Raw genomic sequence first — 57671 nt, 5'->3', positions numbered from 1 at the left:
CGGATGGATTGTGGGTCTTTTTGTTGACAAACGTATTGAATATGCGGAGACTTTGCTAGCGAACACACAATCCAATCTTGATGAAGCAAAAATTCCGCTTGTGACCTACTCAGTATCAGCATCAGAGATATATCGTTTGACAGGTAATCCAGTACATCGCTTCCAGACGGGTACTGTGGTTCGTGTCATGGATGAGGAACTCGGTATAGATATACAGGCAAGAGTGGTCAAAAAATCCAAAAGCAACGTTCTAGGCGCACCTGGTGACGTGACACTGGAGATAGCCAACAAAACACAGGATATCGCCAGCAGCTTGGCGGACGTGCGCAACCGTCAATACGTTAATGATGTGTACTCGCAGGGGGCGACAAACGTTAACGTACAGGATTTTGATGACAATATCGACTTTGATCATCCTGGCGTTATCGAAATCTATGTGCCAGATCAGACAGTACGGATTAATAGTATGATGCTTTCTTATCAATTACTTCCGTACGAGTATCATGACGAGACCGGAATACATGTAAATAACGATTTTACTGCAGAGTTCACATATATTAACGCAGATAACAACTCGATTCGTAAGCCAGACGGGGATCAACTGTGGGGGCAGTCGGCAGAGATAGACTTAGTCAAATGGCTGGAAACTGATGATTCCGGAAAGGTCACAAGAGGCAAGTTTCATAAAATACAATTCAGCCCCGTGTTGCAATTTGGCGAAGCTGCTCGACTTAAAGCCACGATCGTTACACAGTATTTTGTGCAAAGTCGCGGAGGCGGCAGTTACTAAACGCCGAAAGGCGTATTTTTTATGCCCAAATATAGAGAGGTAGTGAGGGGTTTGGGGGATGAGGTTTCACAAATCATTAGAGTAGCTGCGACCGCCGTTGGCGCAGTCGTAGGCTATGCGTTTGGAGGGTGGAACGTGTTAATTCATTTACTGCTTATACTTGTGGTTGTTGATTGGCTGACCGGCTGGGCAGCAGCATGGATGCGTGGTGAGCTGAAAAGCCGCAAAGCATTTTATGGAGCTACCCGTAAGGTGGCTATTTTCCTGATCGTTACCGTGGCGCATTTTATTGATGCGGCCTTGAATCTCAGTGTTTTTCAGGATGCAGTGGTGTTCTTTTATATTGCCAATGAACTGCTGTCTGTGATTGAGAACGCCGGAAAGATGGGATTGCCTATGCCAGACGTTTTACGGAATGCTGTGGGCATTTTCGAGTCAAAGACAAAGCCTGTTGAAAATCCGGTGCTGATACCGGAGGCACAGCCTGAAGCTGTGAAGGAAGAGAAGTCAGAGGAGGATGAGAAAGTTGGACATGAACAAATATAATATCGAACGGCGCTATATCGACAAGCGTCAAAACGTTCGGCCTGGTCTCCGGCTTGTATCCGGTACACCGGGCTTTTTTGTTGCACATGATACAGGCAATCCGGGTGCGTCGGCAGACAATCACTTTAAGTATTTTCAAGATTTAGTCGGGCGTAGCGCATCTGCTCAAGTCTTCATTGATGATAAAAAGATTTTGGAGATCATTCCGACCGGTACAGGTAGTGATGCTGCTGAAAAGGCGTGGCACGTCCTGTACAACGTTAAGACAGACAACGAGCGTTATGGAGACGATGCTAACGACATCGCGTTGGGTGTGGAATTGTGCTATGGCGGCAATATCAACTTTGCTGCTGCATATGACCGATACGTTTGGTATCTGGCATACTGCTGTCGCAAGTGGGGCAAGAACCCGTTGATCCACATTGCGAGTCATCGCCAGCTCGATCCGGCACGTAAACGTGATTGCGAGCAGGCCCTTGCTGTGGGCGGCAAGACGCTCAAGGATTTGCTGTATGACGTTAAGACAACAATGGAGGACAAGACACCTGTACCGCTTGATTTTGCACCACTGAGCGTCTATCTGGCGCGCACGCTGATCGACACCTATGTACGCCCTACTTGGCAAGCTGAGCACGATGCAGGCAACGTAGACGCTGCCGCGCATTATGCACGTTTGGCTGATAACATCCGATCAGTTGCTGGTGTTGATGAAGACTTTAGACCGCTGGCTGCCGCTGTCAAATTGCCGAAGTCGAATGCTCAAGAATGTATCATCCGTTGGTTGTCGCCGGCATGGTTTGCTGCAAGAGCTAAGGACAATGAGGAAGGTAAGAAACACTTTAACAATTTTGCGAATGCACTCCGGGCAGCTGCCGGAATGCCGCAAGAATAACAATAGAAAAGAGGATTCAATATGGATAAAATGCAATTGGTACTGGCTTTCGCGTCAACACTTGCAGTCGTGGTACTAGCGCTAGTGCAGTTGGTCAAGACAACAGTAAATGTGCCGAAAAACATCCTACCTCTGATTGGACTGGCTGTAGGCTTGTTGATCGGCGCGGCGGCGTATCCATTTAGTGATTTGGAGCTGGTGCTCCGGCTGTGGGCAGGTGGGTTAGCAGGCTTGAGTGCGACAGGTTTGTTCGAGTTGGCGCTTAAAGATCGACCCGGAACCACCAAAGACAATGATATCACATGATTTTTTTGATTTTTGCTTGACATAACGTCTCTGCAACTATCTCACTAAAAAATGAATGGTTTTGCAACCGTGAATAAAAAAGCCCTCTGCCAGCTAATGCCGGTAGAGGGCTTTTTTTGTTATGATCCCCAGCCTAAGTTATAAGTTGGAGCCGATCCTTCGCCATAGCCTGCGAGAATTGGACTGCCGCCAAATCCATGTGCAGCAACCGGGCTGCTGCCTTCTCCGAATCCAGCACGAACAGGATAGCTTCCCCATCCATGCCCCAGTACTGGGCTACCACCTTCACCATGATTGTTCATATTCATTTCACCTCCTGCACAATCAATACTATACCTTACATATGCTTTGTTATATACCAAGAACCTGTTTCTTTTTCGCTGCGAATTCATCTTCTGTAATGATTCCTGACTCTTTTAACTCTGCTAACCTTTTAAGTTGCTCTATTGGATCATTAACACTTTCAGCATTTGATGACTTCTTACCGATTTTTGATTGAGCAATCTGAATAAACTGATCATAGTCACCTTCATTGATGTATTTCATGCTGACCTTATTACCTGATGCGAAGAATGTAACTGTCTTGCCCATTAATCCTTTGCCAGTTTCCACGGAACTGATATTGGAGAAGGGGAAAGACTCCGAATCATATCCAAAAGTTCGTTTGCCATAGAAGAATATTCTATCAGGAGTCGCTATGAGTACTCCATTTTTAATAGTAGCCTGACCGAGTGTTTTTGTTTCATACGCGCCAAACACCCCAGCTAATACTTCTTCGCCAGGTTGTAAATGTTCTCGTGCTAGTGCAATCAACTTATCTATTTTAGCCACATAGACCCCTCCATATATATTATGTAATGTATAATTATTATATCGGTAAATAGTGGAAAAGGATTCATATTTTTATTTTATTTCACATCTTTTTTTATTTGTCAGTATACTAACAAGTATGTATTAACGTATAATTTGAACAACTACGTTTTCGAGAGGTGTGGAATGTCAGCAGCTGTATTTATTGGGTTGGGTGTTCTGGATGTGTTTGCAGTATTCGTATTAATTTTCAAACTGTATCGACTTCCTTTATTTTTGGATTTTGTTAAGATAATATATTTTTGCATCTTTGCAGCAGTAGTATCATACATAATCAGAATATTTTTAGTGACGCCTTGGATCGATATGCCACTACTGATTATTATGATGATCTTATTCTTGAGATACGTTTTAAAAATGCGAGTGCTGTACGCATCCTTAGCTATAAGCGCAGGGATGAATGCTTATATAATCATTCAATTAATAATCGCAATCCTGTTCACTAATTTTATTAGTTTTGACAAAACGGTATTTGCGCAGGATTTAACAGCACAATCTCAAATTATTCAGCTTACTTCAATTGTTTCAGCTTATTTAGTGGGATTTCTGCTTTACAAAACACGACGCGGATTCTCCTTTATCCCAGTCATGCCACATGAATTTAGTATCAGAACAAAATACAGCAATTATAAGGCGATCACTATTGTCACAGTCGTTGGAGTAATATTCCTGTCGCTTGCACTTACCTTACTGTTACAATTACAAATTGCTTTATTGCTACCAGGTAGTTTAATCGCATTTGGCTTGTCTTATTATTTTTCCAGTAGGAAGGATATTGAACTATGATTGAATCATTATCTCTTTCTTTGGCAAAAAGAATACAACGCTCGTATCCACCTGCGAATGTAGAGATAATGGCATACGAGATCGGGCGTAAGCTTAATTTTTGGGCAATAGTGATTTTGACAATTACAATAGCTTGGATATTCGGTGACGTAGTAGGATCAATACTGTCTATGATCTCATTCGCTCTAATTCGTCACTGGAGTGGGGGAAAACATTTCAAGTTAACCTTATGTACGATCGTGTCAGTAGCGTTGTTTGTAATAACCCCTTTAGTATCAATAACTCAAACTCTAATCTTTTTGATTGGCGCAGTAACGTTGCTGGTTTTCTTTTTTAAAACTGATAATAATCGTAGGATATATTGTTGCGTACTCATTATTATTGCTGTTTCCATAGGTTCATCCACACTTATTTTGACGTTTTGCGCTCAAGCGTTCTTACTACTTTGGAGGGAGGACAACACGAATGAAAAAAATAGCTGAGTTGCTATCACGAAGGCTTGAAAAAGACGCTATTAAAAGCGCTAAAGGTGACTATACAACAAATAAGGTGTTCATTGGTAAGCAAGAGTTGCCAAGTGAACTACTGAAAAAGCTGGGTAAGTAATATGATTATAGATGGTAAAATACTGGGATCAATTATAGATGATGATAAAGAAATCGGTAAATACACTCTTCACGATCTGAATGATGTTTGTTATGTCGATATGTTTTCTGTTAATAAAAATCAAAAGAATCGAGTTCCGCGATTTAATTCGCGGAACCTGGTGACAACTGAAGTGAGGACATTCGAAGCAGTAAAACAGGGATTGGAGGACGTGGGCGGTAATTTTCTTCAAATGGACACTGGGTTACTTGTTAATTTTGATCTTGTGAAAAGAATTTTAGATACTCCACAAGGATTATATGCTGACTTTGGGGACGGATATAAAGTAAGAATTGCAGATAACAAAGACAAAATGCCAATAGTAAAGAGCCTCATGTATTAAAAGTGAGGCTCTTTACTATTTTTTATAAGAGTTGTCAAGAAATTTTGAGCAGGGGTCTAAATACAGACATCAATTACTTTTTTCGACATTTTTCCTGTTTATGGATGAAACATTTTATAATAAACTAAATTGGTAAGTTCATAACATGAGAATCAGATAGAAGATGCATGAGAGTTACATAACATTTGAGAGCTATTTGCTCCCGAAATCTCCAAGGGAGACTGCGGACACCACCGCAGTTATTGCTGGTTACCAAATTCGAATTCATAAAACTGATCCATAGGAATATCAAGTATGATAGATGCCCCGTATAGAACATCTAGTGGCATTTCACGCTCATTATTACAGTAATGAGACACCATGCGCTTGTTGATATCCAGTCGTCGAGCGAACTCGGCTTGGCTCATTTTACGACTTCTCAAATGGTCACGCAGCAAACATCTCCCCAGGGAGACTCTACTCATTGCTTCCTCCTTCTCGGTTCTCGGAAAGGAGACGTAACCCAATGAAGATTATACCACCCTAACCCCTAGTAAGGAACCAGAACAATACAAGAACAAAATATACCAGGGGGAATACAGATGAAGGTCAAAGAGTTAAGCGAAGTAAGGATTGAACGAGGATATAGCATTGAAGATGCAGCTAGTCGGATGGGTATTGGATCATTAGCATTAAGGGAATATGAAACCGATCCGAGTATTGTACCTGTGAGCATAGCCTGCCTGCTTGCGAATTTTTACAGAGTGTCTATCGATAATGTTAATTTCAAATAAAAAAAGCCTGCCATAATTGGCGGGCTTTTTTTCTAACCACAAACACCCCACAAATATATTTTATTTTCATTCCCTCACATTCCTCTATATTCCCTCACATTCCCTATTAGATCGCTATTACCCCTTATTTGGAGCGTATTCCTTCCCTTTAATTCCCTCTAGTTCCCTCTAGTTCCCTCTAGTTCCCTATTGGCAAGATATCATGAAGATGTCCGCTGAGGTAGGCTTCAAAAAATCGAAGCTGCCTGTATGGACGGTACTGATTCTTGGTTTTCTGGGCGGAGCCTTTATTTCGCTAGGATTTCTCGCGGATATTCGCGTAATCGGAACGGCTCCGAAAGAGCTTGGTTCGATTGCTGGATTTTTCGGAGCAGCTGTATTTCCAGTTGGCTTAATGCTGACTGTACTGGCAGGAGCAGAGCTTTTGACTGGTAATATGATGACGATGGCTGCGGCCTTATTTTCTAAAAAGATCGGTATGGCAGCATTGCTGAAAAACTGGGTGCTTGTACTGATTTCTAATTTTGTGGGTGCAATTGCAGTCGCTTACTTTTTCGGACATGTAGTTGGACTGACCGAAGGGGATTTCCTGGCGAAAACGTTGTCGATCGCACATGCAAAAGTTCACGATGGTTTTGGTGAAGCATTTATATCGGCGATTGGCTGTAATTGGCTCGTTTGCCTGGCTGTCTGGATTGCGTATGGCAGTAAAGATTCATTTGGCAAATTTGCAGGCATCTGGTTCCCGATTATGGCGTTTGTCGCGATTGGCTTCCAGCACGTTGTAGCTAACATGTTCATCATTCCGGCAGCGATTTTTGCAGGCTCGGACATTACATGGCTTCAATATATCGAAAACTTTGTACCCGTATTTCTCGGTAATGTTGTCGGCGGTTCGATCTTCGTCGGACTGGCTTATTTCCTAGCATACCGTCATACATGGGATAGCGTAACAGCTTCGACTGAACAGGCGGCTGTATCGACAGCTACTGCTTCGAAGCGAGCGATTCCAGACGCTAACTTGAACAATACACATGCTGTAAAACATTAATGGCTAGGGCGTGTACACAAATTGTTTTGCTAGAACAGACATCACGATGGCGTACACGTACACGAGTTTTGTAAACATTCCGGTATCATCCATTGTGAGGGCTTGGGGATTACATTATCGTATTGTAATCCCCAAGCTGGATACGTTGGAGTGCAGTATATTCGGGTGACGATACAGTATGCGATACAAGGCATTTACTAAGAAGCACACGAGGCAGCATGCGATACAAAGCATGGACTAAAAAGCACATGATACAAAGTCTGCAATAAAAAGTCTACAGTACAAAGCATGTGATACAAAGTACATGATATAAAATGTACGATAACATGTACGATAACATGAAAAAACCCGATCTTGAGTTCTCAAGATCGGGTTTTTTTGTAAATGAAGTTGGTCGTAACAAGCTTATACACAGATTACGAGTTAAACGGCATGCTTGTCTGCTGGATTGCTGTTTGACTCTTCTTCGTCGCGGTTCGCATCATTGGATGATGTCGAAGGGATGGGTGCTACTGACGCTGAAGTAGTCGAGGTACCGTGTTGCTTCGTTGGAGCACTATCTGCTCCTGCATGCTCATCCAACTGGAAGCGATCCAACTCATGATGCATTTCGCCACGAATTTGGCGTAGTTGCTTCACCTGTTCGCTGGACTGCTGGAAGGCATGACGCTGTTCTACAGTAGAAGCGGTAATTTCCTCACTGCCCGCAGCAGATTGTTCGGTAATCGCACTAATATTTTCAATTGCTTGTTGCACTTGATTGCTTAGTTCATGCGAGCTTTGCATATCGCCGGATAGACGATGAATATGCGAAGCAATCTGCTGAATTTGCTGATTGATCGCGGAAAATGAAGCTTCTGTTAGCACAGTTGCCTGTTCTTGCTGCACAAATAAGTCTACACTGTTCGTTACTGAAGCGTTCACCTGGCTAACCGCTAAAGTAATAGCTTCCACCGCTGCAAAAATCTGACGAGCGGCTTGTACCGACTGATCGGCTAGCTTTTTCACTTCACCTGCGACAACAGCAAATCCACGTCCAGCGTCGCCTGCGCGAGCGGCTTCGATGGAAGCATTCAGCGACAGTAGATTGGTTTGCGAAGCGATATCCGATACAAGCTGTGTCATGCTGGCAATCTGTCCGGCATTATGCTCCAACGATTGCACCGTTTGCTGCAATTCACTCATCGCCTGGCGGTTATTCGTGACAAGAGCAAGTTGCTGTTGCATACGACTGCTGCCTTCTTCGATGGAACGCAATACTTCATTGCTGTATGCTGCCGATTCGGACGTCGTTTCCAGATTCGAGCGGAATTTGTCCTGCATCTGATCTACGACTTCCACCGTTACACTCAAATCTTCGGCAATTTTCTGGCTACCGACCGCAAGCTCTTCAATGGATTGAGCAACCTGTTTGACAATATCCTGCATACGATCATTACTGCGATCGATATCCTGTGCCATATCGTCTACACGATTGCCAGCTTGACCGATCGAACTTACGATACTGCGCAGATTAGCAATCATTTGATGGAAGGAGCGGTTCAGCTCGTCCAGCTCATCGCGTCCTTTGGCTGCTTTCAGTTTCACTGTCAGGTCGCCGCCAGCGATACGCTGTGCTGCATCCGTTAAAATTTGCGTACGACGCGCAAGCTGTTTCGCTGTGTACATATTGAACATACCTACCGCGATCACAAGGATGATGGCACCAATGAGTGCGATTTGCCATGTCAGATTAATGCTGGAAGTAAGCTGGGCGGTATAGTTTTCATAGTCCGCTTTTGTTTGCAATTTTAGCAAATAGACATCGTTTTGAATGCCTTCAATCCGAATGCTTTCGCGTTTCGCTTCCGCAGCATCTTGCTTTTGCATCGCAGTGGTGCTCGCTGTACTCAGCTGTTGGAATTTGGTCTGTACACGTTCCAGTAGCTGCATTTCCGCTGGAGTAGGCAAGCCAGCTGCTTTTAACGTATCAAGTGTTGTTTGCACTTTAGTTAGCTGTTTCTCTACAATAGCGCGATTACTTTCCGATATAGAAAAGGAATAGTTATTCAACGCCTGACCGGTCGATACCAGATCGCTGTCTAGCTGCTGCGCATTCAGCATATTAGGCACCAGATCACTCGTTTGTGAATTGATGCTTAGTAGCTGGAAGATAATATAGCCGACCAGGATGAGCGAAGCGAGCAACGAGATGAGCGCGTTTCGCACCAGTTTTCCTTGTAATTTCATGGGGGATTTCCTCCAGTAGTTAAAAAGTAAGAGCTATGCGTATTACGAGCTTTGCAGCTTGATTTTGATATCGCCTGAGATTAGCTTTTGTTTTAAATCTTCCAGCTGTTTTTGCTGTTCATCGGATAGCTCAATCAGATGAATCGGAGCGAGACCGACGCCGCCATCTTGCAGACCGAACACCATATCTTTTTTAGGAAATGTTTTGTTGTTTTGAATATACGTTTGTGTTGCATTGTATAATGCGACATCGATATTTTTGACCATTGATGAAATGACGGATTTTTCAGCAAGGAAAAATTGGTCGCTATCCACACCGATCGAGTAGATGCCTTTTTTCTGAGCTTCTTCCAATCCGCCTACGCCGGTCAGACCCGCAACCGTATAAATAACATCAGTTCCATCGCCATCAATCATTTGGGTGGCAGCGGCAGAACCAAGCTCCGGCTTACCAAAGTCTCCTGTATAGTTCACGATGACGCTGGAAGATGGATTGACTGCAAGCGCGCCCTGTTCGAAGCCGCTCTGGAATTTATGGAGAAGAGGAGTTTCGATTCCGCCAATAAAGCCAAGTTTACCCGTTTTGCTAGCCATCGCTGCCAGCGCACCGGCAAGGAAGCTACCTTCTTCTTCTTTAAATGTAATCGAAGCAACATTGGGCAAATCTGATTTTTCGTCAATGAGGATAAACTGACGATCGGGATGACTTTTCGCAGCCGTTTCCAGACTGTCCTTCACCGCATAACCAAGTCCGATAATCAGGTCGTTGTTATTGGCAAGCAACTGATTAAAACCTTCATCATACGTTTTGGTGTCTGAAATCTCTCTGTAGTCAAACAGAATTTTGCCTTCATCACGAGCACGGATAAGGCCGTTAAAAGCGCCGTCACTGAAGGACTGATCACCAAGTCCGATATCGGATAATACGATACCAACTTTAAGTCTTCCCGTGTCTGCTGAAGCGACAGGTTGTTTGTTCGAGCAGGCACTAAGAAGCAGAACTGCGGCTAGCAGGATAAGCGCGCTCATTTTTTTCCAATGTGTGTTTGTATGCACTGGCGATTTCCTCTCTGGTTCGAAATACGTTTCAAGGTGTATATCGGATATCCAAGTCAGTTAGTTAAGATGTCATACTAATGTAAACGTTAACAAAATGAAAGCGGATATTTTTGTGACGCTTTGTGGTAACTTTATCAAATTAATGCTTGGATGCAGACCTGTGACAAGGTATGATAGGAGTTAATCAATTTTGCAACATCTGCATATGCGAGGCATATGGATGAATACTATCGTTAACTGGGGGAAGAGTATGAAGTATATCAGCACGAGAGGCCAGGTTGAGCCAAAAGGCTTTATCGATACTGTACTGATGGGACTTGCCGATGATGGCGGTTTGATGGTGCCTGAGAAGGTGCCGACCGTTTCGGAAAGCACGCTTCAAGCATGGAGCAAGCTAAGCTACATTGACCTGTTTCTGAATATATTTGCTCTGTATGTGGAAGATGAAATTCCAGCGGATGATCTGCGTCAGCTTGCGGAGAAAAGCTATGCTAATTTCCGTCATCCAGAGGTTGCTCCAGTACGTCAAATTAACGATTCGCTTCATATTATGGAGCTGTTCCATGGACCGACTTTTGCGTTCAAGGATGTAGCCTTGCAATTTATGGGTGAGTTCTATTCTTATATTTCCAAAAAATACGGTGAAGTTATTCATATTCTGGGCGCAACGTCCGGCGATACCGGCGCAGCAGCGATTCAAGGTGTGCGTGGTAAAGAAGGGATCAAAATCTGTATTTTGCATCCACACAATCGGGTGAGCAAAGTGCAGGAGTTGCAAATGACGACCGTAGATGATCAAAATGTGTTAAATTTATCCGTTAAAGGCAACTTTGACGACTGCCAGAAAATCATTAAAGATCTGTTTGCGGATTTGCCATTCAAAAAGCAGCATCATCTGCGTGCGATCAATTCGATCAACTTTGTACGGATTCTGGCACAAACGGTGTACTATTTCTACGCTTACTTCCGTACACAGGAAGCAGCGGCAGGGCGTCCTATTAATATCTGTGTGCCATCCGGTAACTTTGGTAACATCTTCTCGGGTTTCCTGGCGCAGAAGATGGGGCTTCCGATTAATAAGCTGATCATTGCAACGAATGAAAACAATATTTTGGAACGCTTCGTGAAGACAGGCGAGTATAAGCCTGGCGATTTCCGTAGCACGCATAGTCCATCGATGGATATTCAGGTGGCAAGTAATTTCGAGCGCTATCTGTACTATTTCCTGAATGAAGATGCAGCGAAAGTGTCTGCCTACATGCAGCAGCTACAAAGTGAAGGTCAAATTGTACTGTCTGGCGCCGATCTGGAACAGGTACAGCAGGACTTTGCTGCACATGGTGCTTCCAATGCAGAATGTCTGGATGAGATTCGCAAATACAAGCAGCAATATGATTATTTGCTTGATCCGCATACCGCTTGTGGTATTGCAGCGTATGAGCTATACAATGGTGACAATGAAGTATGCGTGACGCTGGCAACTGCGCATCCTGCTAAGTTTGACGAGGCGATTATCCTGTGCGACATCAAGCAGGACTTCCCTGCACCGATCGCTGCATTGTTCGATATGCCACAGTACCAGACGGTTATCGATCATGATCAAGATGAAGTGGTACGTCAGCTCGAGTCATTTTATACATTGCAGGTGTAATATACAATCGAAATGTTCAGAAACCGTAGCCGGATGGCTGCGGTTTTTTGATTGTTGTGATCAACATATAGTAGAAAGTAATGAAAAAGCCGCCCTTTTGTAAACCGCTCCCAATATTGTATTTATACTAAAAAGTAGGCATAGTATATGTATATATCATGAAGTGAAGATGGGGTAACCTATGCATAGTAGATAAATCAGAGTGGGTTAAGGAGCGCAAGAAGGGATGAGTGCAATGATGTTGCAGCATAAACTGTCGCAATGGCAGCAACAGTGGAATGAATTATTAGCGAGTTTACAGCATAAAGGGGCAGACGTATTCCGTAAATGGGAACAGCCTGCAACGGAACAAGAGCTTGCCGAATTAGAGCAACAATTAGGCATAACATTGCCCCATGAGTTGAAGCAAGCATTAACAATTGCGTCAGAAGCATGGATGGGCTGGACATTGCCGCATACGTCACTGGTGCCATTTGATGCGAACGGAGATTGGGGCTGGTCTTTGCAAACGATCAACTGGCTGGATGTATCGATACTGGAAGATACGGTTGATCCAACACGATATCTTTCTTTTTATCATGCCCATAATGGGGATAGTCTTGTGTTGGATATGCATGTACAACCACAACAACCCGCGGTGCTGAGCTGGAATCATGAGACTGACGAGTTCCAATTTCTGGCCCCTTCGCTGGGCGAATTTTTGGAGCGTGTGACGGTGTTGTATGGGATTGGTGCAGAAGCATGGCAATATGAACCATTTGCCGATTATAGCGGTTTGAATGTGAATCATCCAAATACGATACAGTGGCGTTCATGGATGGAGGATTATTTGCATTTAACACTGGAAAAGGCACAGGGTACGTTAGAAGGTCTAATTCGCTATGCTGAGATGGTGGGTAAAGCAGATGAGTTGCTACGTGCAGCGTTTAATACGTTTGCACCGGAGCTTGTGCTCCAAGCATGGCAGCAGCGCATTGAACAGGAGTCTGATCGAGGCTTGCGCGAGGCACTTATGGAGTACACAGGCGAGCTGTGCGGCAGTTATGCAGCGGATTGGGTACGCTCGTTATGGAAGACCGCGCCTGCTGAACGGATTAATGCTTCAATTCTGGCATATGTGACAGCACATTGTTTGCCAGAGCAGGAAGGATTAGCACTCGTCTTTGCCGAGCTGGAAAGGATGGAGGAAACGAGTCGGCTGAATGGATACACCGCCAATGCATGGCTCAAGCCTTTTGAAAATCGCAAGGTGATCGAATGGATGACAGTTGATCAGCGTGTCAGCTATCCGTATGATGGCTGGGATCGTCTCTTTGCCTGTTCCGCGCCGTTAGCAGAAGATATCTGGCAATGGCTCGGTGGTAGTTCGGTACAGCGGCAAGTTGTCATTAGTGCACTGGCAACGATAGAACATGTGCATGCGATTTTCCTAGAGCAAGATCAGTTGCAGCATACGCTGGAATTGCTGGAACAAGAACTGGAAAAAGCCGTTACGAAAAAAGAAAAAAATCTGGTGAACTGTGCCATTCACTCGCTCAACAAACGATAAATGCAGCCTTATTATAGACACGACCATAGTTCACACACAAAAGGTGGTTATTACATTGGAGATACAGCATCGTATTCCGTTGATCGACGAGTATTTGCATTTGCGTAAGATTTCTGGCCTGAGCGAAATGAGCCGGGAAGGTGCGGAGAAGGGACTGCCACTCACTTTGTTTGCAGTCATACTGGAAGAGCAGGGGGAAGTCATCGGTATGGGACGTGTTGTCGGCGATGGAGGACTGTTTTTTCAGGTAACCGATATTGCTGTACATCCGGATCATCAAGGTAAAGGATATGGCAAAGCGATCATGGGCGAAATTAAACAGTATTTACACGCAAATATGCCACCGCGTGCGATGGCTACATTATTTGCAGATGTACCGGCAGATCATTTGTACGCGCAATTCGGCTTTGAATATTCGTCACCCGTATCGCTGGGGATGTGGCTACGGCAGTCTCCATAACGAAATCGTCATATGGCATAACCAATGAAGTAAGAAGTCGTGTAAGAATAGGAATGATTTTACTTTTTACTGGAACGTGATGCAAGGCAGACGTATAATAGGACTGTTGTTGTAAAATGAAATCGTTCGGGGTGATCGGTAGCCTGAAGCAGGCATATCGCATATGCCGTCAGACTGCGCTGCCCCCGTACAGCCGGAGGAATGAGTAGTGAGAATAGAGAAAGATTTTCTGGGCACCAAAGAAGTTCCCGATGAAGCATATTATGGCATTCAGACTCTGCGTGCAGTAGAAAACTTCCCGATTACTGGGCAAAAGCTGCATCCTGAATTGATCCGTGCGATGGCTATGGTCAAAAAAGGAGCGGCACTGGCGAACATGGAGATGTCCCGTCTATACGGACCTAAAGGTGAAGCGATTGTACAGGCAGCCGATGAGATTTTGCAAGGTCGCTGGATCGATCAGTTTATCGTGGACCCGATTCAGGGTGGTGCTGGAACATCGATTAATATGAACACGAACGAAGTTATTGCGAACCGTGCGCTTGAGATTATGGGTAAGGAAAAAGGTGCGTACGTTGATATTAGTCCGAATAATCATGTGAATATGGCACAATCGACTAACGATGCTTTCCCGACAGCGATTCATATTGCGACACTGTCGATGATCGAAAAGCTGCTCGTAGCGATGCGTGAGCTACAGCAATCGTTTCAGACGAAAGCCGATGAATTTGATACGGTAATCAAAATGGGGCGCACCCATTTACAAGATGCTGTACCGATCCGTCTTGGTCAGGAATTCCAATCCTATGCACGTGTACTGAGCCGTGATATTAAACGTGTCGAAAATACGCGCGAAAACTTGCTGCATATCAATATGGGGGCAACCGCAGTCGGTACCGGTCTAAATGCGGATCGTCGTTATATTGTGCGTGTAGCCGAGATTCTGGCGGACATTAGCGGCTTCTCGCTGGCCGCATCAGACCATCTGGTAGATGCCACGCAAAATACCGATGCCTATACCGAAGTATCGGCGGCATTGAAAATCTGTATGATGAACATGTCCAAAGTGGCAAACGATATTCGTCTGATGGCTTCTGGCCCTTATGCAGGCTTGAATGAGTTGAATCTGCCGGCACGTCAGCCAGGTTCTTCGATTATGCCAGGTAAAGTCAATCCAGTTATGTGCGAAGTGATCAACCAGATTGCCTTCCAGGTTATCGGTAACGATAATACGATCTGTCTGGCGTCCGAAGCAGGGCAACTGGAGTTGAATGTCATGGAGCCTGTACTGGTGTACAATCTGTTACAATCGCTAGAAATTATGAAGCAGGGCTTCACCGTATTCCGTTTACATTGTATCGATGGTATCGAAGCCAATGTGGAGCGTTGCCGTCAATATGTAGAGCGTAGTGTTGGTGTGATTACTGCACTTAATCCACATCTAGGCTATGAAGTCGTATCTCGTATCGCGCGTGAAGCGATTCAGACGGGCAAATCAGTACGCGAGCTGTGCTTGCTGTACAATGTATTGACCGAAGAAGAGCTGAATATCATTCTTGATCCATATCAGATGACCGAGCCGGGTATTGCTGGTGAAGAGTTGCTGCATAAGGATTAAGCGGTAAAGCTATAGCTGCTAGCTACATCTGTTCTATACGCTGGCTATATGTTTTGTACGATATATCTGATCGAATATGGGAGTACAGATATAGTTTTAAGCAAGCTATAGTGTAGGATGTTGTGAAGGTTATGCAATAAAAATAGGGCTATTCCTTTAATGGAATAGCCTTTTTTACATAGTACTGTCATTTTCGCATCTTACTGGCAAATATGTTATAGTGCATGTAAGCATCGGGCTGCATACGCTTACTTAAGTATTACACATAGATATCTTATGTATCTAATTAAGCGATAGTGTGCACAAGCTCTATTTGCCGCGCCCATGTACGATAAACATGCCTGATACACTATAAAATGGACTGGAACGGAGGGATAGTGAAGTAACTCATTCAAACACGGTTTTACCATTTGTGGACAGAGAGGAAGAATAATAATGAAAATGAAACGCTATGTGCTACAATCAACGATTGGAATTGGTGTGAGTGTTGCACTTCTAAGTGGAAGTGTACTTTTGCCGACTTCAAGTCATGCGCCAATTGCGAGCGCAGCGGCAGTATCCGGCGTCGATGTGACGTCCAGTATCGAGAAGCTGGGACAGCCATTCAAAGGTGGGCCGTATGCGCGTAATGTGTGGGATATGCAGGTGTATGATGGCAAAATCTATCTAGGCAGCGGAAACAGTAGCAACTCCGGGCCATCGCCCAACGCTGGACCTGTACCCATTATGTATTATGATCCAGCGAGCAGCCAATTCGTAACCGAGAAGGTCGTATCGACAGATGCGAAGACGGGAAAGCCGGTCACACGCGAAGTTACGGCAGATGAACAGATCGATACTTTTAAAATTTTGAAGGGTAAGTTGTACATACCGGGCAATGATTCGGTCGTACCGGGCTGGAAATACGGCAACTTTTACGAGTTAGGCAATAGTAGCTGGACAGAATATCAGAATATTCCGAATGCGCTGCACGTTTATGATCTAGCGTATTATCAGGGTAAAATGTTCGCAGCTGTAGGTACAGAAGATAGTCCGGTCGTGATGATGTCAGGCGACGATGGCAAGACATGGGAGCAGTTTGCCCGTATCGATGGATATGGTAGTCGTGCGTATAAGTTTTTCCAATTTAAAGGTAAGCTGTATGCCGCAGCGATTATTATGCCAGACAACAAAATTTGGGGTGACGAAACGAATGTGCTTGCCATCGACAAAAATTTAAAGGCAACGCAGGAAAAGGTAAATGGCAAACACATTTTACCAGGCATGACATTTGCGCAGGAAGCAGGCAAAACGCCATACAGCCGTATTAGCAAAACGGTCGTTGTGAATAACAAGCTCGTCTATATCGCTGGTGAGCTATACAATGATTCACAAACGATGCCGGAAGCGTTAATCGCAGCCAGCGATGTGAATGATGGTAAACGTGTGAAACTGCCTGATGCTAAAGCGATTCCAACCGATATGATCACACGTGGTCAGGTGCTTTATGTGCTTACTTACACGAAGCAAGCCGATGGCAACTATATAAATCGTGTGTACAAAACGCGTAATCTGAATCAATGGTATCCGGTGTTGCAATTCAAGCAGAGCACGTATGCGAAATCGTTGGAAGAGCTGAACGGTGATTTTTACTTTGGTCTTGGTACAGATACGGAGCCGCTTGCCGCATCGTCCGGGCAGATTCTGCGTGTAAAAGCAGCTGCGTTGAAATAAGTCGCGGCTTTGTGCGGTTCAATTTATCCGACATCGACAGCAGGCTATTATCGTAGATCGTATGGCGGTAAAGTAGTTCGCGACTTCCGTTACATGATGTTGGGCTTACGTTGAACTTGTGCCATAGTTCTGAACACAACGTTACGAAGAACAATAACGAAAAGTAATAATGAAAAATAATAATGAAAAGTAATAACGAGAAACAACAGCGAAGAATAATGTAACCACGATACATTAAAAGCAAAAAGTCGTCTCACTCCGATCCTAAGTCTGGAGAAAGGCGACTTTTTGCTGTGTGTATTTACGTTTAGTTTCTCGTTAGAACAGGGCTATTAGATTGTGCATACAAGCGTAGGTTGTGAGATATCCAAAACAATGAGAAGAGATAAGGAGATGAACTTTTGTATCGTACAGCAATGTACGGAGTGGGATTAAATTGTAGATTCCCCTTGCATCTTACGTCCAAAATAGTTTGCGTATACGCCATATTTTTTGTACATTTTTATAACTATCATGCATACAAAAGTACATATAAAAAATATATAGCATACGTATCTGTACTACCTTGCCTGCCTATAGAAGACGCTACGAATGATTACATCACACCTCTGCCAACAGCATCATACATTTACATATTCCTATATCCCTATATTCCACGTTCTACAGGTATCATTTCCCATAATGGATCGATGATCGATCATGATCCATTGTCCTTTTGACCGGACTCCCTCTGTAACGGCTGTGGCGCTTCAGGATGTAAATTCAGCGGTGGTGCAATTTTACGCGGCAGCATCAATCCTAGATGTTGTAGCTCTTGTAAAATGCAGCGTACATGATAACGATAGATCATCAGCAGATCCTCACCGTGAGAAGTAAGCGGGCGAGAGGAAGTAAATTGCACATCCAGCTTTGGTTCCGCTTCGATTGAAGGCTCATCCGTTAACAGCCTAAGCTGACGCATATGGGAATACGTATTATGATAAATATCGATCTCTTCCTCCAGATGCTCCATCATCGTGCGCTTTTTCCTGTTCAGATGAAATTCAGATGTGTATGTCTCATACACTTTTTCCAGCTCAGACATATCTTGCTTGAGTGCACTAATATGTACACCGCCACCCTGACGCAATAGCTCATGCGTAAGTTGGGTCAGATGACGACGCAAGATTTTGCGTCGACGCTCCATTTGACGCTCATGCTTGGGCGGAAAGACAAGATAATTGACCATGACCGCCACGCTAATGCCGATAAGTGTATCCAGCATACGATTCATGCCGTAAAATAATGGGCTTTCGCCAGGACGCAAATTAAGCATAATCGCCAGAAATACGATGCTAGCGATCGAAATGGCTTTATTCCATTTCAGCAGATTACATACATAAATGACGACAATAATGCCCAGCGCGGAGAAAACAGCGCTATATGGATCGATCAAAGCAAACAAAAAGCCGCAGCTGGCACCAACGATCGTGCCCATCACTCGATTTTTGCCGACCGTATACGAATTCGTGACCGAATTTTCCATCGCAATAATGGTAGCGATGACCGCATAAAAAGGATATTCCAGATGAAATGTCTGCGAAATAAACAGACAGATGAATACGGCAAGTGCCGTTTTAATATTGCGCATGCCAATAGCGAATTTCATAGCAACAATCGATTCCTTCCTGTGTTTCGTTTGAATAATGGTAAAGTATGAGGATTTATACTATAAACGATTACCCGCTTATAGTCTGTGAATAAAAACATAATTAATTATTTTTCGCGGAAAAATGAGAAAATATCGTACTTTTTGAATCCTGATGTTACTATACTATAAGAGAGGTGAGTTCATGCTACTACAATTTAATTTTGAAAATTTTAAATCTTTTGAAAAAGAATCGACACTCGATATGATGGCAACGTCCATCAAAGAGCACGAAAATGATGTGGTATATAATGCATATAACGAAAGAGTATTAAAAGTAGCTGCCATTTTTGGAGCGAATGCAAGTGGGAAAAGTAATATTTTTAAAGCATTTCGTTTTTTTTGTCGATTTGTTTTATCTTCCAATAGATCAGCGATTTTGCTGGATGAGCGCCATTTGTCTCCCTTTGCATTCACAAGTGATAAGACACCATCGTTTTTTGAAGCGATTTTTAGCACGGAACAGAATATTTTTCAATATGGTTTTAAAGTCGATCAGGAGCAAATCTATGAGGAATATTTATATGTAAGAGATAAAAACAAGAAAAAAGAATCATACAGGACTTTATTTTATCGTAGTGAACAAGATATTGAACTGGCTCCTGAATTTGAGTCTATTAAAAATTTATTAGAACTATTAGAGAAGAAAACATTATTTTTATCATTGATGACCAGTTTTAAAATTGAAATTGTTCAAGAAATTAGAGATTGGTTTCAAAAAGTGTATTTTATGGATTATGCTAAAGGATTTAATAGCGTTGCGATAGCCAGAAGCCGATTTCAAACGCCTTTGATACGAATTTTGAAAGATGCTACCAAAAAAGAACATTTAGAAAAATTTATTAAAGCAGTTGATGTAGGGATCGAAACCCTGGATATGATCCCTTTTAATAAAACAGAGTTAGCAGACGAAGAAAATATAGAAAATATTTCTGATGATGAAACTATGTATGAGTTTGTTAGTATCCATGCTAATCCAGACACAAATGAAATTTTTAGATTGCCTTTAAGAGAAGAATCCAGTGGAACACAAAAATTAATAGCATTATACACATCTTTACAAAATGTAATCGAGCAAGGTGGGATTTTATTCTCTGATGAGCTTGATGCTCAATTGCATCCTTTATTATTAAGATATCTCATTAATCTGTTCCACGATTCTAAGACAAATCCTAATCATGCACAACTAATATTTACAACGCATGATGTATTCACATTAGACAAAGACAATTTTAGAAGAGATGAAATATGGTTTGTAGATAAAGACGAGCGTGGAGTATCTAAATTATATTCTCTCGCTGAATATAAAATGAATGATGAAAAAAAAGTTAGAAACGATGCTAGTTATGGAAAAGATTATATATTAGGTAAATATGAAGCTGTTCCAGATCTTAAACCATTGATATAGGAAAGGACTATATATGGCAGCACGCAGAGAACCGGGCAGGAAAAATAGAAAAGAGCAGATTAGAAAGGCGAAACCTTCTGGTCATTTGATTGTGACGGAAGGAATAAAAACGGAAACAAATTATTTCAATGGTTTTAAAAATGAAATCAATGAGAAATATCAAGATACTGTACAATCATACACTATTGATATTCACGGAGCAGGAAAAGAAACGCTTCGAATTATAGAGGAGATCGAAGATTATAAACGTCGCTCTCCTCATATTTTTGAGCATATTTGGGCTGTGTTTGATAAAGATGATTTTCCGCCAGCTCATTTTGACAATGCGATTCACTCTGCTCATAAAAAAGGCATCAAGGTCGCTTGGTCTAACGAATGTATTGAATTATGGTTTTTATTACATTTTGCCTATTTAGATTCCAACATCAATAGACAACAGTATTATTCACGTTTAGACAATGTTTTTAAAAATATGGGTATTCAGGAAGGTTATAATAAAGCATCTGAAAGATTATATGAATTGTTAAAGCCTCATCAAGATAAAGCGATACGTCATGCCCAAAAGTTAAGAAAAACACATAGCGAAATGAGTTCTTTTTCTAAAAAAGCTCCATGTACTAATGTAGATGAATTAGTATGTGAATTACGAGGTTTGCTCCACTACTAAAATAAATGATATATAAAAGTTTAATTTTTAATCTCTAATTGAAAATATATTATTTCTGTGTTATTATTTGATATGTCAATGATTGATGGGTCACACAATGGTATGTTCATCAATCAGGCTGGCCAGAAAGGAGTGGAGACTTGTGTCAATTTCCACCACAGATGAGGTTTTCAATCAGATACAGAGTCTTCAACGTCAACTGGCCTGCACCTTTGAGAAATGCGCAGGCATTAGTGCTTCGCGTTTGCAGTTGCTCTGTCAGCTGTCCCATACTGAAGAGATCAGTCAGAGCGCTTTGCAAAAGCTGGTCGGTATTGATCATGCAGCGATCACGCGCCATCTTAAGCAGCTGGAAGCGGAAAACGTCGTCGTTCGTCGTAACAATCCAGACGATAACCGGATCACGCTTGTTCAGCTTACCGAGCATGGCCGCGAGCGCATTATCGCTTTCCGTGAAGAACGAGAGCAGTTTGTTGCGCGTATGTTTCATGGTTTTCATGCAGGGGAGCAGGAGCAGTTGCTCGATATGCTACAGCGATTGAACGCTAATATTGGCGGAGCCATGAAGCTGTAAGCTATATTTCATAGAACGATAAATAGAGGAGAGAATTCATATGACAACAACCAATACAAATGCTGTAATCAAAACAAATGATTTTAACAAAATCGCGCTGGAACGCCGTTCCATTAAGAGCTATGATCCATCGGTGAAAATTAGCCGTGAAGAAATGAACGAAATTTTGACAGAAGCGACACGCGCTCCATCTTCCATCAACTTTCAACCTTGGCGTTTCCTCGTAATTGAGAGTGAAGAAGCAAAAGCCAAACTGCTTCCACTGGCGAAATTCAACAGCCATCAAGTAGAAACAGCAGCAGCTGTAATCGCTATTTTCGGTGATCTGAAGCATGAGCAAAATGCAGAATATATTTTCGATAAAGCGGTAGAACTGGGCTATATGCCAGCAGAAGTAAAAGAACGCCAGCTTCCATTTGCACTCGGTTACTATGAAAACCTGTCCGAGCAAGCACGCAAAGACATCGCTCTGATCGATAGCGGTCTGGTTGCGATGCAATTGATGCTTGTTGCACGCGCACACGGCTACGATACAAACCCAATCGGTGGTTATGAAAAAGATCAAATCGCTGAAGTATTCGGTATGGACAAAGACCGTTATGTACCGGTTATGCTGCTGAGCATGGGTAAAGCGGCTAACGAAGGCTACCCTTCGATGCGTCTGCCACTGGATATGGTTGCTGAATTTAAATAAGATTGAAGTGATCGTAAGTTAATCGTTTCAATATTTATATGATAAAACGCCCGGCTATGGCTGCATTGTGTTCCAGTTCTGTTATACAACAGAACTGGAACACAAGCTGCCTGGCAGGGCGTTTTTTGTCATACAGGGAAAAGACGAAACAATACAAGCTTATACAAGCGACTTCACCCAGATGGCGAGCATGCCTATGTATTCCTTACAGGCGGTTCCCGTGGAGCTGATTGCACTGCCAGACGGTGAGAATTTACCAGCATACAGAGAACCGGGCTGGCTCACCCAGTAATCGGTTGGATAAGGCTGCACATTCATACCTGCACGATGAAACTCCATTACCGAGCGTGGCATATGAAAAGCAGATGTGATCAGCAGCGGTTTGCTCCAGCCGTGTTGTTTCAATAGCTGCGCTGTATTGTCGGCATTTTGCGCTGTATTAAGCGAACGATTTTCAGCGTATACATCCTGTGGAGCGACACCCATACCGATCAGCTGGCGCCGGGCAATATTCGCTTCATTGCCACTATCGGCAAACACCTGTCCACCGGAGAAAATAATGGGCAGTCCGGTGTGACGATAAAGTCGCATAGCTGTAATTAAACGATTCCCCGCTGCACCGGACAAATTGCCTTCACCATCGATATCCGGTGTGCCGCTTGTAGCCCCACCGCCGAGTACGACGATCACATCGTTTTGTATAGTAGCTGGCGGCATATATTTATGCTCCAGACTGCCAATTAGTGCGTCGGATACGAACGGTGTCATACTGGCGTACAACAGGAGATTAATCATAAATAAAACAAATGTCTGACGTGGCTGACGCTTCATCCATAGCCAGAGCGAGACTGCTAGCAGAAGCAGGATGAACAATCCGGGTGGTAGCAGAAAGCTGTAGAGAAATTTAATGATATATAGCATGAACGTAATTGCACCGCCTTTAATCAATGGTTGAGCTGAATCATTCGGTCTGCCTCTCATTGTACAATAAATGCGGACAAAGGGAAGAGATTCAGCGCACATGCCTTACTAGCAGCCGTACTAGCTCCACAAGCTCCTACCAGTGGCACAGAAACAACCCTCATGCGGTATGCACAATGGCAATCAAATCTTCCTACCAAACGATCCTACAAAACACTCTCATACAAACTTCGATAAAACAGCTTAAACTCCAGGACGTATGCACACAAAACCAGCGCGTATACACAAAAACAGCCTGTCCCACCATGATCGGGAACAGGCTGTTTTATCAACATCAAGCTGGTGCATTGAAGCGCCCAGATTAAGCTTCTTTTTTACGGAATTTAAACAGCGCGCTAATAAACAGCACGATCAGAAAAGCAATACATGCCCCAATACTAATCCGGTTACTTGCATCAAACAGGAACAGTACAGCAATAACTGCCAGCGTCAGTGCAGTTAGTCCAGAGATGTATGGATAGCCCCAGATACGGAACTGCGGCTGAACCGGATAGTTGCGGCGTAGCTTAAGCTGGGACAGACAGATACTAATCCAGACGAGCAGTACGACAAAGCCAGGAACAGCGATTAGAATACTAAACACTTGATCCTGGGCAACATAGGCGAGCCATGCGCCAATTAGCAGTACGACAGCACACAGCACAAGACTGTTGATCGGTACACCACGGTTGTTGGTGCGCGACAGCATCGCAGGTGCTTCATTATTAATGGCCATCGAGTGCAGCATCCGTGTTGCGCCGTAAATGCCGGAGTTTGCTGCCGACAGTACCGCTGTAACGAGGATAAAGTTCATAATATGAGCTGCACCTTTCAAACCGGTCGCTGTCAATACTTGCACAAACGGGCTGTCCTGTCCGCTCAGCTGATTCCACGGAATGAGTCCGCAAATGATCAGAATTGGCAGAGTGTAGAACAGCACAATTCGCAAAATAAAGCTTTTTACGATGCGTGGCAATACTTTAGCCGCATCTGGTGTTTCGTTAAGCGTTAAACCGATCAGCTCTGAACCGCCATACGAAAACATCACGACCAGCAAAGCAGAGACAATCGCCATCCAGCCATTTGGCAAAAAGCCGCCATGTGCCGTAAAGTTGCTCAAATACGGTGTATCATTACTTGGAAGAATGCCAAACAGCAGGCAGGCACCAAGGATAATAAACACAATGATCATCGCAATTTTGATACCGGCAAGCCAAAATTCCAGCTCGCCCAGTCGCCCTACGCTCAGTAGATTAACGAGTAGAACGAAGATCGCACTTGCCAGACTGAGCACCCAGAGTGGAGTGTCGGCAAACCAGAACTGCAAAAAGCTTCCGGCAGCGATAACTTCAATCACACATACCGCCAGCCACATAAAGCAATACAACCATCCGACAATAAACGCCAGACGCTGACCAAAGGCAAGCGAGATAAAGTCTTTCATATTGCGGTTTGGATACACGGTTGCCATCTCAGCAATCGCGCCCATCACGACCAGCAGCAGTAAACCAGCGAAAATATACGTGAAAATAACGCCAGGCCCTGCAAGACCAATCGTGTCGGAACTGCCTTTAAAAATGCCGGTTCCAATCACTCCACCCATCGCCATAAACGTAATGTGACGCGGCAGGAGTCGTTTTTGTAATGATGCTTCTGGGGTTGCCTTCAAACTAAACTCCTCCTTAATCAAACTACAATAGTAATGCTTTAAACCAATCCAGTATTACTATCTTACCTGATTATCGGTTTTTCTAACACTGAATGAAATAGTATTTTTAATGATCATGTTGAAATACGTATAAAATACGTTGTTATGCGATTTATTTGGTGGTGTGAAAGAACAAGGTAATAGACTCCGGTATATTATGAAAATCGATGGAATCGGTAAAATAATTTTTTTGTAAGAACACAATTTATTGAAATGATATTAAAAAGTCGCTTATAGTTACACTACCTTGTTTCTAGGTAACTGTTACATTGCCAACTAATTACTGAAAAAAGAGCAGACTGGTTGATAGACAACCGTTCTGCTCTGCATGCATTTTATATATCACTTATATATCATATTACTCATATATTGCTCATATATTCCTGTAAGCTTTAGTTTTAAAAATGATTACCGAATATCTTATGAACAAACCCGATCTACAGCAAAATGATTTTTCTATTTGACTGCGAATCCGTATTGCCTACAGCTGTGCCAGCTTATGTTCATCCAGCTCCAACCAGACCGGACAATGATCGCTACCCATAATAGCAACATCAATCCCGGCATCAAGCAAACAGGGGGCTAATCGTTGGGACGCAAGGAAATAGTCGATACGCCAGCCAATATTACGTTCGCGCACCTTCGCCATATACGACCACCAGCTGTACATATCTGTACGATCCGAATAAAAGTAGCGGAATGTATCAATAAAACCGGATTGTAGCAGCAAAGTCATTTTGGCGCGTTCCTCATCGGTGAAGCCGGAGTTGCCGATATTAGAGCGTGCATTTTTCAGATCAATTTCCTGATGCGCGACATTCAGGTCACCGCAAATAATAACAGGTTTAAGCTGATCAAGCTGCATCACATAATGGCGGAACCGATCTTCCCATTCAAGGCGATACGGCAGGCGCAGCAGATCGCGGCGAGCATTAGGTGTATACACATTAACCAGATAAAAGTGCTGGAATTCCAGCGTTAACATGCGTCCTTCTTCTTCATAATCTTCCTCCATCCCATAGCGCACGGAAAGTGGAGCAATCCGAGTGAAGACGGCTGTACCGGAATAGCCTTTTTTCACTGCATAATTCCAGTATGGCGAATAGGCATCCCCATGATCCAGTTCAATCTGTCCAGCTTGCAGTTTGGTTTCTTGCAAGCAGACAATATCCGCATTCACCGCGATAAAATAATCGTTAAATCCTTTTTTGACAGCGGCACGCAGGCCGTTTACATTCCATGATACAAGCTTCATCTATCATATACTCTCCCTTATCTGTACAATTTGCTGCCTGCATTTCAGATACAGACTGAGCGGGGTTAGACCAATTTGCCCATTGTAACATAGTTGATGGACAGTCGGAATGAAGGATGTATGAATGTTAATGTGAAGGGAACGTATGATCTTATTTCATTGACAATGATGGAAGTGTCGGTTATAGTGAAATCAAATGCAATATGAAGCGGGAGAAGCACCTCGCAGAAACGGTATGATGCCGATTCTGGAGGTGCTTTTTTGTCGTATATGCGCCCGTATTTATGCAATATTCATCATCCTATGGAAGGGAGAATAGAAGTTATGGCAGTGAAGCAGCGATCGCTTATTGCAGTGAAACGAGATCATACTATGAAAAATAATACAAGGAGAGAGGAGGTCGAATGTAGGCAGGAATGTGTAGCTATTCAAACCCATAATTTCATTTCACATCGCCTCATTTCATTCATCATATTGCAAATGAATGATTTAGATATAGTAACAAGTAGAAGGGCTACAGACCGATTGGATGAAACTAAATTCAATAAATCTAAATTCAATAAAGCTAAATCGGATAAAGTGCACTTAACTGCTGCCATTGGTTCGCTACATAAGCTGATTTTAACGAGTGTATGTATCGTTATGCTACTAACCTATATGCCGCTGCACTCCGCTCAAGCTGCCAGCTCCAATTCAGCCATAAGCAATATCGATACGTTGTACGATAGCATTACAGCTCTTGAACGTGTACTAGAGCTGCAAAATGTCCAAATTCGTGCGCTGCGTGAGCAAAATAATGCCGCTTTAAAAGCTGTTCAAGAACGTATCCGCAAGCTGGATACCACTCGCCTGGCTACGATGAAGGCAACATTAAAGCAATTGGAAAACCAACATGCGCCGTTGCTCCAACATTATGCTGATCTCGGAAAACAAATTGCGAATGCGCGTAAGCAAAAGAACGATCGTCTTGTACAATCGTTATTGCTTGAGCGTAATCGCATCCAAGCACAGTTTGTAGCTGCACGTACCGAACTCCAAAACAAGCGCACAGAGCTGGCAGCCGCACGCCAAGCGAGCACCGTTCGTAAACAGCAGCTCCGAAATCTACTTCAACCGGTACAAACGCTCAAAAAACAGATCACTTCTGAAAATAAAGCGATCACTTCCGCATGGAAAGTACGCACAGCAGCGCGTAAAAGTTATCATGCTGCTGTACGTCAGGGCAATGCTGTGGCTGCACTTGTTCATTTGACAGTTGTCTATAAACAGCTCGGTCAGATCCAAACATCACGTCAGAACATCCTTCACTGGGAGCAGCAGATCAACAAGACGATTCAGACTGTAGCTAGCCGTGCTGAGCTGATGACAGATCAATCGTGATCTGGAAAGCTTATAGTCTGATGATCTGGAAAGCTCTAGTCTGATCGGATGATGTGTTGATAATAAACGATACTATGGCAGACATGTACAATACAACTACACCATTTATTAATGAGCGTGTAGTAATCAGCGTGCATTAGCATCAACAAACGTGCATGACCATCTTTACTGCTCAAAATCAAGGTTTTGCGGTGCATCGGGTAAATCAGCTTGGGGATCGAGATGGGTGAGTGGTACATCACGACCTACCTCTTCAAAACGTAAGCTGTCGATCCATACATCGCCTTGACCGATTAGCATCACGCCAAAGGCAATCGTTGTACTTTCAAGTGGAATATCCAATACAATCGCATAATGATTCCAGTCGCAATCGCCAGTAAGCAGACGATTGTGCATATTATCAAATTGCAGCACATTTTCATAACGATCATCGACTCTCATCCACAGACCACAGCTTTCTACAACAGCACGCGTTTTGACAAAGCCAGACAAGCGCATGCGTTTATTATGATAAGCTTGTGCCTGAAACTGTTGCATCAGCGTACCAAATTGCTGCTCATGCGGTGTAGTTGCAACCGGCTGATTTTGATCTGGATGAACAGTGTACAAATGAGCAGATTGACGTCCCGTATGAACCAGTGTTCCATCCAGCTCAATAGCATAATGGTGCATAGGTGTTCCGCTTAAAAACCAACCTTGAATAGGCGATTCGGATCGAGAAGAGGAAGTCATATTCATTATCGAGTCTCCTTTGTTATAAAAAATAGAGTGATCTTGCTTGAATAGCTTACGATAACGTCCTGGTGGCAGAGCGTATTCTTTTTTAAAGGCGCGAGTGAAGGCTTCCTGACTTTCAAAGCCACAATGTAAAGCGATATTCAAAATACCCTGTTCTGTGTATAGGAGTAGTAAAGCCGACTGGCACAATCTACGTTGACGAATATAATCAGCAATGCCTAACCCTACTGTACGACTGAATAAGTGGTGAAAATAGTTTGGAGCAAAGCCAACCTGAGCAGCAATATGCTGTAAACTGAGCGGCTCATGCAAATGGGTTTCGATATATTCGATACTATTTTGAATAGGTTCAGTATGCTTCAGCGTGTTACACCTCCTTATGTTGCGTATAACGAATCGCCATCTTGCTTATTACGCTCTTCCAGTCGGGTGTATCGTTCCATTCCATTTGTATAAAGAGGATACGTAAATAATGGCATGTGAATCGGCTTTACTAATCAAAGCATAACAAAGTGAGTATGACGTATTTTGATTATTTTTACGAAAATAAGAATCAAGATGCTCTTTTTGTGTTAATAGATGATGAATACATAAATTGGCTTTGATTTTGCTTTTGGAAAAAAATCTGCTATACTGCTTTATGTTGATGACAAAAATGAAACTATTACGTGGGATGAAGCATATGCAAACGTCCTTGAAAAATGAAACTACAGCCCCAGTTTGAACGATTTAATCGCGGATAAAGCTTAGAAATGATTGGTAAATCAAGAAATGTTAGGTCTGTGGCAGGGAGATAGATCCATATTACTATGCTATATTATGATGTATAAAAAAATCTATTCACTCCATACATGCTTGTTAAAGTTACAATATCGTCATCTTTGATTTCCAATTGATTAGTGAAGCTATTTGGATTACGATTGCATGTAATGTAGCAGGCAAGTTCCGCTAACGGCGAATTTCGTATCTTCACATCCAGAACATAGACCATCCGCACACTTATTACTGAATATGGAGGTTATACCGAACGATGAGAAAACTACCCGCTTTGATTGCATCCTGTGCCTGCGCAGTAGGCATTACTTTTTTGGCAGCTCCAGCAGATGCTGCATTACTGACGCAAGGAATGCGCAGCACCGATGTGGTGCAATTACAACGTCAGCTTGCTAATCATGGATATTTTTATGCGAATACGACTGGTTATTATGGCAGTATTACATCGAACGCTGTTAAACAATTTCAGCGTGATCATGGATTGAGTGTGGACGGTGTAGCTGGTCCGGCAACGTTGACGAAGCTCGGTACGAAGAGCAGTAGCGGTATCGTTACAGCAAACGCATCTGCAAGCAATGGCTCCAGAGGCACATATCGTGCTGACCAGGATTCGATTGATATTCTAGCACATATTATTTATGGTGAAGCACGTGGTGAATCTTTTAAAGGACAGGTCGCGGTAGGCGCAGTGGTACTAAACCGTGTACAATCGAATGAATTTCCTAATTCGATCTGGGGTGTGGTCATGCAGCCTGGACAATTTACTGCTGTTGCAGACGGACAATATTACTTAAAGCCGAACAAATCAGCCTATGAGGCAGCCAGACAAGCGCTGCGTGGTGTAGATCCGACTAACGGCTCACTGTACTATTACAACCCACGCATTGCGACTTCCGAATGGAGTATGCGTCGTCCAGCTGTCATTACGGTGGGACAACATATTTTTACGAATTAAGGCATTCAATCGAATCAATCATTATCATTACTTTGTAAAGACTTCCATTATAACGTCATCACAAAGTAATGACTTCCATTACATGGTCATAATAAATACATGGTCATAGCGAATGTGATTGAATAATCATATAGAACGTAAATTGAATGATCATATAGAGCACAAATGAAGCGTAAATGAATAGAAGGTAAACGAAAAAGCCTTTCGTCCATCGTAAAATGGAAGAAAGGCTTTTTTTGTTTGGTACAGCCAGCTAGTGGCTGATTTGTATCCAGGCAAGCAGAGAGGTCAAAGTAAATACAATTAACGCTTCAAGCTACGACCGTTTGTACTAATCACGTCTTTGTACCAGTGGAACGATTTCTTGCGATAACGATCCAGTGTACCTGATCCATCGTCATGACGATCAACGTAAATATAGCCATACCGTTTTTTCAGTTGGGCAGAAGATGCGCTCACGACATCAATACAGCCCCATGAAGTGAAGCCCATCACTTCAACGCCATCTTCCACCGCTTCGGCAACTTGTACCAGATGATCATTTAGATACTGGATACGATAGTCGTCTTCGACCGTTTTTTCGCCATCTGGACCGGTTACGAGTTCATCGACTGCACCGAGTCCATTTTCTACGATAAAGAGCGGTTTCTGGTAGCGATCATAGAACATATTGAGTACATAACGCAGTCCTTGCGGATCGATCTGCCAGCCCCATTCGCTTGCTTGAAGGTGAGGGTTAGGTACGCCGCTGAACAAATTGCCATGTCCAGCTTGCTTTTTGGAAGGATCAGCAGTTTCGCAAATGCTGACATAGTAGCTGAACGAGATAAAGTCTACCGTGTGCAGCAATGTTTCTTCATCGCCAGCTTCCATTTTGATCTCGATGCCGTGCTCGCGGAAGTAGCGCTTCATATAACCTGGATAGCGTCCACGTACATGTACATCACCGAAAAAGTAATTTTTATGCTCTGCCTGCATAGCGGCAATCACATCATCCGGGTTTGGCGTGAGCGGGTACGTTGGCATGCTCAGAATCATACAGCCGATTTGCGCATCCGGAATAATTTCGTGACAGAGTTTCACGGCAGATGCACTCGCCACAAGCTCATGGTGGATCGCTTGATACAGATCCTGCTTGCTCAGCTCATCTTTCGGTGTATAAATACCACCGCTCATAAATGGTGCTTCCAAAATCGAATTGATCTCGTTAAAAGTAAGCCAGTATTTTACTTTATCTTTATAGCGACGGAATACCGTTTCTGCATAACGCTCATAAAAGCCGATCAGCTTCCGATTCACCCAACCATCGTATTGTTTGGACAAATGCAGCGGTGTCTCATAATGAGAAAGGGTAACGAGCGGCTGAATGCCATATTTCAAGCACTCATCAAACAGGTCATCATAAAATTGCAAACCTTGTTCGTTTGGTTCAGTTTCATCGCCTTTTGGGAAAATACGCGACCAGGCGATCGATGTACGGAACACTTTGAAGCCCATTTCTGCAAACAGCTTCACATCTTCTTTGTAGCGATGATAGAAGTCGATGCCGACCAGCTTCATATTGTCTTCAGTCGGTACTTCAGTGATCGGTCCCATCACGCCTTTTGGTGCTACATCCTGTGTAGACCAGCCTTTACCATATTGATCAAATGCGCCTTCTGCCTGGTTCGCCGCAATCGCGCCGCCCCATAGGAAACCATCCGGGAAGTTCAATCCGTTATTGTGAGAGTTACTCATACTTAGCACTCCATTCATGATCTTTTTTTGTGCTACACTAATTAGCAGCACCACATCAAAAGCGTAATCGTTGTAACGGGTTACATGTCAAGGTTCATTTTGCGATAAAATAAAAATGATATCGGTAGCGGCAGTTCACGATGCCTATCTGTTGCACGATGATACCTATCTACTGCAAGATAATGCCCATCTGTTTCACAATGATGCCCTTCTACTGTATGATGAAGCCCATCTACGGTATGATTTAGATAGATTTTACGATACATGCTATAGCAACAATAAAGGAGATTGAGCAATGTCCAAGTTTGATCAAATTATAAAATTATCAGGCTACTCCAGAGCGACCGTATCGCGCGTGATTAATCATTCCCCGCATGTGAGTGATGAAGCAAGAGCGAAAATTACTGCGATTATGGAGCAGCTTAATTATATTCCAAACCGTAATGCTGTCTCGTTATCAACCGGACAGACGAAGCAGATCGGTATGGTGATGGCGAATACAAATGAGGTTGTGCTGGCCTTTCTGGAGCGATTTATCGATATTGCGATGGATTATGGATTTCAGACGATTATTTATACGACACGTGAGGATAAAACAAGTGAGCTACGTGCCTTTGAGGATTTGCGCAGTAAGCGAGTGGACGGGCTAGTCATCATTACATGTGTGAATGATCCCAAAATGCTGAAAACGTATTGTCAGTATGGACCAATCGTATCCTGGCAACGGATGGGCAATGATGAGATTCCATCGATTGCAATGGATCAAGGGATGGGGTATACGCTTGCGCTTGAGCATCTTGTGAAGCGTGGCTATACACATATTGCGAATATGTTTGGACGTGCAGATAGTTTGAATACACGGAGTCGCCGTGAGGCTTACGAGCAATTTATGGAAAGTCAGGGACTGCCGGTGAGACGCGATTGGTATCATTATTCTGTATTTACGAGCGCAAATGGAGAGCAGATCGTGCAACAATGGATGGCTGAGCAAGAGCTACCACAGGCTGTATTATGCGCCAATGATTATGTAGCGATCGGCATGCTGTCCGAAGCGCGGCGACAGGGTATAGAAGTACCTGAACAGTTGGCGATTGTAGGCTTTGACGATAGTGAGCTGTCACGTACACTGGGCATCACCACAATCCGTAATCCGATTGGGGATCAGGCAGTGCATGCCTTTTATCGGTTATGGGAAGTGCTTGGGCAGGAGCATATCGAGCCGAAGCGGTTGGAGTATGAGCTGATTGCAAGGGAGACGACATAAGTGTAGAAGATTAATATTTAATTAAGAAAAATATGTATTTACACCCTGTTTGTGTATGCTATACTTCATTTGAAATAATCAAATGGGGGGAATAAGGCGTTTCATGAAGACATATAAGCATATAAATCATACTATATATAATAATTTAAATGAAATTTTAAATAAGCTTGATAACCGTGTGGAAGTGCAGGCTTGTTCTATTATATTTGGAGAAAATAGAGAAACCCTTAATATAGCTTGGATAGAAGAAAGTATAACTAACGAAGAAAAATATGAAGTTAAAATTGAAACTCAAAAAACACTAACGAATGCTTTGAAAAAGTTAGGGATCTCAAATGATAAAAAAATAGATGAAAGCTTATTTTTAGCAGAAGAAATAAATAATCAACTAATTTTCCAATCATATATACAAGAAGAAAATACAGAGAATATCATTTCATCTATTTCTTCTACTGCTAAGTCTGAGAAGACACATATCCCGTATGAAACAATTATGTATGTCAATGATTTGAATATTGCTATTAGCAGTAAGTCTTTTCATATACGTTATATTTTACTTCTTAAAAATATAGACTCCGTTAATAATCACTTATTTAATTATAAACCTCAAGTAGCTTTTTTAAGGATGGTATTAGATTATTATTTTCAGGATTATTATAAAATTAATGAGCATAGTAATTTAGTCTTGCTTGATAATAACGGTAACATTGAAATGAGATATAGAGAGAATAGTAGTCAGTTTCTGCAAAGAATGGCTCGCCTTTTTTTTGGGAAGGTCGAGAATATGATATCTGAGAATAAAGATATGAGTTTTATGATGTCTTCTAGTCAAGAAATTACTGAAACAGAAAAAAGTCAGTACTATATTAATCCCTTATTCGATAAAATTGAGAGCATTTCAACAAGAACATATGAAGGTAAACATCCTTTTGGATGCCTACTCATTTTAACACCAAGTCAGTTATCTAATCCTGGGTTGATTAATTACCTTATTCACTTTGAGCAAACTCAAACCATCACGTTAGAAGATGCACGTCGCATTCGTAAATTATTAGAATTAACTAACAATGAACAAGATATGTACATCATTGCTGATCATAATATTATTTATGGAATAGGGGATATTAACTGGAGTATGTTAGAAGTGGAAGACGAAGCTTTATTCAAGGTTGAGTTTAAAGGCTTGTCTCGTTACGATCTGACGCTTGTCTCTACAGAAAAGCTTTCATCTAAAGATGCGAGAATTATTAATGAGGCAGATGCTAAAATATTTCAGATGACTACAAAATTGGGGATTGTATCCAAACCACTAATTAGTCTTTCTTTTAAATATCCTCAGATTGGAATAGAAGGCTTTAATGCTGAGCAATTTGAACGAATAATGAAGAATCAATTTAAAAGTATAGGTAATGATCATACCAAAAAGTTGCGTAGTATGATTCAAAAAGCTACAGAACAGCAAAATGGTACTATGATTGTTATTACTGATCCGTCTACAGCTAAATCAGAATTACAAAAATTGTCTAAGCAATCGACATTGATTCAATCGGAAGAAATAAACCCTCTCTTTATTAAATATTTGGCAACAATAGATGGGGCTATCTATTTTGATACAACTGGTGCTTGCCATGCTATTGGTGTGATTTTGGATGGATTGGCAGAAGGTGATGGTGGTGATGCCAGTCGTGGTGCTCGGTTTCATTCTGCCCATCGCTATATGGCGAAACTTAAAAAAGAGCACAAGGCCTGTGTCATTGCGATCATATCTGAAGATGGAATGGTTAATTTAATCCCTGAACCTGTCAATAAATTGACGGTTATTCGAGAAGTAAAGATAATGATGGAAGATATTTCAAAAAAAGATGAGCTTAACGATTCAGACTTCCAAAGCTATGCTGAAAAGTTGAAACAGTTATCGCAATATACAACAATAGAGCATAACAACTATTTCGATATTGCAAAAGCTTTATATCAAAAAGAGTCTTTTAAAGAAGCTATTAATTATTGTAATAGGGCAATCTCATGTTTAGAAAAATTTGATGCTACGTATCATCGAAAAAAAGCTAGTGCTTTATTAAAATACGCATATTCAGTCGGAAATCCTAAAGATAATCCAGATAAAAAGCAAGAAAAATTAACATATTTCAATTTATTACTAGAAGAAACCGAATTGATTATTAATAATTTGAATCAAAATAAATATATTAGTAATGATTATAATTTGAGAGCACTGGCTTTGACAGGTATAGGAGGCTTAAGCAATGGTAACGAACGTGACGAATACCAGGAGAAAGCATTAGATGATTATAATCAAGCGTTAAAAATCAATCAAAGTAGTACTTTATATTATAATCGGGCTATACAATATTTAGAAATGGAGAAATTTACAGAGGCAGCAAGGGATTATGGACTTTCATATATGATTGATTATAAAGACGAATCTTTGAAGAGAATGGAACAGCTCTTTGCTACAGAGCATTCTTTATTCTTTGATGTAATAGATATGTACATTGAAAAAAAAGACGAAACTCTGGACAAAGAAGAAACTATGTTAGAGTTTCTCAACACTCATGCTAAACGATTATTAGCTGAACATCCTAAAGAGGAAGATCGTCTTAAACAATATGAGTTATTTCAATCGATATTTCAAAATGAATGAGGGAGTTCAATTATTCTAATGAGAAATTATGACCATGCGGAACTTGTAAAGATCAGTACGAACAATAGTCAAAAAAAAATTGCTGTCATTTTTATTCATGGCAGGGGTGGCGATTATAGAGATACATGGCGTCCTCGAAATAGTACTGAAACCATATATGAACGACTTGCAAAAGAAAAGGAGCTACAATCACTTGAATTTTATAGCTTTAAATATCGAACAGGTTTAAAGCCACTACAATACGATTTTAAAACCATTGCCAAGTTGTTATATAGCGATATTGAAGCAAGATTAAATGATTATAAATTGCTATTTGTTGTTCATAGTATGGGAGGGCTTATAGCGCAGCAGTATATAATTGATCGTTATTTGGATTCTGACGAATTTGGTATAAAAGCTGTTAAAGGTGTATTGTATTTGGCCACTCCATTTCAGGGGTCTGGTTGGGCTAATGTCATTCATCCATTTACTAAATGGATTATGAATAAACAAATAGATACGCTGAGGCGAAGACATCCTTTCTTGAAAAGTTTAGAAAGAGATTGGAATAAATTTGTATACAGAGGAGGGGCGAAATCACTCTCTCCTAATATGGTTCATTCATTTTCACAAGTGTTGATGCGAGGTGTTAGAGATCGTGTGGTAGCATCAGAATCATCCAGCCCGTTATACATTGAAGCTAAAGTGTTGGATGTGGATACAGGTCATGTTGATATAGCCAAAATGATTGATACGAATACTACCATTTATCGTCATATTTATAATTTTCTAATAAAAGAATGTGTACCTTTTAGTATTCAACAAACAACAGGTAAAGAAATTGAATGCTATGTTGAGTCTCAAACTGCTACAGCACAAAAATATCCATCTAGTATACTATATGTACACGGATATGATAAGCAAAAATATGAGAAACAAGCTCATATTGAGATGGATTTTCGAAGATTTTTTGATATTAAAGTTTCTCCTAGACGTATGCCTTCACCAGAAGAATGGCAGACAATTAGAAATGAGATATCTACTCATGCAACTAAATGGATTCAGTCTACTGATTTTAATCAGAAACAAGTCCGCATTTATGGAAAAATGAGTTTATCATTAGGGCTTATGCTTGGTCACTATTATGCTAAAAATAGAAGTATCATTGTCGAAGTTGAACAAGGTGACATGATTTGGAGTACAAATGAAATAGATCCAGCATATAAAGTTCATAAAACTGAAAAAGTAGGCTCCAATCTTAATAGTACACAAGTGGTCGTAATAATTAATGCCAGCGGAAATATTGAAGTGAATGTCAACAATTTCATTCAAGCAGAATCTATCGAGCATTTTCGAATTATTCAAATTTCTCCGCAAATTAGTTCAGGACGCGAACAGTCAATTGGGCATAATAGTTTGAAAAATGGGCAGCAAGCAGCAGCATATGCTTTTCAGGTTAAAAATATTTTAGATGATATTAAACAAGAAGGAATTCAAAGCATTCATCTATTTATCAATGGTCCATTAGGACTTGCTATATTTATTGGGCATTTTTTAAGTGTTGTGAGCACACTTTATGTATATGAATTTACTAATCCAAGCTATATACAAGCATATAAAATTTGAGTTTGTCAAGTTGGGTACAATAGGCGTGTTATTTGGTACAAATAAGCTTTAACTAAGTTTGCATGTGAATATTTTTTTTACAATTTTTTATATTTGGTTTCGTGAAAATCCATTTTTATCATTATTTAGAACCATATTAAAGATAAAAATAGTTCTTTTCATTTGTCATCTTTCTTCAATTGGGTAATTATTCATTATACTGTAAGTACTTCTACCAATAATAAACATATATAATTTATTAGTAGGCTAATGCAGTTTGTAGTCAATTAAACAATTGAAGTTTAACATCTTGAAGAGGGCGGGGATGTATGTGAAGCCGATTGCTGTACAGCCGTACTACAAAATTGAGCGCAAATTAAATAGCACTGGACAGAATTATTTGACCGATGAACGCGAGATGGTGCTATATGAGGATCGGCTCATCACCCATCGTCGCGAATTTCCTCTGGCGGATATTTTTGATATGTCTTACCGTAGATTGGGTGCAGGAGAAGGTTTGTTTTATTTACACACGAGCAAAGGCGTATTTTCATATACGATTCGCCATGATCCTGCACGATTTATTCGAGCATTTCAGGATTATGAGCGTTCAAAGCAACAGGTGAGAGTAAGAGGATGAACGAATAGTCAGGGGATAAACCGATAGAAGGATAAGGCTTTTGTCTGAACTGCTGAAGGCTGGCAGTTAGGCAGGAGTCTTTTTTGTTAGCATGATTGGATACGGACGGTGCGGAGTTACATTATTGCTTGGATTCAAAAATGAATTGAAATATCGATATTTGCTGCGAAGCGTTTTTATATGTCATATGAGCTACATAGACCATACGCCTACTTGGAAGGGATCAAAAGCGAGGATAGGTGAGAAATAATTACGAATCGAATACATCGTTTTAACTTCTTTATTTAATTTCTTTATTTGACTTCTCTATTTAACTTATTGCTCTAGTTATTTCCCCAGTCCAAACGAAGTTACACAACGAGCTGAATCGCCACTGAATTAGCTCACCAACAGCTCACGTAATAATAATTCGATCCTTGCTTGCCAGTAAACGCAGTTCACGTAGTAGCTGGTCGCGGCTAAAGGATAGTACATCGAGCTGTACACCATAATGGAAGCGTCCGGCTTCTTCTCGATGCCATTGTAATCGGCCATCCATTTGGAGTGGTTGTTCATGCAGAAGCATGTTGATGTTCACATGGACTTCATTGTCTCTGGCTGGAATCTCTACAGGTAGGGAGATACGACAACCGGAACGGCTAAGATCGAGTAGTAGCGCCTGAATAGGTTTTGGAGTGACCGTTTGACCATTAATATTTAAAATAAATAACTCAAAAAACACAGGTTGTTTTAGAACGTATCGAAATGGTGATTTTCTGCGATTATGTGACATCTGGACCCCTCCAATCCCTATATAAATATTTATGCACGCCTGCTACTAATTGTGCTTAAAATTGTTATGTATGTAACTTACTATCGTCATTACAGTGAAATAATTGAAGTGTTGCTATGTAAATATGTATAAATTTCAATTATTACAGAGGTGACAACATCGTATTTACATCATGATAAAGCTGAAACTTATACGGTGATAAAGTGCTTCGACTAGCGTAACGACTACAAATATGGCGGAGAAACTATACATCGAGCCAATCATACGGAAATTTGTCATTCAGATCGTCCTTATTCAGATCATCTGTATTCAGATTATCCGTCAGGAACGTCGAGAAGGACTGTTATCGATCTAGCGGGCAAAATGGAATAAAGATAATAAAAGGAAGGAACGGTATAGCTATGAAACGATCGCTATAGCTATAAAACGAGCGCTATAACTATGATATGTAGCTGGATTTGTATACACAATAAAAGCGGAGGAAGTATGCACCATCTTTGCATATTCCCTCCGCTACGTATCGTTATATCCAATCTAAGGCAATGCCATCTTCCTGAAATGTAAACCTATGAAGATCAATATCACATCTAAAGTGCATCTAAAGTGCATCTAAAGTGCATCTAAAGTGCATCTAAAGTGCATCTAAAGTACATCTAAAATACATCTAAAGTACATCCAGGTTCACACAGAATCTCTGCTTACTGTAGAACGCTGAACAGCTATTTCATCGAATGGCTGTAATAAAGATTCATAAAAGCACAACAACTGCTGACTTGGCGCATCCCACCCTAATTGTAATGCGGATTGTCTGGCAGCATGACCGATTCGCTGTCTGAGCTGCTTATCCAGCAGTTCTAGCACACGCTGACGAAACGAATGCGGTACATGGGGATCGTACAGCATACCTGTTACACCATGTTGAACCTGTTCCAATGTAGGCCCACTCTGTGCTGCCACGATCGGCAAGCCTGCTGCCATTGCTTCCAACAGCACAAGTCCCAGCGTTTCTGTCGTTGATGGAAACATAAAAATATCACTGGATGCATAGGCCTGAGACAGCTCTTCACCATGCAGAAACCCGGTGAATACCGTTGCAGTTCCGGCAAAATGCTGCTCCAGCGCTGCACGATGAGGCCCATCACCAACAATCGCAAGCCGCAAGCGATCGGAATGATCCAGCACATCGCGAATGCGATCAATTTGTTTTTCCGAGGCAAGCCTGCCAACATAGAGTAAGAGCAATTTGTCCGGTTCGCCGCCGCTTAAGCGTTCTCGCATGCTTTCACTACGAAAAGCAGGATGGAAACGTTCGGTATCTACGCCGCGCTGCCAAAGCTTTACGCGAAGAAACCGCTGACTTTGCAGTTCCTGCATAACTGTGTGTGATGTACATAGATTGAGTTGTGCCTGATTGTGCAGCAAGCGCAAATACCACCATAGCACAGGCTTCATCCAGCCGACACGATAGTGATCTGCATAATGCGGAATATGCGTATGATATGAGGCAACGAGCGGCCATTTTTTCCCAAACCAAATACCGGCAGCACCAAGTACAGCCGGGTTGACCACATGCACCAGATCAGGCTCGAACTGACGGAGCAATCTGGCAATACGAGGGAGGGGCAGAGCGAGTTTTTTGGAGCGATAGAACGGGAAGCGATACGCTGGAATGCCTGCGATGGCAGCACCTTCGAATTCGTGCAAGTCCGCTTCGGGCGCGATGATCAGTATTTCATGTCCCTGCTGGCGTAGCCAGCGAATGACGGCGGTCAAGCGTGTGACAATACCGTCGGTGGAGGGCAGAAATGTTTCGGTGATGATAGCGATTTTCATGGACGAGCGCTCCTTTTACTGGGCCAGCGCCTCCTCGGTAATGCGTTTAATATCGATCGTTGAGAAGGTGCCTTCGTGAACCATGTCCGGCAAAATGTTGTCCAGAAAATAGTCCACACAGTGTAACTGGATATTTTTGATTTTGACGATGGCATTGCGGTACATTGCGATAAATTCCTTCTCGGTATTGCCGCGTTGCAGCTCGGAAAATGCTTCATATACCTGATCCATTTTATCAGCGACTTCAAGGATCAATCCTTCGGTGGAATCGTCTTTCCCTTCATGCAGTTGATGACGAAAGATCTGTTTGAACTCTTCTGGTATATTTTCCTCAATAAAATGTTCGATCATGCCTTCTTCAACTTTTTGCAGCAGCGAACGCAGCTCCAAAGAGGAATGCTTGACCGGTGTTTTAATATCGCCGATAAAAATCTCGCCATAGTCATGGCTGCTCGTAATCTCATATAGCTTTTTCCAATCGATCGATGTGCCATGCATTTCTTCGATGTCGGCAAGCGTTTTGGCGTACTGTACGACTTTCCAGGAGTGGGCAGAGACGCTATGCTCTTCGAACTTGAATTTACCGGGGCAGCGAATGATCCGTTCTAAATCATCGAGTGAACGGAAATAGGTATGAATTCCCATAAGACTAACCATCCTTTGATTACTGTGAGTTGTGTGAAATAATAACAATATCTGCTTACATGAACTGGAGAAGATATCCTATCCAGCATAGTCGTTCATTGTTAACGATACATTAAACAGATGTCAATTCTTACACAAATGTACGAAAGCGTTATTTTAGAGGGAGGTACATCATGATCATAAGCGGGTTGAAGGTCGAAAGGCTGATCGATTTTATCGAAAGCAATCGGATGACAGTGTCAGCATGCGAATATGCGTTACCACAGCTGGAAGCTTTATGGATAGAGTTAAAACATGCGCTGGATAGTAACGATAGCGATCCAGATGATATGATACATAACTACCAGCAACAGCTCCATATGAAAGTGAGTGAGCAATTGAGCAACCAGATACGGGAGCTGATTCGACGTATAACTATGCTGAGCGCTGCTATAGAAGAAGCGTCTATTCAGCAGCTACAACAGCAATTGTATGAAAATACGAAACAACTCCGACAGCTTATGGAGCGGCATAATGCGGATACCGTCGAACAGCTTGAACAATGGCGGATGGAAGCCGGAATTGAAGATTTCTATGTTTTACGTCAGACCGAGCAGGGCAGACTCGTTATCGCAGGTAGTCGGGATTATAGCTATTATCATAATGTGGAGCTGATCTTTCACGAGGTGCAATTTATGATGCTGCCAGCGCAAATATTTACAGCAGAACGATTGCGGCTGGCGACAACAGAAGAAGTGGCAGACTTGAATGAAATGATGTATGGACATCAGCAGATGGGTCGTGTATTTTGCCTGGAATCGCTGTTTGAAGGGACGCGCTATTATGTGGTCGCTCGTCAGTTGGAGTACAATACAGATACCGTGTATTATTACAAACGGGAGCCGCTTGGACCGGGTGAGCGTATTGCCGAATATTTGTCGCTGCATAAAGAGTAAGTGGGATTGTGGGTTGTGGTATAGGGGTAGTGGAATGTAGTGTAGTGATGGTCATAATGGTAGTCATAGTAGTCTCTATAGGTAAAGGCGAAACGATTCATTATGGAGCAAACGATTTAATGTAGAGTAACCTATTTAGGACAAAATAACTGTTATAGTACGAAATAATTGTTGTAGTACGAAATAACCGCTTTAGTGCGAAATCATCGTTTTAGTACGAAGAAAGCAAGCGGCGAAAAATATAGCAGTAAATTGCTACGCATAACACAGTTATTGTCATGATCATAGGATCAGTACGTTGACCATGTTCAATATTAATTTTAATCCTATGCTGGCATGTTTATCGTTTCGAATTTGAGGCGGATTTAAAATACCATTCATCTTGATCCACATACTCGCATCATTAGCAGGAGGTAAACAATGGATAAAAAAGCGCGTCAAATTTTACTTAAAACATTTTGGGAGAGTAGTGGCTGGAAACCACGTCCAACGGTATTTGCTGGACCTGATTTTGAATATGCGCGTAGTCAGGGGGTTATGTTTGATCCGATTACGATTACATATGATGAATTGCTGCATCGATTGCGTGCTTTGCATGAAGAGATCACACTGGAGCGAGTTAGCGAAGCTTTTTTACATAGTTTGTCGACGCGTAAAGTACATCTGCGCAGTGCGCTATCCAGCTGGGTGTTAACGCGCAAGTTGTTGGCACAGACGGATGGAAGCGAGCGCTGGTCATGGCCACTGGATGAGCATAATATGTATACTATCCCGTTAATTTCGAGTCCGCAGTATAGGGCAGAGGATCTCAATGTACTGAATTTTGAACGGGTTAAATGGGGCGGCATTCGATTATACTGGTTGCTGTATTGCTGGCTGGATCTGGAGCTATGGAGCAAAGAACTACCTGTACATGCTACCAAAGAAGATGCCCACATACTTCAGCAGATGCTAATAGAAGCCACTCGCTGTGAGCCGGGTGATAGTGCCAGAAAGCTAGAGAAGCGCTGGAAAGATCTATTCCCGTCCAATAAAAATGAGCGTGATGTGGTGATGGAGATTTTGGGCCACATCGGTATATTAGCAACGACAGATGCGCCGCGCATTGGCCGTGGGCATGATAGTGATATGGTTTCGGTGGCGACATGGCAAGGACAGGACGGCTATCAGGTGGAAGCGGCGCGCGTGTATTTTGGCAGATGGGGGATAGGCCAATGAATGGGGAATTTCATCAAATGCTGCTGGTAACAGCACTTGGCAATGGCTATTTGATTAGTGGTACAGATCCATCCAGCAAGGAGCTGGAACAGACGAGTACAGTGGAAGTGAGTTTTACCGAGGGAGAAGGTCAGCCGCATTATAGCTGGCGCGATTGGATCGAGCAGCGACGAGCACAAGGGGATCAGCGGCTGATGATGGTTAGTGCAACGATGTCAGGCTCAGAATGGCAGACGAGCGGGTTTGCCGGAGGTGGTGCACCGAGCGCTATCGCTACGTTAGGTACAGATCGTCCGCTGCTATGGCGTCCGGAATGGAAAGTGGAGCGCTGGCGTTCCCAATCGCGCTGGCGCGTCATTTATACCGGGTATGCATATACACCAGCGATGCAGGCAGGTCACCCGTTTATATCGATGAGTGATATGTTTGTACAGCTTGGCAAAGCGCTGTGGCAGATCGGACAGCTGGCGGAAGAGATCGGGGAAAGCTTTTGGAAGCAAAATTTCTTCGATCCAGCGATTGAAATGCTGGACGATCGTACACCGTCTCGCAAGTTTGCCTTTGAGTTGCCGCCGGTGTATACCGATGATTCATGGCGTCTGCTGAATGCGATTTATAAAAGCTGGGTATTTGGCGGTATGGGTTCATGGAATGACGTTCCTCCTTACTCGGCACATGAGAACGGTAAAAGTGACGAGTATGATCGCTGCTCTGGCGAATTGTATGCAGCTTTGCTACAGGGGGCGAGAACAGCGGTAAACTCGGTAATTTTCTAAGTGAAAAAATATCGTTTGAACGAAGCAAAATTGAAGTATCATTTATCGTGAGCAGTGAGCAGTGAGCAGTGAGCAGTGAGCAGTGAGCAGTGAGCAGTGAGCAGTGAGCAGTGAGCAGTTAAGCGTGATGATGTATGAATGGGGAGGATCGAACATGCAATGGGAATCGGTATTTGAGATCGTGTTATCTGCTCATGTAGGAGCGACTGACGAGCAGTTGCATCAGTGGGCGAATGCTTGGAATCGGGCATTAAGCGCGGAGGAGATCAAGCAAGTTCAGGATCAGCAGAGAAATCCATTTCCGCATAACTCTCCGTTATACAGCCAGTATACACCGCTGGATGCAACACATTGGAGCTTTCCACAACAGCCGCTACCTAGCAGCTATCTTCAGCTGCTGCGCTGGTCTAATGGGGGCGAATACCAGACTGGGGCACGTACATTTCAATTGTTCGGCATAAATGAGCTGCGGGAAATGAATCTAACGTATGAAGTCCTTCATTATATGCCAGGTGCGATATCATTCGGTATGGATGGCGGCGGCAACCATTATTTGTTTGATATGCGTAATGACCTGATCGATGGCGAGTATCCGATTTTGCTGGCGAGTTCGGGCAATTTGGATTATGATGATGCGCTTTATGCAGCAGATTCGTTAATGGAGTTGTGCAGTCAGGGTAAGGAACTGGAATAAAGCTATGATATGTAGATGCTAATCTTAGTTAATGACTTTAGCATTTTAGAGTTGGCATCGTATTTCGTTTATAAATGAGAGCGTTATCATAATCCGATCGCTGTTCCGTTTTCATTCGCTCTGTCGTATCGCCTCTGGTATACTGTTAGCATAAATGTGCATATTCATCCTGCCTGATTCCAAGCTCTGTCTATCGAATGTACACAATCCATGTTAAAAGATACATTGTTCTCATATGACAGCCCAATTCTAACTAAAATTAACGAAAAAGGGGTTAGACTTATGTACTCATTATCCGCAGATCAACTGATTGACCGCGAACATCATGCCTGGGATGAAATGATGCAACTGTTTACAGGCGGCAGACATACATACGTTATTTTACCTGTAGATCGAGAGGAAAGTCGACATACACTGGAGCGGTTGCAGATGAGCACGTGTTCGTATCTCGGTGCGATCGCTTATGAAACAGGCGGTGTGCTGGTTGATCACGGTTGGATTAAGCTGCTTGGTTCGGGTGCAGCCGGCATTTACGGCAATTTGTGTTCGTGGAATGGATTGCATGATCAGCCTGTAGTAAAGGAAATCCCAGGTATGCTGACCGTTGCGTATGATGCAGCAGGCGGCTTTTTTGCACTGGATACGGGACGTTTTGGGCAGACCGGACATATTTACTATTTTGCACCGGATACATTGGAATGGGAATCGACCGAGCTGGCTTATTCGGGTTTTATCAACTGGTTGGCGGTAGGTGATTTGCAGCAGTTTTATGATACGTTCCGGTGGGAAGGCTGGCAGCAGGAGTCGGCTCAGCTCGGTGGGGAGCGTGTGTTTTCGTATTATCCGCCACTGTGGACGAAGGAAGGAAGCGGGGCGTCGAGCTATAAGTCGCCTATACCGATCAGTGAAGCGTGGAATTTTGTACTGGAGCAGTTTGAGGATACACAGACGAATCAGAACGAGGTGCCAGCTACCGCAGCGCAGGAGCAGCAGAGTCTGGAACAACATATTGATGTGATCGAGAAGCATTATGGTATCTGTTTTCCGCTCGATTATTTAAATCAGCTCCATGATGCGGTGAAACGAGAGTATCAGTATGCGGATGCAGATGGAAATACCGATTGGAGTATTCATTTTGCGAGGCTGGATGAACGTTTTATTGATAACAATGAGGCACTCGTTGATGAACTGAATCCGAATCCGCAGCGCATTATTCCATTTGCATGGAGCGCGAGCAGTGGGAACTATTATTTATTCGATTATCGTCAGCAACCCGATCAGCCTGCTGTACTGCTCATGGAGCATGAGGAAGCGATCGTGCGTGAGGATGCTGAAGCAGAAGCGGAATACCCAGAGCAGGTGCAGGAAATGCTGGCAGGCAATGTACGTATGATTGCGAATAGTTTTGAAGAATTTATGCTGCATTTAAAGGAGCAGGAGCAAGATTTGCTGTTAGAGGATAAAGAGGAATAGGGCGCAGGGGAGCGGCAAGCCGTAGTTGCCGTGTCGTTGTGAATTATTTGCTAATACGTCTGCTAATACGTCTTATTTATAATAAAAAGAAGCCCGCGACGATATCGCGGGCTTTTCAGCGTAGCAGTGCAGTGTAAACCTGCATCGCACTGAAAGGTGAAACTGAGGATGAAGAAACAGATACAGCTTTATGCATAAGCACACCTGTTACCAGTAGGTATTGTAGACGGATACCTGCTGGATCATTCTATATGTGTTACAAATATAGAATAGGGTGTGGATTTGCCAACATTATAGATTCATTCATAGCTAACATTGCTAGGAATGATCGATTACTCGTTTGGTGAAACGAGGATTTTTACCTGATTTTTCTCTTTCAGCAGTGCTTCAAAGCCTTGCTCCACAATGCTGCTCAGACCGATTCGTTTGGTAACAAGCTTTTCAGGAGCAAAATAACCCTGGCTCATCAGGCTGATGACCGCTGGGAATACATCGCGATAACCGATAATGCCGGTAATATTGCGTTCTTGCATAACGATGCGGTTCGGATGAATCGGCGCTTCTTTTTCAAAAATGCTAACGATCATAATCTGTCCGCTCAGCTTGGTCGATTCGATCGCCTGTGTCAGTACAACCGGTACACCGGTAACTTCGTATGCTACATCAGCCCCGCCATCAGTGAGACGATGAATTTCTTTCACCACGTCCACTTCAGCCGGATTCAAGCCGATCGCGCCAAGCGATTCAGCTGTAGCACGGCGTTCTTCCGACAGCTCAACCGCATAAATATCGGAAGCGCCGGAAGCTTTGAGCGCTTCGATCACCAGCAAACCGATTGGACCTGCGCCAAATACGACTGCACGATCACCGACTTTGAATTGACTTTGACGTACAGCGTACAGTGCAACAGCAGATGGCTCAACTAGTGCGCCCTGTTCAAATGATACGCTATCTGGAATCTGGTGAACCATATGCTCATCAGCAGTTACATATTCGGAGAAGCCGCCGCCACCGCCAGCAAGTCCAAGAAAGCCCATTTTTTCGCACAGATTGTATTTGCCTTGCTTACAGGCTGTACACTGACCGCACGCAAAAATAGGCTCCACTACAACGCGGTCGCCAGTTTGAAAACGAGTTACACCTTCGCCAACTTCAACGACCTGTCCGGAAAATTCGTGTCCCATCACGACCGGAGCTTCTTCACCAGTGAGTGGATGCTTACCGCCCTGTGGAATGAAAATAGGTCCTGCGGCGTACTCATGCAGATCACTACCACAAATGCCGCACCATTGTACTTTAATTTTCACTTTTCCTTTTTGTACATTTGGTTCTTCAATCTGTTCTACACGTAAATCTTTCACACCATGCCATCGCAATGCTTGCATCGAAGTCATCTCCTTATAGGGCTATAAATTGAGTTTGCATCTATGGCTGGAGCAGGTTCAGCTACGACACAGTTGTTGTATTTCAGCCTGTCACATAATGAACATGTCATTATGGCTCAAATGAAATAGTTGAACTGCGGCGACTGAAGATGCTTGAACCAGCGAAATAATAAAACGAAACAGGAAACGTTTCCGAAATAAATCATGTCATATTTTGGCTTCGATGTCAAACGGGTATGGATACAAAAGAAGCGTTTTTATCATAACTCATCTTATAGCCGATAAATGTTAGGTTATGCGTAGTTAAAGCAGATGTATACATGAAATTCGTACCGTATTTTGATTAGATCATACAACTATAGTGATGGATATGGGGCAAATACAGGTAACTAACATTTCCTTTGTGAAATAAAATGTCCGTTTCAAGTATTGCTGAAACGCGAGCACGCTCCATTAACAAACATTTATTGTATGCTATAATGTAAACAAAGCATGAAAATTTCATCTTGATTCGGAAACATTTCCGGTGTGAAGGAGAATTATCCAGCATGGCAGACAAGAAAAAAGTAACGATAGAAGATGTAGCGAGAGAAGCGGGTGTAGGAATCGCTACCGTTTCGCGAGCGCTTAATAATAGTGATGGGATTAGCGCCAAGACGAAAGCGCGCATACTGGACATTGTCGAGCAAATGGGTTTTATCCCCAACACCTCTGCTCAAAGTTTGAAAATCCGACAAACGCGCCAGATTGCGCTTGCGGTGCCCGATATTCGCAATGCGATCATTCCGGATATCGCCTGGTCGGTCGAGCAAGCAGCCAAGCAGCATGGCTACCGTGTCGTGCAAATTAATATGCTCGGCAATGCGCGTCTGGAGATGGAAACACTGCGTGAGGTGAAAAAGCTGCATGTGGATGGATTGGTCATGATGCCACTTGCCTATCCCAAATCATTGGAGCATCTAATCAATCAGTCCAGCCTGCCGATCTCGGTTATTAATTACAGTAAAAAGCTAAGTCCCGACCTGAAAGCAGATATTGTCGGCATGGCCAGACCGGAAGGCAGACTCGTCATGGAACATCTGCTGCAAATCGGACGTACCCGCATCGCTTATGCCGGAGCGCCAAAGGATAAAATTGAAGAGCGCTATCTTGCGTATGAACAGGCATTGCCGCAGGTGGACACATCACTTGTATATTTTGGCGAGGACTTTAATTTTGAGACGGGCAGACAGGCGGCAGATTATTTTTATAATCTTAAACATATGCCAGATGCGATCTATGCGGTCAACGATATGGTTGCCATTGGGATTGTGAATCGTTTTAAAGAATTAGGTGTGCAGGTGCCGGAAGATGTCGCTATTGTTGGCATCGATAATAACCTGTGGACGACGATCACGACGCCGCAGATCAGTTCCGTATCGATTATGGGCGCTGAGGTGGGACGACTTGCCACAGAATTGCTGCTCAAACGTATTCAGTCAACAGATTCCTTGCCGTATGAACGTGTTGAATTCGAGCCGCGTCTTATTGTGCGTGAATCGAGTCTGGCGGCGCGTCGGTATACACATACAGAGGAATAATCATATGGGGAGCAAAGATGATTAGTTCAAAATAGCCTAAGGAGTGCTTACGATGAGATTCGTTATTTTATTCGGGCCACAGGCAGTTGGCAAAATGACGATTGGACAGCAGTTAGCTGCTCAAACAGGGATGAAGCTGTTTCACAACCATATGTCAATTGAGCTGGTCACCGCTTTGTTTGATTATGCATCGCCAGCGGGTCAGCGCTTGATTGGGCTAATTCGGCGTGAGGTATTTGAAGAAGCTTCGCGTATTGAAAATGGCATGACTGGCTTGATTTTCACCTATGTATGGGCATTTGATATGCCCAGTGAGCGCGAATATATCGAGCAGATTAGTGGGCTGTTTCGTGAGCGCGGAGCGGAGATATGCTGGGTTGAACTGGAAGCCGATCTAAATGAACGCTGTCGCCGGAATACGACGGACAATCGACTGCTGCATAAGCCGAGCAAACGCAATATCGAATGGTCGAATAATGAACTGCTGGATAGTCATCGTATTCATCGACTGAACTCATTCCCTGGCGAAATAACAGAGCCGTATTATATGCGCTTGGATACGACTCATATAGAGCCGGATGAAGCAGCAGCGCGTATTATTGCTCATTTTGATATGGACAAGTAGTGTGGCTGTTGTACATAATTTGAACGATGAACGATGAACGATGAACGATGAACGATGAACGATGAACGATGAACGATGAACGATGAACGATGAACGACGAACGACGAATGACAAGTAAACAACCGTTCTTGTAATACGTTATACTACCATAGCACTCCCCATTCAGGCTCGCTATGGCATAATCACCCTCCAGCCATTGCTTCTGTGACCGAACGGCTGGTATACTTTGGATATTCTATTAATGGGGGGTTATGCCGTGGCAATAGCAGTAGCCTTGCTGGATTGCTCGTTCGCTAGAACCGCCTTACGCAGAGCCTAAACGGGGCGAGCTTTTGCGTAGGGCGCGATCAAAACAAGAAAGCTTGATCGCCCTTCATACGTATAGGTTGGACCTATTGCGGCTGTGCACCTTATTGAAGCATCCAATACAAATAAGGGGCTGAAAGCAATGCAAACACCATCTATACTGAAACCATTTATTTATAATCATCAACGGAATGTCATTCAAAAACAAGCCAATTTCCTGCTGAAAACGATGCGCAGCGTAGCCGATCGTAAAGTGCTCGCTACTGTGCGAGATACGGCGGTAAACCATGTCGTCGATGCATTTGGAGCGCTGACAGCGGAGCAGTACGCGTTGTTGGAACAGCTATCTTCCTATGAAGCGGCTCATGAGTTACAGCAATATGTGGATCAACTGGATCGTTATGTGATCCCTTTTCCAGACGTATCACCGCAGCAGGTTCAAAAGCTGTTTCCTAAGGCGAAAAAGCTTAAAGTGCCCGATCTGGCAACGATTGATCTGTTGCATACGACGTATTTACGTTGGATCGATATTGCAACCAATCGGCTGTATATCGTCTATCCTTATGAAGGCACACTGGTGGGCATAGAAGGTCAGATTACACCGATGAACAAAAATGGTTTTTGTATGTTCTGTCATCGGAATCAGGAGCTAGGCTTTTTCAATGTAAAAACGAAAAATGGCGGCTCACCGGACAACTTTTCTTCATTAGGTCAGTACGTCTGCATGGACAATGACGCTTGTAATCATAATATAACGAACACTGTTGCTTTAGAGCGATTCATTCAATCTGCTGGCAAATGATCGATCATCATCGGAAGGGGACTGCTTAGCATAGCAGTCCTTTTCTGGTGCCTGCTATCATGATCAACTACATAACGCATACTATACCAATCAATACGAAATGGAGGGGAAACAATGAAACGCATTCTTATTATAGGCTGCTCTGGCTCGGGCAAATCGACATTAGCTACGCAATTACAACCGATCCTCCATCTACCGCTCATTCATCTGGATCGTTATTACTGGAAACCGAATTGGGAAGCTACAGAGAATGACGAATGGGATCAGCGCGTTCATGAATTTGCCGCAGGTGAAGAATGGATAATCGATGGCAATTATTCCAGAACGATGGATTTGCGCTTGAAGCGTGCCGATCTGATCATCTGGCTGGACATACCCAGGCGAGTCTGTCTGTATCGCGTGATTAAGCGCTGGATACAGTATGATGGCCGAACACGCCCTGATCTGAACGAAGCTTGTCCGGAAAAGATCGATTGGGCTTTTCTACGCTGGGTCTGGAATTATCCTAAACGCACACGTCCTCGTACAATCGCTAAATTACAACAACTCGAGCCACATCAGCAAGTTGTGAGGATTCATAATAATAAGCAGCTGCATACTTTTATCGACCATTTGAAACGACAACATTCAGATTCGTACTAACAGCATTATCGCTCCGATCTATAGATCACCTATAAAATAATTTCAACATAATCTTTTAATGATCACCAACCTAGATTCATATCCAAAATATAGTATAAGTACGATATCTGTCTTTAATGACAATAGCTTATATTTCAAACTTCTCTGTATCTAAAATAACTTCACACTCGCAACACTCGCAGGGTTCAAACTAACACAATTCAGATCAAAAATTCAGCACAAAAAGCCATTCCCGTCACCAACTGGTGATATGGGAATGGCTTTTTGTTTCTACTTTGTACAGCTCTAATCTGATTTTACAGTTCTAATTTTACAATGATGGTAATGGAGCTTTGACATCGTCTGCTTCATCGCGAATATCGCCAACGATTTCCTCCAAAATATCTTCCATCGTGACCAGTCCTGCCATACGTCCGTCAATACCGTTAATTGCTGCAATATGCACACGATGCTTCTGCATGCTAAGCAATACTTCGCGCAGTGACGCCGTCTCTACAAAACGAGGCAACTTATGCAGGAAGCCAGATAAATCGCCGGAACGTCCAGCTGCAATCGCCGTCAACACTTCCTTGCTGTGGATAAATCCAATCAGCTTATTGCTATCCGCAGCCGAAGTGACCGGATAACGTGTATATTCATACTGACTTAAGCGGGACACCAGTTCTGCCTGTGGCAGATCAGCAGCGATCGTAATTACCTTGTTAGCTGGAATCATAATCTCACGCAGTGTACGATCGTCAAATGCGAAAATGTTACGTAAATACGTCTGCTCAGTCTGGTTAATCTGACCGCTCTCATAACTTTGCTCGACCAGCCATTTTAGCTCCTCTTCCGAGTGCACCGTATCATGTCCGGCTGGCTTCACGCCAAACAGACGAAGCAGCAATGTAGCCGAACCATTCAGCAAACGAATAATCGGCGCCATAATACGACCGAAACGATACAGCGAAGGTGCCAGCAAAAGCGTCATACGCTCTGCAAACTGAATCGCCAGCGTTTTCGGCGCAAGCTCACCAATAACGACGTGCAGGAATGTAATGACTGCAAGTGCGATACCGTAAGATAATACGGTAGAAACAGCCGCCGGGACATCAAAACGATCAAAGATCGGATGCAGGATACGCTCTACTGTCGGCTCACCTAATGCACCAAGCACGAGTGCGGTAATCGTAATCCCCAGCTGACAGGCAGACAGATAATAGTCCAGATCAGTAGCGACCTTTTTCGCCATCACTGCCTTTTTATTACCGTCTGCAATCAATTGATCTAAACGGGACATACGCACTTTCAAAATTGCAAATTCCGCACCGACGAAAAAAGCAGTAAGGCCGATAAATACAGCCACGAGAAATAAATTTAATCCAATCGTTCCGTCCAATGATTTCCCTCAGATGAGGGATTCACCTCCATATAATGAGTAGTGGACCGTCCAGCGTTTTTTACTGAACATGTCGGTATAACACGCTAATGAGTAGTCAATTCGTTGTACATAAAATATCGCTTATCCCATCGTAAAATCGGAAGTTTACACGGATTCGCTCACTTGACTGTACGTGAGTGTAACCCATTTGATCTGCAAATCTTCTTTTTCTGTAATCGTCCATAGATGTTCTGGTTGCTCCAGTGTATCGCCTTCGCTAATCTCAGTACCTTTATGATGCACAATCCAGCCACCGATCGTATCGGTATCATGACGATCATCAAAGGTAATACCGAAGCGGCGTTCCAGATCATCCAACAATACACGACCGTTAACTAGATACTGACCTTCACCAACCTGACGAATATCATTCACTTCATCCGCGTCAAATTCATCTCGGATTTCGCCAACTAGCTCTTCCAGCACATCTTCCATCGTTAATAGTCCTGCTGTACCACCGTATTCATCAACTACAAGTGCCATATGCACACGCTTTTGCTGCATTTGTAACATCGCTTCTTGAATCGACAGTGATTCGGCGATATAAGGAAGCGGACGGATGAAATCGTGTAAATTGCGCGTCGTTTGATTGATCAGATGGGGCAGCATTTTTTTGGCGTTAACCATGCCGACAATCTGGTCTTTATCGTCACCTGTCGTGACCGGATAACGCGTGTAATAACTATCATCCAAAATGCCAATGATTTCGTCATAGTTCATATCCCGATCGAGTACGACCATCTGTGTACGTGGAATCATAATATCGCGTGCTACCCGCTCATCGAACGAAAATACATTTTCCATATAAGAGAGCTTCGTTTCGTTAATTTCGCCGCCCTCATAGCTTTGCGTCATAATAATCTTCAATTCGTCTTCCGAATATACCTGTTCATGACCGGCAGGCTTCACACCGAAGGCGCGTAGCAGAACGCGAGACGTTCCGTTCAATGCCCAAATTAGCGGATACATCAGGCGTCCGAACCAGAACAGCGGAGGAGCCAGCAGCAGCGTCATCCGTTCTGAAAACTGGATCGCCAGCGTCTTCGGCGCCATTTCCCCCACGACTACGTGCAGAAACGTAACAAGGAAGAACGCAATCGCATACGATGCGACCGAAGCCGCAGCTGCCGATACGTTAAAAAAGTCAAATACCGGATAAAGCAGCAGCTCGACTGCCGGTTTACCAATTGCACCGAGTCCCAGTGCAGTCACAGTAATACCGAGCTGACAGGCAGACAGGTAGTAGTCCAGATCATGAGCTACTCGTTTGGCAATAACGGCTTTTTTGTTGCCCTCCTGAATTAATTGATCCAGACGCGATGCACGTACTTTGACGACAGCAAACTCAGAAGCAACGAAGAAAGCAGTTAAGGCCAGTAATACAACTAGAACTAACAAATTGATGATCGTTATTAGGTCCAATGATTTCCCTCCAATGAGGGATTCACCTCCACAGATTTAAATGTAAAAAATGAATATTCTAACTACGTCTACATGAAAATACGAACCAATCCGACGGGTAACCATCCCATGTCATAATCGCCTATCCTGTACAACATCCGCATGAAGGAGACAATATGAAGGAATGGAGAAATCAATGAGTATCGCTAACGCCTTCCCAAGTCTGTTGCCTCCTTCCATGAAGTAATTGCTTTATAGTATATCATAAACACAACCGCACCATACAGTAACACGTTATGGTTTTGAAAATTGTCATTTCTGTTGGAGTGTTGGTAAAGATACTGGACGGGTTGAGCGTATAACAAATACACCTTTACCGTGTGTTGGGCTGGTAAAGGTGTGGAGAGTGAAAGTAACTCAAGTGATGAAGATAGCAAAATTGAAATTCGATACATGCTTTGAAAATAGATATGTGGGACATCAAGCACTCCAGCAAGGAATAAGGGGACGGACTCCGGTCTCGCACAGGAATCTATAGAGTAGAAGTAAATGGTAGATTCCCGTGCTCAAAGAGGAGAGATATTTTGCTAAAGCAAAAATCACTTTTCATTGAACCTCGTGTTAGGAGATCGCTAACACTAGAAGTCGTCCTTACCTCTTATTTCCTTGCCTCCGTTCTGTGTATTTTACCTCTATCAAATAGTTTTGATGTTATATATCTTATTTTCTTATTCTTTTTTGAATTTTTGTCCAGTGTCTTTTAGTTTGTCCCGCTATTTTACTTTCTATTCCTGATATTTCAGAAAAAATAGAATGAGCTTTTCGAGAATAAGTAATAAAATTTCCATAGCCTTTATAATTAATTCCTAAATGTGTGTAAAGAGAATAAAGTTTTCTTCTGCCTACTTTACGTTTAATTTTTCTTTCAAAATAATAACTAGCATTATTTATAGATTTAATTTTCTTATAAGCACGGTGATAATATTTATAGAGACTTTTTTCTCTTATTTGAACTTTTTTACCATCAAATGAGAAGCCTAGATAATCTAATTTTCCAAGCTTTGAGCAGTCCGAATTAATATATATATTCTGATCGATATAGTAAAGTGAACTTGTTTTTCCTTCTCCCACATCTACTTTATTTTCTTTGATAATAGTTCGTATGTTATTTTCATGTGTTAGATCAAAAATGCTATTAGGAAGTATTAATATTATGTCATCACTGTATCGTCTATAAATTCCCCCATACGCCTGTGCATATTGATTCAAAGCAACATCTAAGTCAATTGCATATACGTTAGCTAAAACAGCGCTTATAGCTGTACCTTGAGGAATACCTTTATTTGTAGTATTCCTATTAATTTTTACTTTTTTTCGAAATTTTCTAAATTGTTGAGGTGTATAATAACGTTCTTTATTAGTTTTGCTTCTTTTTTGTCCGTCTTTTTCTTCTAAATCTTTTAGTACTATTTCTTTTTTTACCCATGAAAATTTAGTGATATGTCTGAATATATTCCACCAATCGTCTGGCAAAGTTAAACCACAATTGAGAGTTTCTATAAGTTTTTGTTTTAAAATCGTGTGGTTAAGATTATCAAAATATTTTGAGAAATCTGAAACAAATATAAATGCTTCTTTTTGCTGCGACAAAAAACTTATTACTTCGGCAGAAAAGTGAATATTATTTTGTCCTCTTCGATTATTTCGATAGGCTAGAGAAACATAATCTATATTCTTTTTGCCACATATCAAATTATATTTGTTATTAAGAATCTCGCCGTAATACCTAAATATGTAACCATCCATATGACTTGCATAATAAATTTCTCTTGTTTTGGGGTCGGAAAGTTTCTTTTCTTTAGTAACCTTATCTTGGGTAAACTTACGAGTGGTTTTAGTATAATTAATAAATGGATAAAAACTGTGGGATTTTATATAATGAGGGTCTTGTAAATTTTTCTGTACTTGGGTAGTGATTTTTAGTTGTGAATCAAAATGGGGAAATGGTTTAAGTGGATATTTAATTTTATGTTTATTATTCATAAGTTTGAGTGAGCTTAAGAGGCATATAATTGCAGTCATTAAATCCTCTTAAGCATGAACCCTTTCCGTGCATATGCACGACTGCATTTTCATTACTCTGGTACACTATAAGTAAAGTGTCATGGAATGGAGATGATTCAATGTTAATCAAAGCATCTGTGATTCTGTCAGTTATCTCGGTCCTCAGTCATTGGTTGGCTGGCTTACTAAGAATGCTTGACAAGAATTCATCCATTTCCCTAAAACCTATTTGTTTTAGGCAAACTAATTATACTATTATCAATAATGTTAATTCAACTAATTTATTTAAATTGAAGGTTAGTAAATTATTAAATAGCTTATAAATTAACCGAATCATTTAATATCAATTGCATCAAACGATAAATCTCCCTCGTCGTGTTCACATTGCGAATCGTCATATAACGATACAGCTTGGAGCTGACCAGCTTATTCATTCCACTCTGAGCAGCATGTTCACGCGGAATGCTCAGTAGCACGGCACCAGGGATATAGTGGACAGTGCCCATATTGGGCTGGAGTGGTAGCTGCTCGATGATCGACGAATCGTCAATCGTATCCCATAGAAATAGCACATCACTTTTCATCTGATCGTCGTTCGTCCAATCTTCCGGTAATGCTTCGATCACCGCTGTGATTTCAATAAGATTACGAATCATGACAGGAATTTCAAGTGAAAATGCTTCAAGAATTTTGCGCTGGAGTATGGCGGGTAGCTCATGCTGTGGCAGCTCGCTTGCAAAGATAATATTGCCTGAATTGATGTACGTAATAACCTGTGTCATCCCTGCTTGTTCAAAAGCTTGCTTGAGCTGCTTCATGTTGATCTTATTTTTACCGCCTACATTGATGCCACGCAATAGAGCTACATAGATCATGAACTAGACCTCATTTCAGATGGAGTCGAACAGCAGAGCAGTAATTAATAGTTATAACTATATAGCATGGCAATCTAGCTTTCCCAGCGTAGTGATAAATACAGCAGTAATTGGTGAGTAGCTGGTTCACCTAGCAGTTCATTCAGCTTCGGCTCGATCGCTTCCATGTATTGCGGCTTAACTTCAAATGTATCTTCGTCTTGAATTTCTCCATCCAGCGCTGTCGCTGCTTCGATCAGAATTGTCAGTGCCGCGAAGAA

The 57671-nt window shown here is 42.5% G+C and carries 54 protein-coding genes (2 of these 54 cut by a window edge); 34 read left to right on the top strand and 20 right to left on the bottom strand.

The window, feature by feature from the left end; translation table 11 throughout:
* The 4 genes in view from AAHF22_RS15030 to AAHF22_RS15015 are tightly spaced (at most 51 nt apart) and all read left to right on the top strand, a layout consistent with a single transcriptional unit that may run on beyond the window.
* Window positions 1-790 carry the 3' portion of a phage tail protein gene (locus AAHF22_RS15030; protein WP_347325834.1) on the top strand. The gene continues 740 nt to the left of window position 1, outside the view, so the window shows 790 of its 1530 coding nt (coding positions 741-1530); its start codon lies off the left edge, out of view; it ends in the stop codon at window positions 788-790.
* A gap of 51 nt (window positions 791-841) precedes the next feature.
* On the top strand, window positions 842-1336 hold the full coding sequence (locus AAHF22_RS15025; RefSeq protein ID WP_347325865.1) for a phage holin family protein: 495 nt from the start codon (window positions 842-844) through the stop codon (window positions 1334-1336).
* A complete protein-coding gene (locus AAHF22_RS15020) occupies window positions 1323-2228 on the top strand; it encodes a peptidoglycan recognition protein family protein (protein ID WP_347325864.1) in 906 nt (301 codons plus the stop codon). Before AAHF22_RS15025 ends, AAHF22_RS15020 begins: the two co-directional genes overlap by 14 nt.
* A gap of 30 nt (window positions 2229-2258) precedes the next feature.
* Window positions 2259-2534 carry a holin gene (locus tag AAHF22_RS15015; RefSeq protein ID WP_347325863.1) on the top strand — a complete coding sequence of 92 codons (276 nt, stop codon included), beginning with the start codon at window positions 2259-2261 and terminating at the stop codon, window positions 2532-2534.
* A gap of 119 nt (window positions 2535-2653) precedes the next feature.
* Here AAHF22_RS15015 and AAHF22_RS15010 read toward each other — a convergent pair whose 3' ends face one another.
* Both AAHF22_RS15010 and AAHF22_RS15005 read right to left on the bottom strand, forming a co-directional pair.
* Window positions 2654-2836: a hypothetical protein gene (locus AAHF22_RS15010; protein ID WP_347325833.1), complete on the bottom strand. Its 183-nt coding sequence runs from the start codon at window positions 2834-2836 to the stop codon at window positions 2654-2656.
* A 49-nt stretch (window positions 2837-2885) separates the two neighbouring features.
* Window positions 2886-3365, bottom strand: coding sequence for a PH domain-containing protein (locus tag AAHF22_RS15005; protein ID WP_347325832.1), 480 nt, complete (start codon window positions 3363-3365; stop codon window positions 2886-2888).
* A gap of 165 nt (window positions 3366-3530) precedes the next feature.
* Here AAHF22_RS15005 and AAHF22_RS15000 point away from each other — a divergent pair, with 165 nt between their 5' ends.
* Genes AAHF22_RS15000 through AAHF22_RS14990 form a run of 4 tightly spaced genes read left to right on the top strand, consistent with a single transcriptional unit; the run spans window position 3531 to window position 5178 of the window.
* Window positions 3531-4190, top strand: a complete 660-nt coding sequence (locus AAHF22_RS15000; RefSeq protein WP_347325831.1) for a hypothetical protein — start codon at window positions 3531-3533, stop codon at window positions 4188-4190.
* The gene (locus tag AAHF22_RS23905; RefSeq protein ID WP_371834068.1) at window positions 4187-4672 is read left to right on the top strand and encodes an accessory gene regulator B family protein; all 486 of its coding nucleotides are present in this window, start codon (window positions 4187-4189) and stop codon (window positions 4670-4672) included. The genes AAHF22_RS15000 and AAHF22_RS23905 overlap by 4 nt, the downstream gene beginning before the upstream one ends.
* Window positions 4656-4796 carry a hypothetical protein gene (locus AAHF22_RS14995; RefSeq protein ID WP_347325830.1) on the top strand — a complete coding sequence of 47 codons (141 nt, stop codon included), beginning with the start codon at window positions 4656-4658 and terminating at the stop codon, window positions 4794-4796. The genes AAHF22_RS23905 and AAHF22_RS14995 overlap by 17 nt, the downstream gene beginning before the upstream one ends.
* Window position 4797: 1 nt before the next feature.
* Window positions 4798-5178, top strand: a complete 381-nt coding sequence (locus tag AAHF22_RS14990) for a hypothetical protein (protein WP_347325829.1) — start codon at window positions 4798-4800, stop codon at window positions 5176-5178.
* Window positions 5179-5417: 239 nt separating this feature from the next.
* Here the strand turns inward: AAHF22_RS14990 and AAHF22_RS14985 are convergent, their stop codons facing one another.
* Window positions 5418-5642, bottom strand: coding sequence for a helix-turn-helix domain-containing protein (locus tag AAHF22_RS14985; protein ID WP_347325828.1), 225 nt, complete (start codon window positions 5640-5642; stop codon window positions 5418-5420).
* A gap of 117 nt (window positions 5643-5759) precedes the next feature.
* On the opposite strand from AAHF22_RS14985, the gene AAHF22_RS14980 reads away from it, so the two are divergent.
* Together AAHF22_RS14980 and AAHF22_RS14975 are read left to right on the top strand one after the other, a co-directional pair.
* Window positions 5760-5951, top strand: a complete 192-nt coding sequence (locus AAHF22_RS14980) for a helix-turn-helix domain-containing protein (RefSeq protein WP_347325827.1) — start codon at window positions 5760-5762, stop codon at window positions 5949-5951.
* Window positions 5952-6153: 202 nt separating this feature from the next.
* Window positions 6154-7002 carry a formate/nitrite transporter family protein gene (locus AAHF22_RS14975; protein ID WP_347325826.1) on the top strand — a complete coding sequence of 283 codons (849 nt, stop codon included), beginning with the start codon at window positions 6154-6156 and terminating at the stop codon, window positions 7000-7002.
* Window positions 7003-7425: 423 nt separating this feature from the next.
* Here AAHF22_RS14975 and AAHF22_RS14970 read toward each other — a convergent pair whose 3' ends face one another.
* The gene (locus tag AAHF22_RS14970) at window positions 7426-9231 is read right to left on the bottom strand and encodes a methyl-accepting chemotaxis protein (RefSeq protein WP_347325825.1); all 1806 of its coding nucleotides are present in this window, start codon (window positions 9229-9231) and stop codon (window positions 7426-7428) included.
* A 42-nt stretch (window positions 9232-9273) separates the two neighbouring features.
* Window positions 9274-10260: a BMP family lipoprotein gene (locus AAHF22_RS14965; protein ID WP_371834077.1), complete on the bottom strand. Its 987-nt coding sequence runs from the start codon at window positions 10258-10260 to the stop codon at window positions 9274-9276.
* Window positions 10261-10540: 280 nt separating this feature from the next.
* Here AAHF22_RS14965 and thrC point away from each other — a divergent pair, with 280 nt between their 5' ends.
* From thrC to AAHF22_RS14940, 5 genes are all read left to right on the top strand, one after another.
* Entirely contained in the window at window positions 10541-11941 is a 1401-nt protein-coding gene (gene thrC, locus AAHF22_RS14960; protein ID WP_347325823.1) for a threonine synthase, read from the top strand.
* 226 nt (window positions 11942-12167) lie between these two features.
* On the top strand, window positions 12168-13490 hold the full coding sequence (locus AAHF22_RS14955; RefSeq protein WP_347325822.1) for an SMI1/KNR4 family protein: 1323 nt from the start codon (window positions 12168-12170) through the stop codon (window positions 13488-13490).
* 55 nt (window positions 13491-13545) lie between these two features.
* Window positions 13546-13950 (top strand): GNAT family N-acetyltransferase, encoded by a 405-nt coding sequence (locus AAHF22_RS14950; RefSeq protein ID WP_347325821.1) that lies wholly within the window; start codon window positions 13546-13548, stop codon window positions 13948-13950.
* Window positions 13951-14158: 208 nt separating this feature from the next.
* Window positions 14159-15568: an aspartate ammonia-lyase gene (aspA, locus tag AAHF22_RS14945; protein WP_347325820.1), complete on the top strand. Its 1410-nt coding sequence runs from the start codon at window positions 14159-14161 to the stop codon at window positions 15566-15568.
* A 435-nt stretch (window positions 15569-16003) separates the two neighbouring features.
* Window positions 16004-17281: a hypothetical protein gene (locus AAHF22_RS14940; protein WP_347325819.1), complete on the top strand. Its 1278-nt coding sequence runs from the start codon at window positions 16004-16006 to the stop codon at window positions 17279-17281.
* 697 nt (window positions 17282-17978) lie between these two features.
* Here AAHF22_RS14940 and AAHF22_RS14935 read toward each other — a convergent pair.
* Window positions 17979-18929, bottom strand: a complete 951-nt coding sequence (locus AAHF22_RS14935; RefSeq protein ID WP_347325818.1) for an FUSC family protein — start codon at window positions 18927-18929, stop codon at window positions 17979-17981.
* Window positions 18930-19113: 184 nt separating this feature from the next.
* Between AAHF22_RS14935 and AAHF22_RS14930 the strand changes: the two genes are divergently transcribed.
* The 4 genes from AAHF22_RS14930 (at window position 19114) to AAHF22_RS14915 (ending at window position 22311) form a co-directional block, all read left to right on the top strand.
* On the top strand, window positions 19114-20376 hold the full coding sequence (locus AAHF22_RS14930; protein ID WP_347325817.1) for an AAA family ATPase: 1263 nt from the start codon (window positions 19114-19116) through the stop codon (window positions 20374-20376).
* A gap of 13 nt (window positions 20377-20389) precedes the next feature.
* Window positions 20390-21043, top strand: a complete 654-nt coding sequence (locus AAHF22_RS14925) for an RloB family protein (RefSeq protein ID WP_347325816.1) — start codon at window positions 20390-20392, stop codon at window positions 21041-21043.
* Between the two features lie 142 nt (window positions 21044-21185).
* The gene (locus AAHF22_RS14920) at window positions 21186-21617 is read left to right on the top strand and encodes a MarR family winged helix-turn-helix transcriptional regulator (RefSeq protein WP_347325815.1); all 432 of its coding nucleotides are present in this window, start codon (window positions 21186-21188) and stop codon (window positions 21615-21617) included.
* 40 nt (window positions 21618-21657) lie between these two features.
* Complete coding sequence (locus AAHF22_RS14915) at window positions 21658-22311, top strand: nitroreductase family protein (RefSeq protein WP_347325814.1); 654 nt, start codon at window positions 21658-21660, stop codon at window positions 22309-22311.
* A 159-nt stretch (window positions 22312-22470) separates the two neighbouring features.
* On the opposite strand, the gene AAHF22_RS14910 is transcribed toward AAHF22_RS14915, so the two are convergent.
* From AAHF22_RS14910 to AAHF22_RS14900, 3 genes are all read right to left on the bottom strand, one after another.
* On the bottom strand, window positions 22471-23232 hold the full coding sequence (locus AAHF22_RS14910) for a YdcF family protein (RefSeq protein ID WP_347325813.1): 762 nt from the start codon (window positions 23230-23232) through the stop codon (window positions 22471-22473).
* Between the two features lie 361 nt (window positions 23233-23593).
* Window positions 23594-24940 (bottom strand): amino acid permease, encoded by a 1347-nt coding sequence (locus AAHF22_RS14905; protein ID WP_347325812.1) that lies wholly within the window; start codon window positions 24938-24940, stop codon window positions 23594-23596.
* A 520-nt stretch (window positions 24941-25460) separates the two neighbouring features.
* Entirely contained in the window at window positions 25461-26234 is a 774-nt protein-coding gene (locus AAHF22_RS14900; RefSeq protein WP_347325811.1) for an exodeoxyribonuclease III, read from the bottom strand.
* Window positions 26235-26759: 525 nt separating this feature from the next.
* Between AAHF22_RS14900 and AAHF22_RS14895 the strand changes: the two genes are divergently transcribed.
* Window positions 26760-27614, top strand: coding sequence for a hypothetical protein (locus tag AAHF22_RS14895; RefSeq protein WP_347325810.1), 855 nt, complete (start codon window positions 26760-26762; stop codon window positions 27612-27614).
* A 165-nt stretch (window positions 27615-27779) separates the two neighbouring features.
* Here the strand turns inward: AAHF22_RS14895 and AAHF22_RS24000 are convergent, their stop codons facing one another.
* Window positions 27780-28664 carry a helix-turn-helix transcriptional regulator gene (locus tag AAHF22_RS24000; protein ID WP_503651568.1) on the bottom strand — a complete coding sequence of 295 codons (885 nt, stop codon included), beginning with the start codon at window positions 28662-28664 and terminating at the stop codon, window positions 27780-27782.
* A 718-nt stretch (window positions 28665-29382) separates the two neighbouring features.
* Here AAHF22_RS24000 and AAHF22_RS14880 point away from each other — a divergent pair.
* Window positions 29383-30081, top strand: coding sequence for a cell wall hydrolase (locus AAHF22_RS14880; RefSeq protein ID WP_347325809.1), 699 nt, complete (start codon window positions 29383-29385; stop codon window positions 30079-30081).
* 303 nt (window positions 30082-30384) lie between these two features.
* Here the strand turns inward: AAHF22_RS14880 and AAHF22_RS14875 are convergent, their stop codons facing one another.
* Complete coding sequence (locus tag AAHF22_RS14875; protein WP_347325808.1) at window positions 30385-31818, bottom strand: glycoside hydrolase family 1 protein; 1434 nt, start codon at window positions 31816-31818, stop codon at window positions 30385-30387.
* A 295-nt stretch (window positions 31819-32113) separates the two neighbouring features.
* Between AAHF22_RS14875 and AAHF22_RS14870 the strand changes: the two genes are divergently transcribed.
* From AAHF22_RS14870 to AAHF22_RS14855, 4 genes are all read left to right on the top strand, one after another.
* Window positions 32114-33082 (top strand): LacI family DNA-binding transcriptional regulator, encoded by a 969-nt coding sequence (locus AAHF22_RS14870; protein WP_347325807.1) that lies wholly within the window; start codon window positions 32114-32116, stop codon window positions 33080-33082.
* A 103-nt stretch (window positions 33083-33185) separates the two neighbouring features.
* Complete coding sequence (locus AAHF22_RS14865) at window positions 33186-35741, top strand: diadenylate cyclase (protein ID WP_347325806.1); 2556 nt, start codon at window positions 33186-33188, stop codon at window positions 35739-35741.
* A gap of 18 nt (window positions 35742-35759) precedes the next feature.
* Entirely contained in the window at window positions 35760-37346 is a 1587-nt protein-coding gene (locus AAHF22_RS14860) for an SAVED domain-containing protein (RefSeq protein ID WP_347325805.1), read from the top strand.
* Between the two features lie 310 nt (window positions 37347-37656).
* Window positions 37657-37965: a hypothetical protein gene (locus AAHF22_RS14855; RefSeq protein ID WP_347325804.1), complete on the top strand. Its 309-nt coding sequence runs from the start codon at window positions 37657-37659 to the stop codon at window positions 37963-37965.
* Window positions 37966-38359: 394 nt separating this feature from the next.
* Here the strand turns inward: AAHF22_RS14855 and AAHF22_RS14850 are convergent, their stop codons facing one another.
* The 3 genes from AAHF22_RS14850 to AAHF22_RS14840 all read right to left on the bottom strand — a co-directional run bounded on the left by AAHF22_RS14850 (window position 38360) and on the right by AAHF22_RS14840 (window position 41215).
* Window positions 38360-38737, bottom strand: a complete 378-nt coding sequence (locus tag AAHF22_RS14850) for a PilZ domain-containing protein (protein ID WP_347325803.1) — start codon at window positions 38735-38737, stop codon at window positions 38360-38362.
* A 681-nt stretch (window positions 38738-39418) separates the two neighbouring features.
* Entirely contained in the window at window positions 39419-40570 is a 1152-nt protein-coding gene (locus AAHF22_RS14845) for a glycosyltransferase family 4 protein (RefSeq protein ID WP_347325802.1), read from the bottom strand.
* Window positions 40571-40585: 15 nt separating this feature from the next.
* Window positions 40586-41215: a YfbR-like 5'-deoxynucleotidase gene (locus AAHF22_RS14840; protein WP_347325801.1), complete on the bottom strand. Its 630-nt coding sequence runs from the start codon at window positions 41213-41215 to the stop codon at window positions 40586-40588.
* Window positions 41216-41388: 173 nt separating this feature from the next.
* Between AAHF22_RS14840 and AAHF22_RS14835 the strand changes: the two genes are divergently transcribed.
* The 5 genes from AAHF22_RS14835 (at window position 41389) to AAHF22_RS14815 (ending at window position 46311) form a co-directional block, all read left to right on the top strand.
* Window positions 41389-42150, top strand: a complete 762-nt coding sequence (locus AAHF22_RS14835; protein WP_347325800.1) for a hypothetical protein — start codon at window positions 41389-41391, stop codon at window positions 42148-42150.
* Between the two features lie 420 nt (window positions 42151-42570).
* The gene (locus AAHF22_RS14830) at window positions 42571-43368 is read left to right on the top strand and encodes a hypothetical protein (RefSeq protein ID WP_347325799.1); all 798 of its coding nucleotides are present in this window, start codon (window positions 42571-42573) and stop codon (window positions 43366-43368) included.
* Window positions 43365-44144, top strand: a complete 780-nt coding sequence (locus AAHF22_RS14825; protein ID WP_347325798.1) for a hypothetical protein — start codon at window positions 43365-43367, stop codon at window positions 44142-44144. Before AAHF22_RS14830 ends, AAHF22_RS14825 begins: the two co-directional genes overlap by 4 nt.
* A gap of 154 nt (window positions 44145-44298) precedes the next feature.
* A complete protein-coding gene (locus AAHF22_RS14820; protein ID WP_347325797.1) occupies window positions 44299-44838 on the top strand; it encodes an SMI1/KNR4 family protein in 540 nt (179 codons plus the stop codon).
* A gap of 282 nt (window positions 44839-45120) precedes the next feature.
* Window positions 45121-46311, top strand: coding sequence for a DUF2625 family protein (locus AAHF22_RS14815; RefSeq protein WP_347325796.1), 1191 nt, complete (start codon window positions 45121-45123; stop codon window positions 46309-46311).
* A 332-nt stretch (window positions 46312-46643) separates the two neighbouring features.
* Here AAHF22_RS14815 and AAHF22_RS14810 read toward each other — a convergent pair whose 3' ends face one another.
* Window positions 46644-47696 carry a 2,3-butanediol dehydrogenase gene (locus AAHF22_RS14810; RefSeq protein ID WP_347325795.1) on the bottom strand — a complete coding sequence of 351 codons (1053 nt, stop codon included), beginning with the start codon at window positions 47694-47696 and terminating at the stop codon, window positions 46644-46646.
* A 548-nt stretch (window positions 47697-48244) separates the two neighbouring features.
* On the opposite strand from AAHF22_RS14810, the gene AAHF22_RS14805 reads away from it, so the two are divergent.
* The 4 genes from AAHF22_RS14805 (at window position 48245) to AAHF22_RS14790 (ending at window position 51651) form a co-directional block, all read left to right on the top strand.
* Window positions 48245-49276: a LacI family DNA-binding transcriptional regulator gene (locus tag AAHF22_RS14805; protein ID WP_347325794.1), complete on the top strand. Its 1032-nt coding sequence runs from the start codon at window positions 48245-48247 to the stop codon at window positions 49274-49276.
* A gap of 52 nt (window positions 49277-49328) precedes the next feature.
* Complete coding sequence (locus tag AAHF22_RS14800; protein WP_347325793.1) at window positions 49329-49901, top strand: P-loop nucleotide/nucleoside kinase family protein; 573 nt, start codon at window positions 49329-49331, stop codon at window positions 49899-49901.
* A gap of 463 nt (window positions 49902-50364) precedes the next feature.
* Window positions 50365-51009: a FusB/FusC family EF-G-binding protein gene (locus AAHF22_RS14795; protein WP_371834076.1), complete on the top strand. Its 645-nt coding sequence runs from the start codon at window positions 50365-50367 to the stop codon at window positions 51007-51009.
* Window positions 51010-51123: 114 nt separating this feature from the next.
* Window positions 51124-51651 carry a DNA topology modulation protein gene (locus AAHF22_RS14790; RefSeq protein WP_347325791.1) on the top strand — a complete coding sequence of 176 codons (528 nt, stop codon included), beginning with the start codon at window positions 51124-51126 and terminating at the stop codon, window positions 51649-51651.
* 310 nt (window positions 51652-51961) lie between these two features.
* On the opposite strand, the gene AAHF22_RS14785 is transcribed toward AAHF22_RS14790, so the two are convergent.
* The 5 genes from AAHF22_RS14785 to AAHF22_RS14765 form a co-directional block, all read right to left on the bottom strand.
* Window positions 51962-53029, bottom strand: a complete 1068-nt coding sequence (locus AAHF22_RS14785) for a hemolysin family protein (protein WP_347325790.1) — start codon at window positions 53027-53029, stop codon at window positions 51962-51964.
* A gap of 147 nt (window positions 53030-53176) precedes the next feature.
* On the bottom strand, window positions 53177-54493 hold the full coding sequence (locus AAHF22_RS14780) for a hemolysin family protein (RefSeq protein ID WP_347325789.1): 1317 nt from the start codon (window positions 54491-54493) through the stop codon (window positions 53177-53179).
* Between the two features lie 699 nt (window positions 54494-55192).
* Complete coding sequence (locus AAHF22_RS14775; protein ID WP_347325788.1) at window positions 55193-56554, bottom strand: RNA-dependent RNA polymerase family protein; 1362 nt, start codon at window positions 56552-56554, stop codon at window positions 55193-55195.
* A 299-nt stretch (window positions 56555-56853) separates the two neighbouring features.
* Window positions 56854-57411: a DUF1697 domain-containing protein gene (locus tag AAHF22_RS14770; protein WP_347325787.1), complete on the bottom strand. Its 558-nt coding sequence runs from the start codon at window positions 57409-57411 to the stop codon at window positions 56854-56856.
* Window positions 57412-57485: 74 nt separating this feature from the next.
* On the bottom strand, window positions 57486-57671 hold the final stretch of the coding sequence (locus AAHF22_RS14765) for a hypothetical protein (RefSeq protein WP_347325786.1). 486 nt of this gene lie beyond the right edge of the window; only the last 186 of its 672 coding nucleotides appear in the window; the start codon falls outside the window, past its right edge — the gene reads right to left on this strand; the stop codon is at window positions 57486-57488.

Origin of the sequence: Paenibacillus wenxiniae, assembly GCF_039822605.1 — a bacterium.
GTDB lineage: Bacteria > Bacillota > Bacilli > Paenibacillales > Paenibacillaceae > Saccharibacillus > Saccharibacillus wenxiniae.
Note: the sequence above shows the minus strand (reverse complement) of the source record. Positions and strands in the feature narration are given on the sequence as shown.

What these genes read in the sequence shown, in the direction of transcription:
- AAHF22_RS14970 (WP_347325825.1), bottom strand. Translation starts at nt 9,231, where the DNA reads ATGAAATTACAAGGAAAACTGGTGCGAAACGCGCTCATCTCGTTGCTC.
- AAHF22_RS14860 (WP_347325805.1), top strand. Translation starts at nt 35,760, where the DNA reads ATGAGAAATTATGACCATGCGGAACTTGTAAAGATCAGTACGAACAAT.
- AAHF22_RS15015 (WP_347325863.1), top strand. Translation starts at nt 2,259, where the DNA reads ATGCAATTGGTACTGGCTTTCGCGTCAACACTTGCAGTCGTGGTACTA.
- AAHF22_RS14915 (WP_347325814.1), top strand. Translation starts at nt 21,658, where the DNA reads ATGACAACAACCAATACAAATGCTGTAATCAAAACAAATGATTTTAAC.
- AAHF22_RS14770 (WP_347325787.1), bottom strand. Translation starts at nt 57,411, where the DNA reads ATGATCTATGTAGCTCTATTGCGTGGCATCAATGTAGGCGGTAAAAAT.
- AAHF22_RS14925 (WP_347325816.1), top strand. Translation starts at nt 20,390, where the DNA reads ATGGCAGCACGCAGAGAACCGGGCAGGAAAAATAGAAAAGAGCAGATT.
- AAHF22_RS14840 (WP_347325801.1), bottom strand. Translation starts at nt 41,215, where the DNA reads ATGGGAATTCATACCTATTTCCGTTCACTCGATGATTTAGAACGGATC.
- AAHF22_RS14975 (WP_347325826.1), top strand. Translation starts at nt 6,154, where the DNA reads ATGAAGATGTCCGCTGAGGTAGGCTTCAAAAAATCGAAGCTGCCTGTA.
- AAHF22_RS15000 (WP_347325831.1), top strand. Translation starts at nt 3,531, where the DNA reads ATGTCAGCAGCTGTATTTATTGGGTTGGGTGTTCTGGATGTGTTTGCA.
- thrC (WP_347325823.1), top strand. Translation starts at nt 10,541, where the DNA reads ATGAAGTATATCAGCACGAGAGGCCAGGTTGAGCCAAAAGGCTTTATC.
- AAHF22_RS14865 (WP_347325806.1), top strand. Translation starts at nt 33,186, where the DNA reads ATGAAGACATATAAGCATATAAATCATACTATATATAATAATTTAAAT.
- AAHF22_RS14815 (WP_347325796.1), top strand. Translation starts at nt 45,121, where the DNA reads ATGTACTCATTATCCGCAGATCAACTGATTGACCGCGAACATCATGCC.
- AAHF22_RS14910 (WP_347325813.1), bottom strand. Translation starts at nt 23,232, where the DNA reads ATGCTATATATCATTAAATTTCTCTACAGCTTTCTGCTACCACCCGGA.
- AAHF22_RS14810 (WP_347325795.1), bottom strand. Translation starts at nt 47,696, where the DNA reads ATGCAAGCATTGCGATGGCATGGTGTGAAAGATTTACGTGTAGAACAG.
- AAHF22_RS14775 (WP_347325788.1), bottom strand. Translation starts at nt 56,554, where the DNA reads ATGACTGCAATTATATGCCTCTTAAGCTCACTCAAACTTATGAATAAT.
- AAHF22_RS15020 (WP_347325864.1), top strand. Translation starts at nt 1,323, where the DNA reads ATGAACAAATATAATATCGAACGGCGCTATATCGACAAGCGTCAAAAC.
- AAHF22_RS14875 (WP_347325808.1), bottom strand. Translation starts at nt 31,818, where the DNA reads ATGAGTAACTCTCACAATAACGGATTGAACTTCCCGGATGGTTTCCTA.
- AAHF22_RS14980 (WP_347325827.1), top strand. Translation starts at nt 5,760, where the DNA reads ATGAAGGTCAAAGAGTTAAGCGAAGTAAGGATTGAACGAGGATATAGC.
- AAHF22_RS14870 (WP_347325807.1), top strand. Translation starts at nt 32,114, where the DNA reads ATGTCCAAGTTTGATCAAATTATAAAATTATCAGGCTACTCCAGAGCG.
- AAHF22_RS14985 (WP_347325828.1), bottom strand. Translation starts at nt 5,642, where the DNA reads ATGAGTAGAGTCTCCCTGGGGAGATGTTTGCTGCGTGACCATTTGAGA.
- AAHF22_RS14940 (WP_347325819.1), top strand. Translation starts at nt 16,004, where the DNA reads ATGAAAATGAAACGCTATGTGCTACAATCAACGATTGGAATTGGTGTG.
- AAHF22_RS14935 (WP_347325818.1), bottom strand. Translation starts at nt 18,929, where the DNA reads ATGAAATTCGCTATTGGCATGCGCAATATTAAAACGGCACTTGCCGTA.
- AAHF22_RS14850 (WP_347325803.1), bottom strand. Translation starts at nt 38,737, where the DNA reads ATGTCACATAATCGCAGAAAATCACCATTTCGATACGTTCTAAAACAA.
- AAHF22_RS14845 (WP_347325802.1), bottom strand. Translation starts at nt 40,570, where the DNA reads ATGAAAATCGCTATCATCACCGAAACATTTCTGCCCTCCACCGACGGT.
- AAHF22_RS14995 (WP_347325830.1), top strand. Translation starts at nt 4,656, where the DNA reads ATGAAAAAAATAGCTGAGTTGCTATCACGAAGGCTTGAAAAAGACGCT.
- AAHF22_RS14835 (WP_347325800.1), top strand. Translation starts at nt 41,389, where the DNA reads ATGATCATAAGCGGGTTGAAGGTCGAAAGGCTGATCGATTTTATCGAA.
- AAHF22_RS15010 (WP_347325833.1), bottom strand. Translation starts at nt 2,836, where the DNA reads ATGAACAATCATGGTGAAGGTGGTAGCCCAGTACTGGGGCATGGATGG.
- AAHF22_RS14825 (WP_347325798.1), top strand. Translation starts at nt 43,365, where the DNA reads ATGAATGGGGAATTTCATCAAATGCTGCTGGTAACAGCACTTGGCAAT.
- AAHF22_RS14930 (WP_347325817.1), top strand. Translation starts at nt 19,114, where the DNA reads ATGCTACTACAATTTAATTTTGAAAATTTTAAATCTTTTGAAAAAGAA.
- AAHF22_RS14800 (WP_347325793.1), top strand. Translation starts at nt 49,329, where the DNA reads ATGAGATTCGTTATTTTATTCGGGCCACAGGCAGTTGGCAAAATGACG.
- AAHF22_RS14990 (WP_347325829.1), top strand. Translation starts at nt 4,798, where the DNA reads ATGATTATAGATGGTAAAATACTGGGATCAATTATAGATGATGATAAA.
- AAHF22_RS14965 (WP_371834077.1), bottom strand. Translation starts at nt 10,260, where the DNA reads ATGAGCGCGCTTATCCTGCTAGCCGCAGTTCTGCTTCTTAGTGCCTGC.
- AAHF22_RS14900 (WP_347325811.1), bottom strand. Translation starts at nt 26,234, where the DNA reads ATGAAGCTTGTATCATGGAATGTAAACGGCCTGCGTGCCGCTGTCAAA.
- AAHF22_RS14830 (WP_347325799.1), top strand. Translation starts at nt 42,571, where the DNA reads ATGGATAAAAAAGCGCGTCAAATTTTACTTAAAACATTTTGGGAGAGT.
- AAHF22_RS14955 (WP_347325822.1), top strand. Translation starts at nt 12,168, where the DNA reads ATGAGTGCAATGATGTTGCAGCATAAACTGTCGCAATGGCAGCAACAG.
- AAHF22_RS14790 (WP_347325791.1), top strand. Translation starts at nt 51,124, where the DNA reads ATGAAACGCATTCTTATTATAGGCTGCTCTGGCTCGGGCAAATCGACA.
- AAHF22_RS14820 (WP_347325797.1), top strand. Translation starts at nt 44,299, where the DNA reads ATGCAATGGGAATCGGTATTTGAGATCGTGTTATCTGCTCATGTAGGA.
- AAHF22_RS23905 (WP_371834068.1), top strand. Translation starts at nt 4,187, where the DNA reads ATGATTGAATCATTATCTCTTTCTTTGGCAAAAAGAATACAACGCTCG.
- AAHF22_RS14880 (WP_347325809.1), top strand. Translation starts at nt 29,383, where the DNA reads ATGAGAAAACTACCCGCTTTGATTGCATCCTGTGCCTGCGCAGTAGGC.
- AAHF22_RS14805 (WP_347325794.1), top strand. Translation starts at nt 48,245, where the DNA reads ATGGCAGACAAGAAAAAAGTAACGATAGAAGATGTAGCGAGAGAAGCG.